This is a genomic window from Rossellomorea sp. y25 (assembly GCF_038049935.1).
Lineage (GTDB): Bacteria > Bacillota > Bacilli > Bacillales > Bacillaceae_B > Rossellomorea.
In genome coordinates this window covers 3,820,344-3,876,625 of the sequence record NZ_CP145886.1, presented here as the reverse complement: position 1 = coordinate 3,876,625, position 56,282 = coordinate 3,820,344, and the positions used below count along the sequence as shown (strand labels likewise).

Sequence of the window (56,282 nt, the reverse complement as noted above, 5' to 3'; positions counted from 1 at the left end):
GCAGACATGATTCCCCCTCATCGGAAGGGAGAAGGGCTGGGTTACTTCGCTATGTCGATGAACTTGGCTGTTGTCGTCGGACCGTTCATTTCGTTAGCCCTTATTCAGTGGATTCCATATACGACCTTGTTCTTGGGGCTTGCATTCGTCATAGTCATTGGATTCATTTGTTCTTTCGGCATTCAGGTCATGGAGGGGGATGTGGTTGAAACAATGGACTCCAGACGCTTAACCTTTAAGGATTTGGTGGAAGTTAAAGCGATCCCGATTGCACTTGTAGGATTTTTAACCTCATTTGCATACTCAGGCATCATGTCGTTTATTTCGGTCTACGCCAAATCCATCGGTTTATTTGAATCAGTCAGCTTATTTTTCGTTGTTTTCGCAGCGGCCATGTTGCTTTCACGCCCATTTACAGGACGTTTATTCGACCGATCAGGACCGGATGCAGTCATCTATCCATCCTTATTTATTTTTGCCATTGGTTTGATTTTGTTGAGTGTCACACATTCCGTCGTTCTATTATTGATTGCTGGAACACTCATCGGACTCGGATATGGGGCACTTCTTCCAAGCTTTCAGACGATGTCCATACAGGCCGCACCAAAAAAAAGGACGGGGCATGCGACCGCAACATTCTTTATTTTTTACGATCTGGGGATTGCCGTGGGATCGTTTGTGTTGGGAGTCTTTTCGTTTCAGCTTGGATTTTCTGCTTTGTATATTATTTGCGCCTTGGTGGTTTTACTGACGGTTCTGGCTTATAAATTTGTTACGAAGAAAGCAAGATGTGCGAGGGAAGAAAGTGCAGAGGTTCTGGAGATATGAAAGAGAAAGTGAAAAGCAGAGGATCACAACCTCTGCTTTTCTTGTTTTAATGATTATTCCCACGCTAATGCTTTTTTTCCATTTAAAAGAGGGAGGGTTATATGACTTCTCTCGGGATCAATGGTAATGATCGTTCCGGGATCAGGACGTAAAGTATAGTGGTAATCACTTGAAAGGATGATGACCCCTAATCTTTCTCCTTCGTTAAACACATAATCGTCGGGCTGCATATCCCATGTAAAGGTATATTCCCGTTCTGGTGTCAAGGCAATTGAACGATCGTCTTTTCGAAGATTTTGAGGGTCCATCCACCCACGGGTTACAATCTCGACCGAGTTATCAGAATCATATTTAACGAGCAGTGCGGTTAAGTTGGCTGTTGGCTCGTTGATGCTTGCCCTAAGGGATATTTCAGGGGTTCCACTCAGACGAACCGCCTTTGTTAAAGGAGAGGTAGTATAGGAAAGCCTGTTGTCAGAATGCATGTCAGGATTTTCAGCTAACGTTTCCGCTTTTATCAGGGCATTATCCACAAAGGATTGACTCTGCTTATTCTTATTCGGGACAGGTTTCAGGCTGAAGTTTCCACCGATTCCATCCTGATCTGGATGTAAATATAGTTTAGCTTCTTCTGTACCTGGAACCGGCCAGTTTTCTTCAGTGCCCCAGGATCGATCTTCACGTTGAATATCGATCATCGGCTCATCCATAACATCATTATTGATATCATACAACCAATAATCAAACCATTTATTTAGTGTAGGTAACCAGGCATCTTGTCTAAAATAATAAGGAGTGGTATGTCCACCTTGGTGCAGCCACATTTTACGTGGAACATCATTCTTCTCCAAAGCTTTCCACCAGTCCGAGAAATGTTTTGTTTTTACGTTCCAATCATTTAAACCATGAACCATGAATACACTGGCTTCCACTTTGTCAGCGTCTTTGGTGTAGTCACGTTGACTCCAGAAGCTGTTATAGTCTCCAGATGTTCGATCCTGCCCGGAGGTTAAGTCCTCAATGATAGGCCGGCATGCTTCGGGAGTATCTCTCGTGAGAACGGCCTCGGCTAAATTGTCTGCATCTTCCCCTTGGTATCCCCCGGGAGCAATGACCGCGCCATTAGAGCGATAATAATCATACCATGAGCTGATCGCTGCTATAGGTACAATGGTTTTAAGTCCTTCCACTCCTGTAGTGGCTACAGCATTGGGAAGAGTCCCGTTGTAGGACACACCGGTCATGCCTACATTTCCAGTGGACCAGTCTGCCGATACTTTCTCACCATCAGCATTGTAAGCATCTGCCCGTCCATTCAACCAATCAATGACGGCACGGGTACCAAGGATTTCATGTTGATCTCCCGTTGTCGGACACCCATCAGACAACCCTGTCCCTACGCTTTCTGCCAACACAACAGCGTAACCCCTCGGTACAAAATAATCATCATAGTAGCCACGAAGATCTGCTTGAGGTTTTCCAGTCTCTCCTTTCCCTTTTCGTGGTACAGTATTTAATTCAACATCTACATCATAAACAGGTACATTCTTGATGCCTGAACGATAGGGGCTCATTTCGTAAATAACTGGTACTTTCAGACCGTTATTTGTTTCCTTCGGTCGGATGATGTCTGCCCGGACGCGATCCGGTTTTCCATCTCGATCACTATCTGTTGAGGTTTCTACAAAGACTCTTTCAATGATTGCATCTTGATGGGAAAAGACAGGCTGAGTCATTCCGTTTTCAACCTTAATTTCTGGAAGTGTGTTGGATGGCTCTGTTGCATTTACAACAGTAGAGGTAGCGAATCCACTTGTCAGAAGCGGAATCGAAAGTGAGGTGGTGAATACCATTTTCAACCATGCATTCTTCATAAAATTCCTCCTAAACCTTATTCGTCATTCTTTTACAGAATAAACCAAATAAACAGAATATTCGAAAGTCGAAAGACCTGTTTTTGGAAAAAATGAGTTATTTAGACATAAAAAAAGCGGGGGGATGGAACCCCGCACCTAAATTTTTGTATAAGTAGGAAGATACTTTGTAAGATAAAAAACACCTCAATAATAGTGGTCAAAGAAAATGATAACAGGAGTTTCATGACAAAATGAGTATGAAGAGGACAAAAAAAGTGAATTCTAAACACTAACAGGGGAGGTGTAAATACCATGGCACAAGACGTACTATGTGAAGTAAGCAACTGCAAATACAACCGTGAAGGCAAAAAGTGCTCTGCCGACCAGATTTTCGTTGTCAGTCACAAAGGGAACAAAGCCCATAATAGCGAAGAAACAGATTGTAAAACATTCGATCCTGGTATGTAATGGAAGGGAAGGCAACCATAGGCGTGGTTGTCTTCTTTTTATATAGTATTGATAATAATTCTCATTCTTATACAAAAAAAGCTCACTTTTGTGAGCTTCTCATTGATTAACAGCCTGTTCCGATAAAGTGGTCGTTCTAAGCTGTCGATATCTTGAGTAAAAAAGTCCTGTCATAAAGAGGGATAAACATCCGAATAATACGGTCATGATCTGCAGTCCCACAAGATCCAATAGCAGTCCTGTCAAGAGGAGCACAACTTGGAAAATCAGTCTGTCGAGCATGTTTCTAAACGAAAAGAAACGGCCGTGAAATTCTTTTGGCACCCGCGTTTGAAAAATCGTGGCAGCCGTCGGGAAAAAGCATCCTACTGCAAAACCAAAAACAGTAAATGCCAGCACAGATAAAAACGGGCTGGTCGCAAAATAAAGGAGCAGTTGCGCAATGCCGATGACGAAACTGAAGAAGAATAAGATTTTGTAGGGTGACACCTTTTCACCCATTTTCTTTACAGCAAAAGCACCTGTCATAAAGGCAATCCCTTCGGCGGTATAGATCCAACCTTTAATAGCTGAGCTATCCTGTAGCTCGCTGATGTTGATAACCATCAGGTTGAATCCACCAATAAACAGCAGGGGGATCAACGTCATCACAAGGGTCATAAATACGATGGGCAGCCCTTTAATGACAGGGAATACTTCATTGAAGCCCGCCCCTTTTGTTTTTTCACCTTGCTGTTTGGAAGTTGACGTTTCTTCAATTGTAAGGAACCAGGTCATGACGAATAGTGCTAAATAGGCCACTAATGATAATAGGTAGAGCATCGATAAGGAGATAACCACCAATAGAATTCCAGCTAACGCCGTACCAAGTATTCTTGAAAGGGTGGCCACATTCATATGGACCCCATTCATTTGAAGCAATTCCTTCTCTTTCACCACCATGGGGATGGCTGCTTGAAGAGCAGGGAAATAGAACGCGGCAGAAATTTGAATGCTCACTAAGAAAACGACCATCCACAGCACCGAGCCAGTATTGATCGCAATCAACATGAAAACAACACTTAATGCCCTGGTGAAGCCTGAGATGAGCATCACCTTCTTTTTATTTGCCTGATCCGTAATTCTGCCGGCTAAAGGTCCAACAGCAAGACCGGCAAGCAGTCCCGAAGCGAGAATCACCGATTTCAGAAAATCGGAAGGCACCTTTTCCTGCATGAACTCCAGATTACCGATGATCCCTAACCACAATCCTAGACCTGCTATAAATTCACCTATCAATAATATCCATACATTTTTATTTTTCCACATAAAGGTCCGTCCCTCGCAGTCAAGTTATTTCGCTTCTCTAAATATACTATGGGTGGAGGGGAATGGGAATGATTTTTTTTGGTGTGGTAAGGGGAGGGTATCTGGAGGAAAAGGGCGTTCGCTGATAAAATTGAGATTTCGCTGATATAATGGGAATTTCGCTGATAAATCGTGAATTTCGCTGATAAATTTAATATTTCGCTGATAAAATTCAAATCCACCATCTCGAAGCAGGATTTTCTGCAGTTTATGGAGAATACATGTAATATAAAACCCGATTGGAGTGATAAAATGATCGAAAAAGAACGAATAATACCTCGAATCATCCTGATGTTACAAGCTTTACTCCGCAGACTTCCCCTTAACCACCCTAAACTCCTTCTGATATCCGAAGAACTTGGTAAAAGAATGGCAGGATTCAAAGGAGAGAAAGCACTAGATTATACTTTAAGCTTTTTAGACCCTAAAAAATACTACATTCTCCACGATCTCAGAATCCCCTGCAAAGATAGCTTTTTTCAAATAGACACCCAACCCATTACAACCAAATTCATCCTCAATATCGAAGTCAAATACCTTGCTGGCACTGCTTACTTCGATCCTATCTTCAATCAACTTATACAAACAAAAGATGGATTTGAATCAGCTTTACCGGACCCTACGATCCAAATCAAACGACAAGAAAGTCAGCTATTGAAATGGTTGAAAGAGAATGGGTTGCCCTCCATCCCCGTTTTCTCTTGCGTAGTCATGGGCAACGATCGGACTATCATTAAAACCTCTCCAGATAACAAAACCCTTCAAAAAATCGTCATCCATCGAAGTTCTCTATTGGGCAAGGTGAGATATATTGAGAACTCTCTTCGAAAAGAGAAGGCCGCGCCTAAAGAAATTAAAAAAATCATTCGCAGCTTAAAAAGACAACACGAAGAGCCTGATTTCTCTGTCTTAGAGAGATTTAACATTACAGAGGGTGAGCTATTAAAGGGGGTCATATGTGAAGAGTGCAATTATCGGCCGTTAGCAAGGAAATATGGCAAATGGTTTTGTATGAATTGTAAAAATGAAAAGATTAATGCTCACATCCATGCCCTCAAAGACTATGAACTTTTGATTGGTCCTAAAATAAATAACGCGGAACTAAGAAATTTTTTGAAAATCAATTCTTCTCATGTTGCAAAAAGACTCCTCCAATCCCTAAATCTCCCCACAACAGGCACCAAAAAAGGAACACAATACATCCTATTATTCGATGAAAGCCCACCCCGAAAACACAAACAAAAAAACCCGCCAATAACCTGACGAGTTTTCATTCCTTCTCAATCCACTCCTGGGACCACTTCTCTATATCTTTCATTAAAGGTTCTAAAGAGTACCCCTTTTTCGTTAAAGAATATTCTATACGCACTGGTGTTTCAGGGTAAACGTCTCGTTTTACGATTCCTTCTTCTTCAAGATCCTTTAATCTCTCTGAGAGAAGTCTGCCACTGATGCCGATTGCGTCTTTGATGGTGCAGTTTCGTTGTGGACCGGAAAGCAATTGATAGATGATGAGTGCTGTCCATCGTTGACTTAAGATGCCGATTGCTTTTTCGAACCTTGGACAAATTTCTGATTGTTTCACTCTGTCAGGCGCCTCCTTCTTTGTAACTAGTATACCACATCACCAACATTTTAGTAATTTAATTACTTGACAGTACATAGTTATTAAAATAATATAAGTTACATAAAGTAACTAACTTTAATAAAATAACAAAAAGGAAGGAAGAATATACAATGTTACAGAATCACTTAATAGGGGCATTTATTTTAAGAATATTTCTAGGAAGCACCTTTTTTATTCACGGTTTGACTAAGTTTCAGGGAGGGATTGAAAATACGGCCGGTTTCTTTCATAGCTTAGGGCTGCCGGGATTTACAGCATATGCAGTCGCAATCATTGAGTTGGTCGGCGGACTGGCGATGATCCTGGGATTTGGTACACGGATTGTTGCAGTACTATTTGCGTTCGTCATGGCAGGAGCAATCGTAAAAGTGAAATTAGCTGCTGGTTTCTTAGGAAATGGGCAGATGGCAGGATATGAATTGGATTTAGCCCTGCTTGCGATCTCAATCTATTTTGTCGTGGCTAAGGAGTCATTGTTCTCAATAGATCAGAAGTTTTCACAGTCAGAATGAATGGGAGGAATAAAGATGAACTTTCATAAAGAACCACATACATTTGTTGGGGAAGTAAATATAAAAGTCGAAAACTTGGAGCGATCTCTTGACTTTTACCAAGAAGTAATTGGATTTAAATTGTTGGAAGGAACAGATAAAAGAGCGACTCTCACGGTAGATGGCATACACCCACTATTATCTCTGGAGCAACCTGAAGATGTGACACCTAAGCAGGCCAGAACAACAGGTTTGTACCACTTTGCCCTGTTGTTGCCGAATAGAACAGATCTTGGAAAAATATTAGAACATTTTATTAAGCTGAATATACAACTGGGGTCATCTGACCACCTTGTTAGTGAAGCACTGTATTTATCAGATCCTGATGGAAATGGAATTGAGATTTATAGGGACCGTCCTTCATCTGACTGGAAATGGAATGGAAATCAAGTAGAGATGACCGTCGATCCGATCGATGCACGGGGAATATTGGCTGAGGCCGATGGACAATCGTGGGATGGGCTTCCTACCGGCACCGTTATGGGGCATATCCATTTGCATGTTTCAGATTTAAAATCAACTGAAGAATTTTACGGCGAGGGACTTGGCTTCGATGTAGTCAGTCGATTTGGAAATCAGGCACTATTCATATCAACAGGTGGATACCATCATCATATCGGACTGAACACCTGGAACGGGGTCGGGGCTCCGAGACCAGCTGAAAACAGTGTCGGTCTTAACTGGTTCACCTTACATTTTCCATCAGAAGAAAAACGAACAACCATCATCCGCCAGTTGGAATCCATAGGAGCAACCATCCAGGAACAAAGAGGAAAACTCCTGACCGAAGACCCATCAGGCAACCGAATCTATCTAAGCTTGTAAGGCAAGAGGGACGGACCTCAAATGAGGTCCGTCCCTCTTGCACATTATCATCGAAAGCCTTATTCCAAAGCGTTAAATCCATCCTGCAACACGAAAATTCGTTTGCACTCTTATGTTCCAAGGTCCGTCCCTCAGGCAAGGTTTTTTATTTGATGGGAAATTCGTGTGATAATGATGGGGACATACTAAGTGATATCTAGATTGCAGGGGAGTGGCATCTAATGAAGTTGAGTGTATTGGATCAGTCTGTGATTTCGAGGGGGGAGGATGCGCGGACGGCGTTTCAAAATACGGTGACTCTTGCGCAGCGAACCGAGGAGCTCGGGTATACACGTTTTTGGGTCGCAGAGCATCATAATACGAATGGGATTGTCGGTTCTGCTCCTCAAGTGTTAATTTCTCATATTGCTTCTATGACGAGTTCGATTCGGGTCGGATCCGGTGGCGTACTTCTTCCGCAATATAGCCCTTACAAAATCGCGGAGGACTTTAATGTATTGGAGACCCTTTTTCCCAATCGAATCGATCTCGGAATCGGCCGGTCGCCTGGTGGTTCGTATGAGACACGTCTGGCTCTGACGGATGGATTGAAGAAGAGTATGAATGAGTTTCCGGGTCAGGTGGAAGCGCTTCAAGCTTATTTACATCACTCGGATGAGCAAGCAGTCAAGGCTTATCCAAAAGTGACGAGGCCCCCGCTTCCCTGGATATTAGGAATCACCCATAGGGGAGCACGCGTGGCTGCTGAGCAGGGTACCGCTTTCACATATGGTCACTTTATCAATCCTGTAAATGGGAAAAGGGCTCTGGACTATTATCATTCTCATTTTCAGCCTTCCCTGTCTTTATCCCAACCTAAGAGCAATGTTTGTATCTTTATCGTCTGTGCTCCAACGCAAGGAGAAGCTGAAGAAATTGCCCTCACTCAAGATTTGTGGCTGTTATCGGTAGAAAAGGGAAGAGACACGGGAATTCCCTCCAAGGAAGAAGTAAAAGCAAGAACGCTGTCAGAGTTGGAAAAAGAAAAAGTGAAGGAAAATCGAAAGCGAGCCATTATAGGGACACCTCAAAAAGTGAGGGAGGAGCTTCATATGCTGAGTGAAATCTATCAGACAGATGAATTTATGATTATTACCAATGTATACAAGTTTGAAGATAAAGTAAGATCATATGAGCTCATTGCTGAGGCTGTCCTTTAGGCTTCAAAAAATCTGCAGTGACTACTCCAATATAGGAATAATCAAGGTTTTAATAAAGAGGAGCCAGTGTACGGTGAATAAGTGCACTGGCTCCTTTTTGGTATGAATTTATTAATAATAATAGGGATAAGGAGGATAACCATAATAAGGTGGTGGATATCCGTATCCATAACCATAACCATAACCGATAGGACTTAAAAGGGCGGCTCCCAGCAGTCCACCAGCAAGTCCTCCTAAAAACGGGTTAAATCCAAATCCGAACGGGCGTCTTCCAAATCCCCCGAAGCCGAATCCAGGTCTTCCAAACCCCACGCGTCCGATGGGGCGGCGTATATCATTGTAATCCACAAATGTTTCATAACCGGTATTGTGAAAATCATTCATAGCATAAACCTCCTCTCTATCTATGGTTATGAATATTCGCCCTCAAACAAAAAGGTATGGGCATTAACCTATATAGAGAGATTTTAGGTAAATAGGCCTATGTGGATTTTTTGAGTAGGAGGAACACAATTCCTCTTTATCTAAATATAGAGCAGCTAACCTAGTTGCTCTACATCTCAAATAACAAATAATGAGTATGTAAAACAACTTTATGAGGATGACTCTTTTGTTTGAACTAATGCGGAAATGATCGCACCGACTGCTTGGATCCAGCTTCCCGCCACATTAATATTACCGCTGTCTCTTTCATTTAATTCGAGGATTCCAGCGATGGCCTGAAGGGAATTACCAATAATCTGGAGAAGATTACCGTATATAGAATATAGCTCTTCTAACGTATGTTCTTCATCAAATGAATCGGCAAGTGCAGCCCCTCCCCCTAATGCCTGGAGAAGATTTCCTTTAATGTTCAGCTCTTGCTTCGTAATATCGTTAAACTTAATGAGTATGCCGGCTATAACGGTTACGTTTCCAATAGCTTGAATTTGATTCCCTGCTTTCGTCAGGGTAAAGTCATCTATTGCATCTGCCTCTAAAGCATTTCCTGTTGCTTGCAGTTCATTTCCTACGAGATTGAACGAGTTTAAAGTATCTTCTGGAATGCTCTTAATAGGGGTACTGCCAACAGCGGCAATGACCGTTCCGATTGCAGCAACCCATGCTCCGAATGTGGCTTTTTGTTCTTTGCTCATAGTATAATCGCCTACTTTACGGTTCTTAGATAGTGTATACAACTAGGCGATCGTTTGTTCATGATGCATTTAAGTTGTTTCCCACCATTTGGATGTAGGGTAAGAATCATTTCCAGCAAGAAAGGTTTCCCCTATCCTTGGAGTAACAACAGGAACCCCGTGTTCTGCACCGCATTTTGTCACACGTTTGATCGGGTCGGTCCATTCATGAAAGGATAACGTGAATGCTCCCCAATGAATGGGTAAAAGCTGCTTCCCTTTCACATCAATATGGGCTTGTACAGTTTCTTCTGGGAGCATATGAATCGGTGCCCACCTGGGATCATATTGACCACATTCCATCAAGGTCAAATCGAATGGCCCGTATACACTGCCAATCTCTTTAAAATGATGTCCATATCCACTATCTCCGCTGAAAAAGATTTTGGAGGAGTTCCCGATGAGACACCATGAACACCACAAGGTAGCATTACGATCATGTAAGCTTCTGCCGGAAAAATGTCTTGCCGGGGTACAAGCCAGAGTAAGACCATTCCACTCAACCTCGTCCCACCAATCAAGCTCTGTAATGTGATCAGAATGGATTCCCCATCTCTCAAGATGACTCCCTACTCCGATGGGAACAAAAAACTGCTTCACTTTGCCTCGAAGCTTTCGAATGGTGCCATAATCGAGATGATCGTAATGATCATGGGAAAAAACTACAGCATCGATGGAAGGCAGTTCATCTTTTTCAAAAGGAAGCTCTTTGCTATACCGTTTTCCTCCTATCCATGGAAACGGGGATGGCGCACGACCAAACATTGGATCAAGAAGTAGTCTTTTTCCATCCATTTCAACGAGAGAAGCTGAATGTCCAAACCAGGTTACATTCGTGACGGAATGAGGATGGTCAAAGGACGGAAATCCAACACTTGGAATATCGCGATCAGGTTTACGGTTACCAGTTCTTTTCATAAGATCCCGAATCATTGTAAGAGACGTGGAAAAGCTGGTATCCATAGAGGTTGGAATGGGATTTTTAAATGAGCCTTTTGAATGCTGAGGTGATGATTGAACGCGTTCAAGGGAAGGCTTCTTGCCAAATGCGGGGTAGAATCGGAGAACCAGGAAGGCAATCACAATCATAGCGATCAGCAAAAATATAAATAGTAGCATGGATTTTGCTCCTTTTCATTCGATATCTTTAACTATCTCAGATTAGCTTGTGACTGTCCAAAATGAAGTCGGCGCCACATTTAAGAAATAATTAAGATTTCCGTTAAAAATCCATAAGGTTTGTTTAGTAAACTATCGTTAATCATAGTGAGGGGATGATTCAATGAAAAGATGGATGATGGGAATAGCTATAGCAGGAGCTTTGGGAGTAGGATGGTGGCTGATCTCCCCATTGTTTATGGATAAGGTCGTGAACGAAGAGCCAGTTTCATCGTCTTCCGGATCCATTATGAAAGACCAGGGAGAGCATACTATGAAAGAAACCGATTCATCTTCGCCAGACGAAATGACAAACGATACAATGAAAATAAATGAATTAGTCGGAACCTTTCAGGGAGCAGATGAAAATCACGAGGCAAAAGGGATAGTGAGTATATCAGATAAAAATATCCGATTGGAAAATTTTGAAGTGACCAATGGACCGGATCTTTACGTTTACTTAGTAGAGGAAGGTCAGAAAACCAAAGAAGGAATTTCCCTGGGTAAATTGAAGGGGAACATAGGCAATCAAAATTACGAGATTCCAGGAGATCATTCTGCATCATCAGGAATGGAGATTGTGATATGGTGTAAACAATTTAATGTGGATTTCGGTCGTGCTGAATTAGGTAAGGCGATGTAAAGGAGAGTAAACCATGGTAAACAAAGTCCTGTTAGTAGATGATGAAGAAAATATTGTGGATGTATGCGCTCGGTATCTCATGAGGGATGGGTATGAAGTGAGTACTGCTTCTAACGGTATTGAAGCTATCCAACGGTACCATACATTCCAACCGGACATCGTGATCCTGGATATTATGATGCCTGAAATGGATGGGTGGCAGGCAGCTGAAAAGATCAGGGAAGACAGTGATACCCCCATCATCATGCTGACAGCTCTGGGACAGGAGAAGGATCGGATTTATGGGTTGACCATAGGTGCGGATGACTATGTCACCAAACCTTTCAGTCCACGGGAATTATTGCTCCGTGTCAAAAACGTATTAAGAAGGACCAATTCCACTCCAAAACGGGAAGCTCAAAGGGAAGTTCTTAAGTGGAAAGACTTACTTATTGATCGAGATAAACGAAAAGTAGTCGCGGCCGGGAAAGAAATTGACATGACTGTGAAAGAATTCGATTTATTAACCCTGTTAGCAGAGCATCCTTCACAGGTGTTCTCCAAGTCCCAACTGCTCGAAACCTTATGGGGGTATGAATATCTGGGTGATGCCAATACGATCAATGTTCATATTCGCAGGTTAAGAGAAAAGATAGAGGAAGATCCTTCTGAGCCGCAATGGATAAAAACCGTGTGGGGAATAGGTTATAAGTTTGAGGGGCAGCAGCACTATGAAAATTAGAACCCTCCTTATTTTAGCCAACACGATTTCTCTCTCCGTAATCTTAGTATTTCTCACAATCTCGTATGTTCAGATGTTTATCTCAACCAATATCATCATCCTGCTTTCCCTTATTACACTTGGGGCGGGGATCCTTTCCTTTGCAGTGAATTTGATGATCACATCGCCTTTGTTAAAATCTGTAAAGCAGATGAGCAAAGAAGCAGAGCGGATGGCTAAAGGTGACTTTGATGTGAAGGTGACAGAAGGCGGACCTCAGGAAATCAAAGAGCTCGCTGCTAACTTTAATCATATGTCCACTAAAATAGAAGCAATGTTCGACGAAATAAGGGAATCAGAGAAGTTCAAGAGTGAACTGATCGCGAATGTTTCCCATGATCTCAGAACACCTTTATCATCGATTCATTCCTTTGTTGCTGCTTTAAACGATGACATTATCGAAGATCAGGAAGCGCGAAAGAGATATTACGAAACCATTTTGTCAGAAACAGAAAAACTGGGTCATTTAATTGAAGAGGTATTGGAATTTTCACAGTTGGAAAACAGGAAGTTGCCATGGAATCCACATCCGACACCAATCGATAAACTCCTGATCGAAACCATTCAGCAGTTTGAACGGGTTTTACAAGAGAAGCATGTTGAAGTGAAAGTGGAATATGATGACCTTTTGCCCCTTGTTTCTTTAATGCCTGTTCAAATAAAAAGGGTGATGACCAACTTAATACAAAACGCATTATCCTTTTCGCCTGACCAAACGACGCTGTATATTAGGGCTGTCAAAGGTGGGGGGATGATGAGGTTTTCGGTTACAGACGAAGGAAAAGGAGTTCCTCTTGAAGAGCAGGGATCGATTTTTCAACGTTTTTACCGGGTGGAGAAGTCTCGAAATAAAGCAAGTGGAGGGTCTGGATTAGGACTTTCCATCTGCAAAGAAATTGTTGAACTTCATGGTGGGGATATCGGAGTCGAAAGTGATGGTAAGTCGGGCAGCACCTTTTGGTTCAGGTTACCTTTAGAAATAAGTAAGGAGGAGAGACGATGAAAAAAGTGATGATGGGAATCGGCCTGGTACTCCTATTGAGTCTGGCGGCTTTTTTCGGTCCTAAACTGTATGCAAGCATGACCCAGAAGTCATTGGGAAGTGAGCCGGTAAAGCTGGATATGGTGGATGAAGAACATGCGGTTGCGACCTTTGCAGGAGGATGCTTCTGGTGTATGGAACCACCTTTTGAAAAACTGGATGGCGTGTATTCCGTCATTTCCGGATACACAGGCGGTGAGGAAAAGAATCCAACCTATGATGAAGTATCTACGAAACAGACAGGACATGTGGAAGCCGTTCAAATTGAATATAATCCTAAAGTCATTACGTATGAGCAGCTATTGAAAGTTTACTGGAGACAAATCGATCCTACCGATAACGGTGGCCAATTCGTCGATCGGGGCCCACAATACGTGAGTGGTATCTTCTATCATAATGAAGAACAGGAGAATATAGCACAGCGATCAAAGCAGGAATTAGCAGACTCTGGGCGCTTTGAAGAAGAAATCGTCACAGAAATCCAACCTGCTAAAACCTTTTACAAAGCGGAAGAATATCACCAGGATTATTATAAGAAAAATGAATTAAGCTATAAGTTTTACCGAAACAACTCAGGAAGGGATGACTTCCTTGATGAAGCTTGGGGAGAAGACCGGAACATCAAGCTGGATACGAAGCCCCTTTATCCTTCCTACACAGACGAAGAATTAAAAGATAGACTTACAGATATCCAATACAAAGTGACCCAGGAAGACGGGACCGAGAAAGCATTTGATAATGAATACTGGGACAACAAAGAAGAAGGGATCTATGTGGATATCGTTTCAGGAGAGCCTCTTTTCAGCTCAAAAGATAAATATAAAAGCGGGACCGGCTGGCCCAGTTTCACTAGGCCCCTAGTTGAGGAGAACATTGTTGAAGTGGAAGATCGCACGCTATTCATGGTGCGGATGGAGGTAAGGAGTAAACACGCCGATTCTCACCTGGGTCATGTGTTCGATGATGGTCCAGAGCCAACAGGTTTAAGATATTGCATGAATTCAGCAGCCCTTCGATTTGTCCCGAAAGATGAGCTGGAAGAACAAGGCTACGGGGAGTTCGTTTCTCATTTTGAACAAATGGAGGGGGAGTCGTCTTGAATAGAGCAACCTCAGTACGATCTGCTTCAGCCATCAGTGATCTTCCTGGAAAGCTCGTAAACTACTCAATAAAAGAAGTAATCTTTCAACCTTTTTCACTTAGTAAAAATCTGTACAGGATTCAAACAGGGAAAGTAAAGCTATATAAAAACAGTGAGGATGGACGTAAAATCATCCTCACCATGCTGGGTGAGGGAGAATTCTTCAGTAACATAGCGTGTTTCAGCTTAGACGACGAGGGAGTTTATGCAGAAGCTAGCGATGACACGATCTTAACAGTCATCTCCCATAAACAACTGGATAGCTTAAGTGTAACGAAACCTGCTTTTCTTGCAGAGCTCTTCTTCACCTTCAATCAACATATGAAACAACGAAACATGTTCCTCGAACGCATCATGCACGCACCCGTCAAAGAAAGGATCCTTTATCTCATGTCATTCCTCATGAAGAACTTTGGAGAAAAACAGGGGAGATTCATGAAAATAACGGTCCCCCTTACCCACCAGGACATCGCAAGCTTCATTGGCTCTACAAGAGAAACGGTCACCAGTCTCACAAAAGAGCTGATAACAGAAGGACACCTCCAAAAAAAAGATAAGCATTATCTTGTGATGGGAGGGACGGACCTTTAACGGTCCGTCCCTTATTTTCACCTGTCTAATCTAACGATGTCTGCGTCCTGGTTTGGACGGTTTAATATGAGGTCACGGAGGATGTGAGCCCCAAGCATACTATAAACCGTGCCGTTCCCACCGTATCCTAATAAGTAATATGTTCGTTCTTTTTCAGGATGCTTACCGATATAAGGGAGGTTGTCCAATGACTCTCCGAAGCTTGCTCCCCACGCAAAGTCCATTTTGATAGTGAGGTCAGGAAATAGTTTTTGAACCTCTTTTTCAATTTGTTTTCCGCGTTTTTCTATTTTCTTCTCACTTTGAGGTGCGTGAGGTGGATCTTCATCCAATCCTCCTGCGATGATTCGGTTATCCACTGTGGTGCGCATATATAAGTAAGGACGTTTTGTCTCCCAAATCAGAGCTCGTTCATGCCATTGGGATAAATCTTCAATGGGTTCAGTGGCAATGGCATAAGATCGATTGATATCAGTGCCAATTTTCTTATCGATCGGAGGGGTTTCATACCCGGTTGCATGGACCAAGTGGGATGCCTGAATAATATCTTCAGAAGTATGAATGTTGACACCGTCAGCATCCTCTTCTACCCAGCCAGCTTCAAGATTTTCAAAGATTGTTGTCTTTTGACCTGCCTTTAAATAGTCGATTATGCCGTTCACAAATCGGTAAGGATTTACCTCGGCATCTCCAAGGGTAATCAAAGCTCCCGGTTTTGAAAAAGGCAATCGCTGTTTGATTTCTTTTTTAGACCAATATTCTACTGGAAAGCCATGTTCCTTTAGTGTTTTATATTCTTTTTTTAGTTTAGATACATGTCGGGTAGTACTCGCATAGTAGATGCTTTTTCTCCTTATAAATTCAGGTGACACTGGTAAATTCATTGCCACTTGTTCAAGGTTTCCGATCGCTTCCATACATAGCTTATAAAAACGGACAGCTTTCTTTTCTCCAATTTGATCAATCAGATCATGTAGCATGATATCGTTGGAAAATTGCAGTAATCCTGTATTAGCGGATGAACTCCCTGAAGCCATACTCCGCTTTTCAATGATTGCAACGTTCAAACCCGCTTCTGTAAGTGAATAGGCACATAATGCCCCGGACATTCCTCCCCCGATAATGGCTACATCATAATGTTTATCAAAGCTTCTTTTTTTATCTTTTAATGTAGTTGGCCAATACAAGCGGCCATTATGCAGATCCATTTTGGTTCCCCCAATAAGTAGCGATATTTAAATTATGTTCATATTCCATTCCCTTTAAGAGTCATGGATAAAACATATATTTTTGTACCGCAGGGTCTTAGTGGGTTCCAGCATCATATAAGTAAAGTGGATTTAATTTGTATGAGGATAAAGAAATATTTCAGTCGGAAGAAATTCAATCGAAATGCATCAGTAAAAACGGCTACTGCATTTATTCAGGGTGAGGATGCAGTAGCCACTGGTTTATTTTTTCGTGTAATTCAAGTCCCAACAGATGCCATAAGGATCTTTTACCTTACCATATTTAGCGCCCCAGAACGTGTCTTGAAGTTCCATTACTACAGTTCCTTTTTCAGTTAACCGACGGTAATAAGTATCGATTTCCTCTTCGCTTTCCAGCTCAAGGACAAGGGATATATTGTTTCCTACCGTTGGCTGATGACCGGGAAAGCTATCTGACATCATAAAGGAAAGCTCTCCTTTTTTAAAGTGAGCATGCATGATTTGATCAGCGATCTCCGGTGGACTTGGGTAATCGGCCTCACCAAAAGTCTGAACGGCCAATACTTCTCCTTCAAACACTTCTTTGTAATAGTCTAATGCTTCTTTCGCTTCGCCACTAAAACTAAAATAAGGTGCAGCCTGATGTTTCATCATTTCTCCACTCCGGTTCACATGAATTTTAATACCTCTTCATTATAGTCCAAACCGTTGGAATAAAACAAGAACAAACGTTCGTTTTTTATAGAAAAAAAAAGGGATAGGCAGTTAATTGCCTATCCGCGATTATTTAAAGTGATTCAGTATTTAATTCAACATCGATATTGCCACTTGTTGCTTTAGAATATGGGCAAACTCCATGTGCCTTTTCGACCAATTGCTTCGCTTCATCTAATTCAACACCACTTACTGCTACTGATAACACAACGCCGAGTTTGAATCCACCGTCTGTATCTTTTCCAATGGAAACTTCAGCTGTTACTTTCGATTCAATCTTTTTCTTTTCTTGACGAGCCACTAAGTTAAGAGCGCTATCGAAACAAGCCGCATATCCAGCTGCGAACAATTGTTCAGGATTCGTTGCCCCTTCTGCTCCAGAACCCCCAAGTGATTTAGGCATTGCCAGTCCGACATCCAATACTCCGTCACTGCTTGTTACTTTTCCGGCGCGTCCACCTGTTGCTGTTGCTTTTGCTGTGTATAATGCTTCCATTTCTTTCACTCCTCATTTTCTTGTTTTGGTTGTGTGTAATTTAATATTACAAAACTAATATTAACGGCTTTGGTTTTAGTTGTCAACAATTAAGTTGTGTACAATTAAATTTGATAATTGATATCTTTTTTTGTATGATAATCTAAAGTTAGTTTGTTCAAGAAAGGAATCGACATGTATGAAAGATCCATTATTATTAGAAAATCAAATATGTTTTAAGATCTATACAGCAGAGCGGGAGATAACAAAGTTATATCGTGGGCTGCTTGAAGAAATCGGTGTGACTTATCCTCAATACCTTGCATTGTTAGTGCTTTGGGAAGATGGGACGGCATCTGTAAAAGAATTGGGGCGTAAATTGTTCTTAGACTCGGGAACGTTAACTCCGATGCTTAAAAGAATGGAGGCGAACGGGCTTGTCGAGCGTCACCGGTCAGTTGAAGATGAGCGGAGCGTCGTGATTTCTCTTACACAAAAAGGAGAAGCCATGAAGGAAAAGGCTGCTTGTGTTCCGACTCGATTGCTCGAACGATTAGAGATGGATGGGGAAGAGTTGGAGAGGTTGGATCAGACGTTAACCACGATATTGGGAAGACTGCAAGGTATGAGAAGAGAGTAGAGTAGGGGTGACTTTGGTCATCTTTTTTTTTGAGAAAATTGTAGAATCATGGTTGTGGATTTGTTATAATTTGGTAAGAGGCTGGATTTTTCGTGATTTCGGCCGGATTACTTTTAAAAACGGCTGGTTTTCTCCACGTTTCGGCCGGATTTTATTCAGAAACGGCCGGATTTTCCGGAAAAACGGCTGGATGATCTCTTGAAAGCTGCGTTCTATCTTAAAAACAGCTGGATGATCTCTTGAAAGCTGCGTTCTACCTCAAAAACGGCTGGATTCTCTCTTGAATTACCCCGTCCCACCTCAGAAACGGCCCGATCAATCCCGTGAAAGACTTTGCCCACCTCATGAACGGCTGAAATTCTTCAAAAACAGCGTCGTCTCCTAAAACCGTTGGATCTTTTTCAACAGCACCTCTGTCACCCACTGAAACTCTTCCCATTCACCTAAAGGAGTGATCTATTTGATCGGAAAAGAACATCAACCCCCTGTTATCATCTCAAAGCTTGAAGCCCTTTTAAGGCGATTGTCAAAATACTTTGTGAGAAGACTTGAAATAGAGTCTCAACTAGGTAAATTCAAGGCTGGATATAGTGGTGAGTTATCATTAGACTTTTATTTGAACAATCTTCCTGATAAAGAGTATGTTATCCTTCATGATCTTCGTCTACAAATCAAATCTTCCTTCATTCAAATTGATACGTTAATCCTTCATAGACATTTTATTCTTATTTTAGAAGTGAAAAACATTGCTGGAGATATCTATATCGATACAAACTTCAATCAAATGATTCGAACGTTAAATGGTAAAACAGAAGTGTTTCCAGATCCAATCCTGCAAGCGTACAGACAGAAGGTGGAGCTTGAAAGATGGTTAATGGAAAATAAATGTCCTACTGTACCAATAGAGCACCTGGTAGTACTTACGAATCCCCATACTCAAATAAAAAACACCACGGAAGAGCAGGTGACTCAAAGGCTGGTAAGAAGTGCGAAGCTTCCCTTCAAAATTGAAAGCTACACACACTTTTATCCAATCCCTTCATTAACTCCTAAAGAATTATCCAAAATGACCAAGCTTCTTCTTAAACACCATACACCTCAAACGTATGATGTTCTTCATCAATTTAACGTTTCACAAACAGATATTATTTGTGGTGTCTATTGTGTTCAGTGTGAATCCGCACCAATGGAGAGAATGGGTGGTACTTGGAGATGCCGCAGCTGTAAATCAGTACAAAAAGATGCTCATGTTTATTCGTTAAGAGATTATGCTTTTCTTATCCGGCCTTCTATTACGAACAGGGAAGCGAGGGAGTTTTTACAATTGGAATCCCCTTCAGCGACTCGTAAGATTTTACAGAAAATGAACCTATCAACAACTGGCTCAACCAAAGATAAAAGATACGACTTAACGCCCCTCATGGAGCATCCTCCTTCTCCCCCCGGAAAGTCAATAGTGAAGTCTTCAATGAAGTATAATTCCCGATCGCAGCGTACCCATAGAAGAACCCCATGAAAATTCCCGTAGCAAGGTGTCCTTTATGACTGATGAAAATAGAGATAAGCAAGCCAAGAATAACGGCAATATTCGGTACTAAAAAGGCATGAGGTTTAAAGAAAACTTTAATGAGCTGGGTGAGGATGATAATCACAGGAATCGCGATGACAGCGTCCCAGACGTTTGTGTGTATTGTCGGAAAATCCATAGAGCGCCTCCATAAAGAATTTTGCTTATAATGTTTCCTTATCAGGTAAAATTAACAAAAAAAATGACCCCTTAAAGGGATCATCCATTATTTAAATAATGCATTCCAACGCTCAGCTTTTTCAAGGGCTGCTATGTCATTCACAATCTCTCCAGGCTTCACTCCGGCACCGATCATATAATCTGCAAATTCCATGTTCACGAATTCAAAGATGTAATTGAACTGCTGTACGAGGGGAAGGCCTTTAATCTTTGCTGAGCTTCCACCGGTAATCACTACATATGCTTTCTTCTTCGTAAGCTCTTCTTTTAAGTTAAAGCGCTCATCGCGCAGGTACTGACTCCAGCGGTCGAAGAAGTTTTTCATGGGACCGCTCATTCCGTACCAATAAAGAGGTGTAGCAAATAGTAATACGTCATGCTCTTCTATTAATTGAACGAGTTTTTCGTAATCATCATCGACTGGAGAGAATCCACCTTCAGAGTGTCTTAAGTCTTCAATCGGTTCAATATGCAGGTCCGTAAGAGATACGACAGTGTGATCGGTTCCTTCTACGATTTTTTTTGCAAGGTATTCTGAGTTGCCGTTTTTTCGTGTGCTTCCTAAAAGGGCTAATACTTTCATTTATCAACACTCCTCTATGAATTCAAATGTATTGTTTGAGTCGTTTTTTTTAGCATTCCACATGAAGACAATGGATGCCACGGTGACTGCGATCCTTCTTATAGATCCTGTTTGCCAATAGTCATCTATAGTTAGAGTTTACAGCAATAAACCGTTTGGATGCCACCTTTTGATAAGAGAAGGTAAATGCGATTCTTGATGAGGCATACACATGCATATACGCATATCCGAGCAACAGAGATGATTCCCAAACGACGATCGACAGGGGGGATAAGAGATGGAGTACTATTTGGTAATAATAGTAAAGTGGCTGGATTTTTCCCGGAATCGGCCGGATTATTAGCAAAACCGGCTGGATTATGAGAGAAAACGGCCGGATTCTTCACAATAACGGCTGCATTCTCACAAAAACTGGCTGGATTTTTCACCATTCACCTGGATTCTCACAAAAACCGGCTTGATTCTTCACCAATCACTTGGATTCTCACGATAAACGGCCGGATTCACCCCCATTTCACCTGTATTCTCACAAAAACCAAGCCGGATTCACCCCCATTTCACCTGTATTCTCACAAGTGGACGCTCCCCCATGACAGATGCAGCGCAATAATCCATCAAAAAAGGACGAATCGATAAAGAATCCGTCCTTTTTCAAGAAAAGCGTGAAGCTGCCTCTTATTACCGTCTGCGAAACCCTTCCTCACGCAAATACAACGCAGCTTCATCATACCCGCCAAAGCTGTCTTCCAGGTTATCACCGGCATAAATATTCCAGCGGTCATCTTCTTCGATCAGCATGAGGGAATGACCTTCAGTATCTTTCCACATCTGTTCGACGGGCGGCACGATTTCTTCTTCCGTAGCCAGATGATCAATGGATGCCCGAATGATGTCACGCAGTTCGTCACCCGAGAAATCACGGATGTTCACGAGTCCTTTTTGATTGGCTTTATAGTCAGGAAGACTCCCCGTATAAACAAAACCGTTTCCGTTCGGATGCAGGTGATATACCACAGTCGTCTTTTCATAGAGACTTTCTTCAAAGTGGAAATTCACCCTATTCAATGAAACGTTTTTACGTGTAAGCTCAGGAAACTCTTCTATAATGGTTAATTTATCTTCAAATGGTAACATCATATTCCTCATTTCATTTTACGATTTTCCCATTATAACACAGTGCCCTATTTTCCAAAGAGAGATAAGGGTATAATGGGAACAAAGAGGTGACCCCATTGAATGATTTTACTTCCTTAGGAATCCAACCTAAGTACGTCAATGCGTTAAAAGAACAATCGATTTCAGAACCAACACCGATCCAGAGCGAAACCATACCTGTTTTATTAAATGGTGAAGATGTGATCGGGCAAGCACAGACAGGAACGGGAAAAACGATGGCTTTTCTCCTGCCTATGCTTTCCAAAATTGATCCAGCGAGAGATGAGATCCAATCTCTTATTGTGACTCCGACGCGGGAGCTCGCAATTCAAGTAACCGCGGAGTTGAATCAGATTCTTTCTTCTACGGAAGATGACATAAATGTGTTAGCTGTGTACGGCGGCCAAGATGTTGAGAAGCAGATCAAGCGACTGAAGAATAAAGCGATTCATATCGTGATTGGGACACCTGGTCGTTTACTTGATCACGTTCGTCGGGAGACTGTGGACTTTTCAAACGTATCGTTCCTTGTACTGGATGAAGCGGATCAAATGCTTCATATCGGATTTTTCGATGAAGTCGAAGCGATTATTCGCGAGACTCCGTTTACCCGTCAAACCGCTCTATTTTCTGCGACGATGTCAAAGGATATCCGAAAAATCGGCAAGCGCTATATGAATAACCCTCATAATGTACAGATTCGCGAAAAAGAAAAGATTGTACAGGAAATACAGCAGGAAATCGTAGAAACGACGGATCGTCAGAAATTAGATGCCCTCAGTCAAACGATTCTTGACGTTCAACCGTTTTTAGGCATCATTTTCTGCCGAACGAAAAGAAGGGTCAGCAAGCTTCTGGGTGATCTGAAAACGAGAGGATTTCTGGTGGATGAACTACACGGTGACTTATCTCAAGCGAAACGAGAAGGTGTGATGAAGAAGTTCAGGGACGCGAAACTTCAGCTTCTTATCGCGACCGACGTGGCGGCTCGTGGTCTTGACGTTGAAGGAGTCACTCATGTGTTCAATTATGATATCCCTCAAGATGTGGAAAGCTATATTCACAGAATCGGACGTACAGGTCGTGCCGGAAAAGATGGACTTGCCATTACCTTTGTTGCACTGAAGGACAAGCAGGATCTTGAGATGATTGAAAAAGGCATTGGCCGTTCATTGCCTCGTCGTGTCGTGGAGGTGGCTCCTTCTAAGGAAACCGCCGATGTCCATAAGGGATCAAATGAAAGTGCGAAGGATAGACGTGAAAAGAATATCCAAGCGAATAAAGAGCGTAAAGCAAGGTCTCCACGTGGTGGCCGGTCTCGTAACAGTGACGGTGGTGATTCGCCACGCAGTCGTCGATCGAGAAGGGAAGAATCATCATCCCGACGTGGAGGAGACTCCGCCAGTCCCTCAAGAGGCAGACAATCCAGATCAAGTGATTCCGGCAAACCAAGAAGAAACGACTCCAGCGGTAAAAGAAACAGCCAGGGTAAATCCTCTTTAAATAGAAGAGGCCGCTAACTCAAAAAGCATGGTGACCAATGTGTCGTCATGCTTTTTTTATAGAACATCTTTCATCAATATACGGCCCTCCCCTATAAATCAGTATCTCATTATATAAAATTTCAGAATATTCCCAATTAATATCCCGGATCTGCTAAAATAATGAATATAAATAGTCATTAACGAACAGAAGGGATGGGTTGTACATATGCATGTACCTTTAGTGTTAACGGATTTTTTAGATCGGGCAGTCGAACAATATGGAGAGAAGATAGCGATTATTGATGATGTGAAGCGTTTGACGTATAAGCAGCTGAATGCCCGCGTGAATCAACTATCCCGGGGGCTACAGGAATTTGGGATTGAAAAAGGGGACAAGGTTGCGTATTTAGCTCCCAATACCGCAGAGATGCTGGAGGGGTTCTATGGGGTCTATAGTGTCGGAGGGATCATGACACCACTTAATACGCGCTTAAAACCTGCGGATTATCTATTTATCCTGACTCATAGTGAGAGCAAAGCATTATTTGTGGATGAGGAACTTTATCCGCTGGTGCAGCCGATTCTGTCTAATGTGCCGGATTTAAAGCATATTGTGATCCATGGTGAGTCAATAGATGGACATCCCGGCTATGACGAGTGGCGCGGTTCATTCAGCGACGAAGCTTTCGATCGCGTAGACTTGGAAGAAACCGATATCGCTTCTTTATTATATACGAGTGGGACGACAGGAGATCCGAAGGGAGTGCTCCTCACCCACAGGTCCAATTATTTGCATGCTCTATCATCCATGCATCATTTACGGGTTTCGGATCGCGACACGTTACTACATGTCCTGCCCATGTTTCATGTGAATGGCTGGGGTTCACCTTTCTATTATACTGCCAACGGTGCGACCCAGGTGATGCTCAGAAAAGTAGACCCTGAGATGATTTTAGATAAAGTCGAGAAGCACGGCGTAACGGTTATGCATATGGCGCCGACTGTTCTGAATATGCTTCTGGAGAACTATCCGAACAGGGAGCGGACGATCGGACAAGATGTAAGGGTTGTCATTGCGGGTTCGGCTCCTCCACCAGCATTTGTCCGAAAGGTAGAAGAGGATCTAAAGTGGGAGTTTATCCAGGTGTACGGAATGACTGAAATATCACCACTTATCACTACATCCATCCTGAGATCTTCCGAACAGGACCGACCAAAGGAAGAAAAATACCGGTTAAAGGCGAAAGCCGGCTACAGTATGATTGGCAGCAAGGTAAAAGTAGTGGATGAGCTCGGTAATGAAGTGCCCCGTAACGGGAATGCGATTGGAGAAATCGTGACAAGAACGAATACCGTGATGGAAGGATATTTTAAAAACCCCGAAGCAACCAATCAAGCCATTCGAGATGGATGGCTGCATACAGGTGATATGGCGACGGTCGACGAGAATGGCTTCATTGAAATTGTCGACCGGATGAAAGACGTCATCATCAGCGGAGGAGAAAACATCTCTTCCATTGAAGTAGAGGGGGCTCTCTATGAACATGACAGTGTCCTCGAAGCAGCGGTCGTAGCCATCCCCCATGAGCGTTGGGGAGAAGTGCCCCATGCAGTCGTTGTTATCAGGGAAGGTCACAGCTTAACGGAAAAGGATCTTATCGAATTCAGCAGAGAAAAGCTTGCCCACTTCAAAGCACCGAAGAGTATTACCTTTGCAAAGGAGTTACCTAAGACCGCTTCAGGAAAAATCCAAAAGGTTGTGCTCCGAAAAGAATACTGGAAGGATCATGACCGGATGGTTCATTAGGAAGTATTATTTTGGCGTGCGACAGCACGCTTTTTTCATTGGATAACAAAGGGTTTATTTCCAAAATCTCACTCATTTGTTTATCATAATCTATTCGTGGTAAACAAGAACTAAGCACTTACAGACACACTTCAAAGGAGAGATTGTTAATGAAAATAAGAAATTTATTACTAACTTTACCGCTGAGTGCAGGCTTGGTTTTAGCTGGTTGTGGAAATGATGAAGGTGCCGAAGATGAAGCTAATAACGTGGAACAGCAGGATACTTCTCAAGATGAAAGCACTATGAATGAAGAGTCGAATAACGAAGATTCCATGAATGAAGACAAAGCAGATGAAGAAGATAATGAGGGTACGCTTAATGAAGATCCTTCCGGTGAAACATTGAATGACGATGAGGTGGATAAGGACGATAAAGCCTCAGAAGAACAATAGAAGGCATTCTGAAAAGGGCTTAGCTGAGTCCTTTTTTAATTGAAGTGCACAGTAGCCCATATAACACCCATTAACTATACCTGTCGTCCCTGTTTAGGCTTCTTCAGCATAAATTATAAAAAGGAAGTTTTATCAGCATAATAACAGGGAAAAGCAGTTTTTAAGAGTATATAAATGGAGGGCGTAAAGATGAGTTTAAATTCCCCGTTGGTTCCAAAATCTAAAACCCATTGTTCCAATGAGTATGGAAAGTTAAAGAAAGTGGTTGTTGTTTCACCTGAAAATATGCAAATAAATGAAATCATAAATGAGACTCAAAAGCATTTCCTAAAGGAAAATATCAATATAGATAATGCGGTACAGCAACATAAAAACTTTGTTGATACGTTAGAGAAAAATGGTTCAGAGGTCATTCACCTTCAACCATCACCAGAGTTTAATGAACAAGTCTTCACAAGGGACATCGGTTTCACGATTCATGATCAATTCTTCGTTGCATCGATGAATACCGATGTCAGGCGGGGCGAAGTGAAAACGCTGAAGAATTGGCTGGAAACGAATGACGTGCCTTATCATGAACTTCTCCATTCCATTGAAGGAGGGGATGTGCTCGTTGATGAGCAGAATATTTGGATCGGAGTGAGTGGACGGACGAACCAATTGGCCATCCAATCGTTACGAAATCAGCTCCCCCAATATACCGTTCATGAGTTACCTTTAAAAGAAGGAATTCTTCATTTGGATTGTGTATTTACGATCATATCAGAGGGGTGGGCCCTTGTGTATCCACCTGCCTTTTCAAAAGAGGATCTTGAGAAGATCAAGTTGCATTACAATATCATCACTGTAACGGATGATGAACAATTTCAAATGGGACCCAATGTATTAGCAATCGGTGATGGGAAAATCATCAGTCTTACTCTAAATCAAGATTTGAATGAACGAATCAGATCAAAAGGTTTTGACGTGATTGAACTGGATTTATCCGAAATCATCAAGTCTGGGGGCTCATTCCGTTGTTGTACGCTTCCCCTGATTAGAGAATAGAAGTCTTATTGACTATGAACTGAATAGATTCATTAATGAAAAACAGGTGGCTTTATACCTGTTTTTCTTCATTTTACAGAAGCTTTACACTCCTGTAGTCCTTTTGCAAATGGTTCTTCATATTTCCCCTTTATTCTACATATGTAGTCGAACTTATAGGAGGTAGGGTAAATGAAGAAATCAATGAAGAAGATTCTTCCGTTAGCGGTTGTGTCAACATTAGCTCTTGGAAGTGTAATAGGAATGAATCAAGACAACACAGAAGCACAAGCGAAGGAATCCAAGAACGGCAAAGCCAAAAACGTCATCTTTATGATCGGTGATGGAATGGGCGTTCCTTATACAACGGCACTTCGCTATATGAATGACAATCCTGAAACAGTTGAGATGGAAAAAACGGCATTCGATCCTTACCTTGTCGGATTACAATCCACTTATCCAGAGGATGAGAAAGAAAACGTGACAGATTCAGCAGCTGCTGCGACAGCAATGAGCGGCGGAGTCAAAACTTACAATAATGCGATTGCAGTCGATAATGATAAAACAGATGTTAAAACGGTATTAGAGCAGGCGAAAGAAAACGGCATGTCTACAGGAATCGTAGCAACATCAGAAATCACCCATGCCACTCCGGCATCTTATGGTGCGCATGAAGAGCAGCGTAAAAGCGAAAATGCGATTGCGGATGACTACTATGATGAAATGATTAATGGAGAACATAAGATAGACGTCATGTTAGGTGGGGGGACGGACTTCTTCGAACGTGATGACCGTAACCTTGCTGAGGAGTTCCAAAAGGATGGCTACAGCTATGTAAAATCCGCCGAAGAACTGAAAAATGACGACAACAAACAAGTTCTTGGTCTTTTCTCTGAAGTGGGAATGGACAAGATGATCGACCGTGATAAAGAACAGCCAAGCTTAGCGGATATGACGACATCTGCACTCGACCGTTTAAAAGGGGACGAGGACGGATTCTTCCTTATGGTGGAAGGCAGCCAAATCGACTGGGCTGGTCACGATAATGATGTGGTCGGGGCTTTGAGTGAAATGAGAGACTTTGAGAAGGCACTTGAAGCAGTAAGGGATTTTGCAAAAGAAAATGGTGAAACATTGGTAGTTGTTACAGCAGACCATTCTACAGGGGGAATCTCGATCGGGGCAGACGGTGAATATAATTGGGATCCGGCACCGATTCAAGCTGCAAAGAAAACACCAGACTTCATGGCTGAACAAATTGTGAACGGTGCTTCAGTGGAAGAAACATTAGCCGAAAACATCGACCTTGAGTTAACGGAAGAGGAAATCGCTTCTGTGAAAAAAGCAGCAGAAAAAGGCGATCAAACCGAAATCGATAATGCCATCGAGAAAATCTTCGACAAACGTTCAGGTACTGGCTGGACAACGGATGGACATACAGGAGATGACGTTCCTGTGTATGCATTTGGTCCTCAAAAAGAGAAGTTCTCGGGCATGATCGATAACACAGATCAAGCAAAAATGATTTTTGACCTTCTTAAAAACAAAGGGAAAATCAAAGACGATAAATAAGCTTAAGACAGATGATGAGACCATGCTTCTCCTTCCTTTTTGGGAGGGCTGCATGGTCTTTTCTACGATTATGCTTCTTCTAAATCTGAAACACTTACTTCGGAACGTTCTTCTAATGGTCCGCGAAGATGAACAACGGCTGTTTGACCGTCTTCATTAACAGAGTCGATCCAGACAGATGCATCTTTATATTTTACTTCAATATCAGCTGAAGAAGATAATATCTGTTTTGCACGATTATAATCCATTCTTCATTTCCTCCTTATAGTCTATTTTCATTGGTTAGTTTGTCCTTTTTTTAGAGAAAAATGAGCGTATATTTCATTTTGAATCCGATACGCTAATAGTGAAAGGGTGATGACATGAAGAAACAGGATGAAAGAACATCGACTACAGAAGCAAATATGGAATTGAATGAAAGATTTTATGGAAGTAATGAAAAAGAAGCTGATCCGGCGCCGCCCACTTATATTCAAAATAATACAGCCGCGGTAAAGATTACCGGTGATGATGAGTAAGAGTACCAGCTGAATCCTTTACCTATAAATAACAAAAACCTGCCCGATTTTCCATCGGACAGGTTTTTGTTATTTCGTTTTGTTACGCTGATCTTTATTATGTTTATTTCCCTTACTGTTGTCTCCACTCGTGATTTCAGTAGCAAACTCTGTTGTGCCACGCTTGGGTGAATTTTGATTTTCACTGCCTTTGTTGACCTTTTTCGTCATATGAATCCCCTCCAATCTATTCAATTCATCTTTAGTTTTTGAAGAATAACTTTAGGTTATGCAGAATTGAAATGTTAAAGAAAGATTAAAAATAATTTAGCATAGTTTTTTGGGACAAGAATAAGGTATAATGTAAAGCGAAATGATTACGATTAATAAATGCAGTCTAAAGAAAGGAAACGTAAACGAATGAATTCTTTGAGGAGCTTTAGTCAAGAGATGACAGGGATACTATTATTTTTGTTATTCATTGTTCTTTTTTTAGCGGGAGATTGGGTGAAAGTCTATGTCCCGGAAGAGTTTCTTACCTCTTCGATGGCGAATGTCATTACCATATTCTTGAGTATCCTCTTAGAAGCGATCCCTTTTATCTTAATCGGTGTCTTCGCATCAGCACTTATTCAAGTATTTGTGTCTGAGAGGTTATTACAAAAAATCATTCCGAAGAGGTTCCCCTACCTGGCTTTGTTTCCTGCAGCTGTAGTAGGGGCATTGCTTCCTGTATGTGAATGTGCGATTGTACCGGTGGCCAGGAGGTTAATTAAAAAAGGGATGCCTGCCCATCTTGCGATTGTCGTCATGGTTACAGCCCCTATTTTAAATCCGATTGTCTTCGCATCTACTTACTATGCGTTCCAAAATAATATGACGGTTGTCTGGGGGAGGATGGGTATTGCTTTAATAGCTGCCTTAATCATTGGGGCTCTATTGTACAGGTTTTATGGAAAGAGAAACCCGCTAATACAGAAAGCGCGTGTCCAAGAGCATCATCACGATCACTCATCCAATAAACTAATGCAGACAATTGTACATGCCAGTGATGAATTTTTTGACATGGGCAAATTCCTTATCATCGGAGCATTTGTTGCAGCGGGATTTCAGACATATCTTGATAGAGAATTGTTAGTGGGGATTGGGACGAATGAGGTTCTTGCACCGGCTGTTATGATGGGGTTTGCCTATATTATTTCACTATGTTCAGAAGCAGATGCATTCGTGGCTTCGTCTTTCGGCAGTATCTTTTCTGCATCATCCCTTTTGGCATTTTTAGTGTATGGGCCGATGATTGATTTCAAGAATACATTATTGATGCTTGCTTACTTTAATAAAAAATTCGTGTTGATCTTTATTGGAATCGTGACAATCGTAGTATATATTTGCACGCTTGTATTCCAAGTATTTGTGTAAAGGAGGCTAGAGGAGTGAAACAATCCATCCAATTCCATACATTCATCAGAGGGATCATCTTAATTGGTTATGCTCTCTTGGTATTGAAACTATTTTTAACGTTTAATTTGCAAAACTTTGTCGCACCCAAAATGCATGGTTATATGTATTTTGCTCTGGGGGTCTTCATTCTCCTGGGGGCGATTCAAATCATCCGGGGTACATCTTCAGCCTCTGCAAAAGAACACCATTGTGGTTGCGAAGGTCATGAACTGCCTAAAGGGTTCATCAGGTCCAGCATGGTATATGCTCTATTTATTTTTCCAATTGTGGTGGGATTCCTCCTGCCAGATAACTTATTGGATAGTTCCGTTGCGGCTAAGAGAGGGGTGAAAGTGGGGAATAGTCTATTCTCAACACCCCCATCCAGTGAACAAAACGGAGTAAATCAAGGTGAGAGTGCAGAAAAAAATTCGTTTGCAACTGAGCCTACCCTCGGACCGTATGATGAGTTTCCTGTGGAAAAGGATTTCGACAAGTTGAAAGAGATAGTAAATAAAAAAGAAAAAATATTCGTAAGAGATGAACAATATATTCAAACATTAAGTATTGTGGATGAAAATCTTGACAACTTCGTCGGTAAAGAAATTCAGCTTACAGGTTTTGTTTATAAAGATGAAGGATTTGCAGAGGAAGAATTGGTCATTTCCCGTTTCACCGTTACATGCTGCGTAGCCGATGCCTCGGTTTATGGTTTATTGGCACGTGATTCAGAACTGAGTAAACTGGAACCAGATACATGGATTAATGTGAGTGGCGTGATTGATAAGGTAGATTTTAATGGTCAGGAAATGCCTGTAATAAAGAATCCGGTGTTTGAAGTAATCGACCCGCCTGCTAATCCTTATGTAGAAGAGTTTTTTATTAAAATTGAATAAACGAAAGAATCCTTACTTTTATGTAAGTAAGGATTCTCTCATAATCAATAAATCGTAATTATTTCGTTTTAATAGGCATAATCAGGTGGTGAGAATATGTATGAATGGATCATAATCGGTGGAGGTATCCATGGATGCACCGTGGCTACGTATCTTGTGAAAAAGAAAAAGGTGCCAATTCATAAGATATGTGTAATTGATCCTTACCCAGGGCCATTATTTAAATGGAAAAGGCTGACTGGTTTAATTGACATGCCGTATTTGCGTTCACCTTTTGTCCACCATTTGGATACACATCCATTTAGTCTGAAATCCTTTAAGAAGGGTGGAGGAGAAAATTTCTACGGACCATATAAGCGGCCGGCTCTTACTCTATTCAATCAGCATAGTAACGCTGTCTTGGAAGGAATAAAAATATCTAAAGCCTGGTTTCAGGGAAAGGTGGACCACGTTGAGAAAGGAGATAACGGTTGGATAGTAAGAACCAGTAGTTTGGACCATTTTCATGGGAATAACATTGTGATTGCAACGGGAATGAATAATAAATTGGCTTATCCCTCTTGGGGAAGTGCTCTTGTTGCGTCACGCCCAAAACAAGTTGGACATTTATTTGCTGAGTCCCTTCTGAGAATAGAGCCACCAATCGTCGTGATAGGTGGAGGGATCTCCGCTGCCCACATGGTGGTTAAGCTAAGCAAACAATTCCCCGGACATGTATATCAAATAGCCCGTCACCCTTATAGAGTAAACGATTTTGATAGTGATCCAGGCTGGCTTGGACCTAAATACATGAATGGATTTGTAAATATTCACAGGTACGAACACAGAAGAGAGGTCATTGATCATGCCCGTCATAAAGGGTCTATGCCAAGTGAATTAGCTAATAAGTTGAGAAATTTGAAACGAAGCAACACGTTCACCTTTATCCAAGATGAAATCCAATCATGGGATGTATTAGGCGATGAGATTATACTGCATTTAACGAAGGCAGAGTCGAGTGTAAAAGCAAAGACGATACTATTTGCCACCGGATTTTCAAGAGAGGTCATGAAAGTGGACTGGCTGCAAAAACTCATTCAAAAAGAAAAGTTAGCGTGTGCGAAATGTGGTTTTCCGATAGTGAAAGAGGACTTGTCATGGTGTAATCATTTATTTGTTACGGGACCACTGGCTGAGTTAGAAATCGGGCCGCCCTCGCGTAATATTTCAGGTGCAAGGAAAGCAGCAGAAAGAATAGTGAACCATACAACTTAAATCGTAATGATTTCGAATTTAAAAGGAGATGAATGTTTATTATGAAAGTACCAGTAACAGTATTAAGCGGTTATTTAGGATCAGGCAAGACGACATTATTAAATCATATTTTACATAATCGGGAAGATAAGCGAATAGCGGTTATTGTGAATGATATGAGTGAAGTGAATATCGATGCGTCCCTCGTGAAGAGTGGCGGATTCACTAGAACAGAAGAAAAACTAGTCGAGCTTCAAAATGGTTGTATTTGCTGCACCTTAAGGGAAGATTTAATGATAGAAGTCCAGCGATTGGTCGATCAGGGGAATATCGATTATATTGTGATCGAGTCTACCGGGATCTCGGAACCGATTCCTGTAGCTCAAACATTCACATATATGGATGAGGAGATGGACATTGATTTAACAAGAAACACAAGACTGGATACAATGGTGACGGTTGTGGATGCCAATCGATTCTGGCATGATTTTGCAAGTGGTGAAACGTTGCTGGATCGCTCTGAGGCAACAGACGAAGGGGATACAAGGGAAGTAGTGGATTTGCTGATTGATCAAATAGAGTTTGCGAATGTGATTGTGTTAAATAAAATAGACTTAGTGGAAGAAGTGGATGTAATAGAATTAAAAGCTGTTCTTCATAAGTTGAACCCGGAAGCGAGAATCATCGAAACCTCACATTCTAAGATTTCATTAGATTACGTACTGAACACCCGACTATTCGATTTTGAAAAAGCAAGCCAGGCAGCCGGGTGGATAAAAGAATTACAAGAAGAACATACACCCGAGACTGAGGAATATGGAATTTCTTCTTTTGTCTATCGCCGTAACAAGCCTTTTCACCCAGAACGTTTCATGGCTTGGATGGAGGATTGGCCGGTAGACATCGTGCGTGCAAAGGGCTTCTTTTGGCTGCCGACCCGTAACGACATGACGGGCTTATTGTCCCAGGCAGGCCCATCGATCATCATCCAGGGAGCAGGGGAATGGGTAGCTGCTTATCCTGAAGATGAGAGAAAAGAAATCCTTGCTGAAGAAGTGGAATTAGCAGAGAAATGGGACCCTGTTTATGGGGATCGAATGAATGAAATCGTGTTTATCGGTCTTGAGATGAACAGGGAAGAAATCGAGCAGTCATTGGATAGCTGCTTGCTAACAGAAAAAGAAATGACAGAGGATTGGACTGGATTTAAAGACCCGATCCCTGCTTTTACAGTGGAAGTTTAATAGATGGAAAAATCCAGGCGCATGAACGCGCCTGGATTTTTTTTAGTTTATCGTATTGATGACAAATTATGAAACTGGACTTCTGGATAAGATGCACTGCGAACATGGAGCTTGTATCTATATGCCTATATTTAACATTCCTGCTGATATTTTGATTCTTCTAAACGATAATGAAGATAGGAATCTAGAGGGAGGTAATAGAATTGCATGAGAAAATGGAAGGGATGAAGAATGCGTCTGGAATACCGGGCAGGTGGTTTGTGGATGAAATGGCAGAAGGGTCGGAGGGCTATCCGATTTTATTTATTCATGGAATTCATGCCTCATCAGACACGTGGATTAGAGAAAACGATCTACAGGAATTCACACGGAAATATGGGCACCAAGCCGTTTTCATTGATTTGCATCCAGACGAAGATATGTGGAAAAATGGGCAGATTTTAGAGGGGAAGCTTCGTGAGATTTACGACTATTTTAAGAGGAAGGTAGTGGTTGTGGGGCATAGTAAGGGAGGGATCGATGTTCAAACCGCATTGGTTCATTATGGTGCCGGACCCTATGTAGAGAGAGTCATCACTCTTTCGTCTCCTCATCATGGATCAGAGCTTGCAGACCTTGCCTATAGTAAATGGGCCGGCTGGTTAACGGATGCTTTAAAGAGTAAAAATAATGCCGTGTTCTCCTTGCAAACGGGATATATGAAATCTTTTCGTTCCCAGACGGACGAACTTGATCTCGCCAAAGCCACCCCATTCTATACATTCGGTGGTACAGGATGGGGAGGGGTGAATTCTGAATTGTTTTGGGGCGGGTTATACTTAAGCCGATTTGGACAAAGTGATGGAGCGGTTCTGGTAACAAGTTCACGCCTTCCGTATGGGGGTGAGGTGCAGGTCCGGGATTGGTCTCATACGACGATAAAAGAGGGCGGGGAGATCTTCCCTTATTTAAAGGATCTCTTAACAGAAGAGGTGCAAGAGATATCCTATGCTGCCGTGAGCGAGCATGCAAAAGAGGGAGAAACATCGGTCCTCCATAGAGGCGGGGCATTTATGGGTATTGGAGTGGAGAAATTTTCTGTCGAGGAAGAGGTAGAGAAAATCTCGGTGGACTGGATCAGTGATCAACAGTTTACGCTCTATGAGCTCATTAGTCCGAACGGGCAAGTGTATAAACAGTTCATGATTACGGAAGATGCGACAGGCTTTTTCCCAGGCGCTTATCATCATTCCATTATCATTTCCAAGCCCCTTTTGGGACAGTGGGAAATGAGGGCACATAATAGTCAAAGTGAAAAATACATGCTGACCATTCTGTTTCAGAAAGGGGTTAGTAAAGGAGGGAATCAATTGACGGGTGATGGAGAATCTTTAATGGGTTCATGGAATATACTCGACAAACCTGTGAAGAAAACATATACCATTCACCATATCCCAATGAAGAGCGGAAACAAAAAGCAAACCACCCTCATTACAACTGAAGATCTATCTTCTTTGCCTTTAGCTGAATTTGAAGAAGGAGTCCATAACATCACCATCGATATAGAAGGAGAAACCCAGGAGGGAAACAAATTTCAGAGAACGATTATTCAAACCGTTTATGTAGATGGAAAGGGGAATATCAATTAATGGTTTGAGGTGACTTAAATGAAAGGTCCGTCCCTCTGCATAAACGGGGACGGACCTCTGGATTATAGTGCGCCAAGGAATTCTGTTACCTGTTCTGGTGTTTTGGCGTTGGCGCTGTGCAGGTGAGCGATTTTTTCGCCGTTTTTGTAAACCAGCAGGCTGGGGATGCCCATGACGTCATATTTTTCGGCGATTTCAGGAAATTCGTCTTTATTAATGTCGTACCATTTATATTGACCGAACTCTTCCATGATCTCATCAATGAACATATCCATACGACGGCAGTCAGGACACCAGTCTGCATGGAATTTCACGATCACCGGCTCTGCCGAAGTGATTAAATCTTCAAAGGTTTCTTTGTTTTTGATTGATTGCATGTTGTTAACCTCCCTTTCTACATTATTTTATACAAACAAACAATCAATTGTAAAACGAATCATTTTTCGTCTGAACTTGTACATGATAATATGGGAATACATTTTGAAAGAAAAAGGTGACATTATGCAACCGATCAAAGTTGGATTAGTAGGATACGGTTTTTCAGGACAAAGTTTTCATCGCCCGTTACTCTCACATTTGGAGGAGTTTCATATTGAAGCGGTGCTTTCATCTGATGAAGAGAAAGTGTTGAAAGACATTGAGGGTACAACAGTGGTGTCGTCCCTTGAAGATTTACTTCAACAAGACATCGAATTAGTGGTGATCACAACGCCGAACCATCTTCACTATGCCATGATTAAGCAGGCTTTACTAGCTGATAAACATGTCGTGGTAGAGAAGCCATTTGTGACGAATAGTGTCGAAGGAAAAGAGCTGATAGCTTTAGCGAAAGAGAGAGGCTTGCATCTTTCTGTCTTCCATAACCGACGATGGGATGCCGACTTTTTAACCATCCAAAAATTACTCCAAGAAGAAGCTCTAGGACAAATCTATACATATGAAGCCCACTTCGACCGTTTCCGCCCGACTATTAAAGACCGTTGGAAAGAAAATAAAATCGAGGGAGCCGGTGTGCTATATGACTTGGGCTCACACCTCCTGGATCAAGCACTGGCCCTGTTTGGTACACCACATTGGGTGCAGGCAGATGTGTTTCCACAAAGAAATCCGGAAAAAGCGGAAGATTATTTCCACATTACACTCGGGTATGACGTATTGAGGGTGCAGTTGTACTCTCGTTCTATCGTCCTTGATCCAGGACCGCGATATCAGGTTCATGGAGTAAAAGGAAGCTTCGTGAAGCACGGAATGGATCGTCAGGAAGATGATTTAAAAGCTGAGAAAAATCCTCTTATTGAAGATTGGGGTATGGAAGATGAAGAAAACTGGGGTACGTTGACAACCATTTCTGATGACGAAGTGACCTCAGAAGTCATTCCTTCTGAAAAGGGAGATTATACTCAATACTACAAAGGGATATATAAGACATTAAGAGAGAGCAAATCTCTTCCTGTAAAACCTGAAGATGCTTTAGGCGTGATAGAATTGATTGAAGCATGTAAAGATAGCGCGGAAAGTAAACGTGTTATTTATCTGAGTTAAAAAAGAAAGGCTCCCGCCCAGGGGAGCCTTTCTCTTGCTATTATTCCACAGTACCGGCCTCTAATATCTTTACATTTGCCTCCACATTGAATTTCACCCTGGGGTAGATGCTTCCTTCCCATTCCTTAATATCGAAGCCACGTACTCCATGTTTTTGATTTTGTCCGATGCCTACAGGGTCGATGCCTAATTCCTGAAACTCCTTCAGCATGGCTAAGCACGTTTCTTCTATATCCTTTTCCATTTTTTTCTCAACTTCTCCCACTTTATCAGGTGTCAATTTTTTTCCGGTATACTCTCTGACAATTCCCCTAACCTTGATTCTCATTGTCACTTCAACAGGATCAGCTTTATGTTTAATCATAATTTTGTGCTTAGTGATTAGACTCGTTACAGAAGCCTCAACCGTTTTTTCGGCAGCGCCAGGCTTTTTCCCCATTTTGATGACATGGCTTCCTTCAGCAAGTTTATCCACTAATAATTTAAAGAAGAACATTTCCTCAGCGGGAATCTTTTTGACCATTTTGTCTTTATCGAAGAGGGCAACACCTGTAATGGCTACACTTTCATTCGTTAGCTTCTTTAATATGGGGAGATACGGTGTCTGTCCTTCTTGAAAATAGTCGAATAGAAATAAATGTAGATTTGTTTCCGGCAATTCCCTTCGGGTGATATTGTGGGTGATCAAGTTAGAAAGATACGTTCCATTTCCTCTTAAGCCATAGTTCCCTTTGATGAGTTCCCCTGCTTCGCCTTCGGTTACCGTTATATATACCCTTGCCCCAACACTGGCGTCTCTTTGCAGGGAGTCTCCAATATCGATAATGCCTTTTTTGGCCAGTTTTTCTCCTATCAACACGACATCCAAGCTTCCTCTTACAAGGGGCTGTTGCGCCCTTCTTTCTAATTTCTCCAACACTTCCCGAGTGGATGATGCTTCTGCAGACAGCGTTCCGTTTTGGATGGATTTATCGGATAAATAAATGGGGAACAGGGCTGTCCCTCTTATTTTATTCTCTCCTCCATAATCATAGGCTTTTCCGGTTTCAACATATAAATCGTCAAGAATTTCCTTTTCTACACATCCAGATAGGAACAGAGAACAAATGAGTAATATGATCAAGGAAAGTTGTTTCATTGTTTTTGTCTCACCTTCTTCATGATAGTCACCAGTACTAAGAGAGCAGGTATGTAAAAAAAGTTGAAATAAAAACCGATTTGTCCTGAAACCGTATTCAAGAAATTAACCTGTTTTCTGTCAGTGATAAAAGTTAAGACGCATAGACAGAGGATACAAATAATGATCAGTGCATGACGATGTCTCAAAGGAGTCATTCGCTTAATGATCCTGCTGGCACACCAGAGAGAGATGCACACGTTGGGCAGAATCACTAAGCACCAATTGGCGATACCGATATATTCAAAACGTTCAACAAAGGGCATTTCAACGATCTTCCACATGGAAAGGGTGGCCCAGACAGTCTTTTCTAATTGCTTTTGACTGAAAAATGCAAAAGAAATAATGGCAATCAGGGTGTATATTATCGTTGTTGTAATTAACCCCCAATGAGCATATTTTTGAGACTTTTTCGCATCTTTAATATAGGGATAGAGCATCAGTATGGATTCGTATCCCAGATAGGTAAGTGACATATTTTTTGTGGAAATCAATATATCTTTGATGGTGTGATCAAATACTGGTAAAATATTTCGGAAATCTGCGTATTTAAACGTAAACGCAAAGGTTAAAATCAGATAACTGGGCAGCACAGTTCCAAAAAATGCTGTACCTGCAATGGTACGGACTCCCCCATTCACAATATAGTAGACAAGAATCAAGAAGAACAACGCAAACATAAACGTACTTAATCGGGGATACATCCATACTTGCAACACCTCGATATACGTCCTCATAATCGTTATGACCAGCAGGCTAAAATAGAGAGCGAATAATAAATTAAATATATTACCAATCCACTTCCCGAAAACCAAAGTATGAGCAGATACAAGGTCCCCTCCAGATTTACCTAAAATAAGGTACATAAGGAACATGAGAACATGAGTAAGGATACCTGCCAGGATAACAGAAATCCATCCATCATACCCCGCATTCATGGAAATGATTCGTTGGAACCCAAGAACCCCTGCCCCGACTTGAATGGAATGAATGAGAAAGAAAACAAGGAAAGGGGATATTTTTCTTCTATCTGGAATGGTTTGCATCTGATCACCTCCGACCTTTATTCATCTATATCTAGCTTTTTCTTTCCTTCCGATGGACGGAACCTGTATGGTTTTTTTGTTCTTAAATATTCTGGACGACCTGCTTGTTTACTAAAAGGGAACCGGATCAGAGCGTCTTTCAGATCCTTCATTCTCGGTGGATAGAGTGGCTCCAGGAACGGTCTGCCCAGGGAGGTTAATTGTAAGAGATGTCCCATAAGCAAGCAGAAGCAGAAAACGATTCCTAATAATCCCCAAAGTTGTGCGAACAACAAGAAGGGGAATCGGAGCAAGCGGATCGTATTGCCCATGCGGTACACGGGAGTCGTAAAGGAAGCAAGCGCAGCAAGGGCAACTAAAATGAGCAGGACGTTACTCGTGATCCCTGCCTCAACGGATGCAGTCCCGATCACGATCCCCCCAACGATACCGATGGTTTGACCAACTTTGGTTGGAAGGCGCGCTCCTGCCTCGCGCAATAATTCAATCGTTAATTCGAGAAATAACGCCTCTAATATAGGAGGCAAAGGAATTTCTTGTCTGGATGTGACAAGAGTGGCCATTAAATCCTTTGGGATAAGTTCATAATGATACGTCAACGCAGCAACATATACGGGTGTAATCAATATCGAGAATGCTACTGCGAAAACACGCACTAGACGGAGGAATGAAGCAATCGAGAAATTCAGGAAGTAATCCTCATAGGCATTAAAGAACTCAACAAGGGTCGTGGGTCCAATCAATGCGTGAGGCGATCCATCCACCATCACGGCCACCTTCCCTTCCACCAGTACAGAAGCGACTCGATCTGGTCGTTCTGAATCCAATAACTGGGGGAAAGGGGAATTGCTATTATCGGCAATGAGCTGTTCAATAAATGAACTATCCATGATTTGATCAAAATCCACGGATCGCAAACGTTGACGCAACGTATTCACATTCGCTTCATCTACTAATCCATCAAGATAGACTAAAGCGACTCTCGTGTGTGTCAGTTTTCCAATGTTGAATTCTTCCACTAACAGCTCTTTAATTGGGAGACGTTTGCGGAGCAGGTTAAGGTTGTCACTGAGAGATTCAACAAAGGCTTCTTTCGGACCAACCACACTGAATTCCACTTCTGGTTGAGAAACTTTTCTACCCATTTCATTTTTCGTTGCAATGAAGGCAAATTTCCGGTTGGAGGCATCCATCGTTAATAATGTGTACCCATTAAAAAGCTTCTGTTCGATATCCGCTTCATCTTTTGAAATTTGAATATCCAATACAGGAACCAAGGTTTTTAGGTCATCAAAGGAGTGAAAATCTTTTGAAAGCAGGGAGGGGAGAACATCCTCCTGCAGAATCTTTCCATCAATCAGAGTGGTAATGAAATGCAAACTGAATTTGGTCCCTGTATAAGGGTTTTGATAAAAGGCTTGTTTATAGTCAGCCGATTTCTCAGCTTCTTGCTTAAAGTTTTCGTAGGTCTGTTTTTTCTTCGTGTTATCGGCGTTTTTCTTGTTCTTAAAGAATGGAAACATACTAATCCCTCATGTTCGATGTATGGTCTATCCTGTAGTGTTTCCGAAAATAGGAGAATTATGAAAAAGGATGGGGGAAGTGGGAAAAAAAGTTAAGGTCTGCTGGATATGAAAGGCGTTTTCGTAGACTTCGTTGCTTTTAAAAGGAAAGTGCTGGTTGATTTCCGCTGCAGGTGCTCGCTTTCCGCGGGGCGTGAGTTGAGCCTCCTCGGGCTTTGCCCTGTGGGGTCTCAACTTTCCCGCTATTCCCGCAGGAGTCGAGCACCTGCAGCGAGAATCAACACTATGCATGAGTTTCTTAATGAAGATAAATATACATACCTACACATTTTAACGGGAGCAGTTCCACTTCTCCTCACCATCCAGCGCATACTGGTTGACAGAGCTTTGGCAGCTTCTGTTTTTATAACAACAATCTCTGCGAAAGAACCATTAAAAAAGGTCAAAAAAAGACTGGAAAAGGAATGTCTCTTTTCCAGTCTCATTTGGTTATTCCTGCTCCAGGAAAAACTTCTCGATATCATCAAGCATGGCATTCGCTGCCATAACGCCACCTGCAGTGTTCCAAATAGCATCGCTTACTTCATACACTTTATCTTGTTTTGCTACTTCAAGGTTTTGGAATAGAGGATCGTTCAGCCACTCTTCAGCAAGCTTGTTCGCTTCCCCATCACCCGTTTCATATGTGAAGTAGAATAACACATCTCCATCCATCGCAGGGATTCGCTCTTTCGTCACACCTTTTTCAGCAAAGTCATCAACATCCTGACCTTCAGGACGGGCAAATCCTAATTGATCCAGGATCACACCTGAGAATGAATCTTTATGGTAGATACGTACGTCACCTGCTAAAAAGCGTACCATAGATACTTCCTGGTTAAGTTTATCTCCAAGTTTTCCTTTAAGATCTTCAATTCGTTGGTCATACTCGGCTAAGACTTCTTGACCTTTTTCTTCTTTGTTTACTGCTTTAGCGTATAATTCAAAGTTTTCTTTCCAGTTACCGCGAAGTGTTTCCGCCATGACCGTTGGAGCGATGTCCTTCAACTGATTGTATTGTTCCTCTTGACGCATTTTGTTCCCGATAATCAGGTCCGGTTGAAGTTTTGCAATGGCTTCCATATTTAATTCGCTTTCAGTTCCGACGACTTCAACATTTTTCATATCGTCGGCAATATGATCGTACCAAGGATCGCCTGTCCAGGATTGTACTGCACCAACAGGTGTCACGCCCATAGAGAGAAGAGCCTCTGTTCCTTCATTTGTAAGGATGACAACTTTCTTAGGAGTTCCTTCGATTTCAGTCGTACCCATTGCGTGTTCTACTGTATAGGTTTCTTCTTTCTTATCATCGTTACTTGCAGATTCTTCTTTTTCCTCTTCCTTATTCCCGCAAGCTGCTAAAAGTAGAAGGGAAGCGATGAGTAATAAAGACATAAAACTTCTTAATTTCATATGTATAAATCCTCCTGAAAAATAATTTGTGGTTGATAATGATTATCATTTATACTTTTTATATTAGTTGAGAAGGTTTTCATTGTCAACATCTAAATGATAATGATTTTCAAAGTCATTGACGGTTGTTTCATTCTTCTTTAAAATAGTAAAAGAAGAAAAGAACGTGAGCATTAATAGATTTTCCTTTCCTTATTGAATTTCAATAAGGGATAGAGAGGTTAACACATAATGAAAATTCAAAAACAATTTATTCTGTTTATAGGAACCATTCTATTTCTCGTATTGTGTATAGGAGTCAGCATTGTCTTCGGGTATACGGATACGTCATGGAGAGTAGCGTTTGAAGCGTTTATCAACCCGGATGGATCGACTGAGCATATTGTGCTCCAGACAATCCGCTTACCGCGGGCACTTATCGCTGCGACAGTAGGGGCATCCCTCGCAATTTCAGGAGTCCTGATGCAGACCTTGACGAAGAATCCGTTAGCATCTCCCGGTATTTTCGGGATCAATGCCGGTGGTGCCTTTATGGTGGTAGTGGCGGTTACGTTATTTGGGGTAACCAATCTTCAATCCTTTACGTGGCTGGCGTTTTTAGGGGCTGGTTTAGCCGCTGTCGGAGTGTATGTCATCAGCTCAGTCGGGAATAAAGGCTTGACTCCCATGAAGCTGACGTTAGCAGGAGCAGCCATCACTGCGATGTTTTCGTCATTCACACAAGGTTTGCTTGTACTGAATGAAGCAGCCTTAGAGCAGGTATTATTCTGGCTTGCAGGCTCTGTTCAAGGGAGAAGCCTTGATATTTTATCCGGAGTATTTCCTTATATTGTGGCAGGCTGGATCCTTGCGCTCATGTTAGCAGGTAAAATGAATATACTTGCCATGGGAGAAGATGTTGCCAAAGGGTTGGGCCTTAAAACAGCCTTGATTAAATTTATCGCATTACTTGTTGTCGTACTGCTGGCTGGAGGTTCTGTTGCCGTTGCCGGTCCAATAGGCTTTATCGGAATTGTCATCCCTCATCTTGCCAGGAAAATCATTGGTGTAGATCATCGCTGGTTAATCCCTTACTCAGGATTACTCGGAGCGATTTTACTATTAGCCGCTGACATTGGAGCCCGTTACATCATCATGCCCCAGGAGGTGCCGGTTGGTGTTATGACAGCCATTATTGGTGCACCATTCTTCGTGTACGTTGCAAGGAAGGGGTTTTAACCGATGAATAGATTTATAGGAAAACGTTGGCTTCAGGACCGGGTTTCTATGCTCGTTGATTTATCAGCCATGAAAAAAATCATGATATTAGGGGTCATCACTTTACTCGTCCTGATAATGAGTACTGGAATAGGCGATTTGAAAATAGCACCTTGGAAGGTCGTTAGCGTCTTCTTTGGAGGCGGAACAAGTTTAGAACAGCTTGTTGTTACGTCTTTTCGACTTCCAAGGATTATCATTGCCCTGCTGGCCGGGATGGCATTGGCCGTGGCAGGGGGGATTTTACAGGGGATGATCCGAAACCCTTTGGCATCTCCCGACATTATCGGGATAACTGGAGGGGCAGGAGCAGCTGTCGTCGCTTTTCTGACCGTTTTCAGCAATGATGATAATACATTGATGGTCAGTATTAAATGGCTTCCTGTTGCTGCTTTTATAGGGGCGGCAGTCATTGCCTTTTTAGTTTATTTCTTGGCATGGAGAAAAGGTGTATCTCCTGTCAGGCTCGTGTTGATCGGAATCGGGATATCAGCTCTGACACAAGCATTGACAACACTTCTTATGATACTTGGCCCTATTTATAGAGCAAGCCAGGCAAACATTTGGATTACAGGTACCGTGAACGGGTCGGATTGGCAGGACGTATGGATTCTGCTTCCGTGGAGCCTGGTCTTTATCCTGTTAAGCTTCTTTATAACCCGTCAATTGAATATCCAGGAACTTGGGGAAGAAATTGCTACAAGTGTTGGAGGGAACGTTCAGCGACAACGCTTTTTGCTTCTATTGATGTCAACGGCTTTAGTAGGGGGGGCGGTTGCCTTTGCAGGAGGAATTGGCTTTGTAGGCTTGATGGCTCCTCATATGGCAAGAAGAATGGTTGGATCTTCTTTCGGTGCGTTACTTCCGACTGCTGCCTTTATCGGTGGAATCCTCGTGATGGTAGCAGATCTGATAGGCAGAACTCTATTCCTGCCGCTGGAAGTTCCAGCCGGAGTATTTACAGCAGCAATCGGAGCACCATATTTTATCTATCTTTTATTTAAAACAAGAAATTCTTAAAGGAGTTGGCCATTAATGAGTGACATTTTACAAACGAAGGATTTGACTCTATCTTACGGGGAACGAACGATTATTGATGAATTGAATATTGACATTCCAAAAGGGGAGATTTCGGTCTTTATCGGTGGAAATGGCTGCGGGAAATCCACTCTTCTTCGTTCCATTGCCAGATTGCTTAAGCCGAAACAAGGATCGGTTCTGTTAGATGGGGAAGCAATCTCTCGTTTATCAACGAAAGAAGTCGCTCGTAAAATGGCCATTCTCCCTCAATCGCCAACGGCTCCTGAGGGGTTGACCGTCCTGCAGCTGGTAAAGCAAGGTCGTTATCCTCACCAAACCTGGCTGAAGCAGTGGTCCCATAAGGATGAAGAAATTGTCCAGGATGCACTGAAGGCAACGAAGATGGAAGAGCTGCAGCACCGGAAAGTGGATGAACTTTCAGGGGGACAGAGACAGCGTGCCTGGATCGCCCTGACATTAGCGCAAGACACAGACATCATTTTGTTGGATGAACCGACTACCTATCTCGATATGACCCATCAAATTGAAATTCTTGATTTACTATTCGAACTCAACGAGAAAGAACAGCGAACAATTGTCATGGTACTGCACGATCTGAATTTAGCCTGTCGCTATGCTCATAATATTGTTGCCATCCGTGATAAGCAAATTTATGCCCAAGGGAAGCCTGAAGATGTGATTAGTTGTGAGCTGGTGAAGAATGTGTTTGATATGGATTGTCAGGTATCCCGAGATCCTTTGTTTGGAACCCCGCTATGCATCCCATTTGGTAAAGGCCGTTGCATTCTGAATGCCGTGGGTGAGACGGGATGAATGCTCTCACCCAAGAACAGTGGGAGACCCTTAAGAAATATCGTTTTCATAAAGAGTGGTCACCTGCTTTTAAAGGGAAAGAAGCAAGCTCATTTTTAGATGAGGAAGGGATGAAGGCTTACCTTTCTGAAAGGGTTGCATTAATTGGAACAGAGGATCTCAAAGTAGCGGCTTCCTTATTCATGAAACGATATGCTTTCGTAGCGGCAATGGGCTTGATGGCGATGACATATTGGAATAAGAAATTAAACCTTAAACCGGAAAATCTTATTCTCATAGATGGAGACAAGAATGGTTTATGGATGCCCCAGTTTTATATAAAAGACGCATCCGTTACTGAATTTACTTCTCATAAGGAAAAAGAGGCATTTATTCAGTCGGTTTTTCGGGAGCATCTTGATAAAGTGATTCAGGTGTTAAAGAAAACGACGAAGCTATCTAATCTCATACTGTGGGAAAACATCGCCGTATATGTTTTCTGGATATACGAGAATGATGCCTTCCTTTTAAGTGAAGGAATGAGAAAGCAGAGGGATGAACAATTCCGTCAGTTGCTTTTGGATGAACACAGCCAATGGTTCGGTCGCTATCACAGAAATCCACTAGCCCGTTACTATAGTAGTAAAGTAAATGTAGAAGGTGTAACGGAAAACGTTCGTGTTCGCAAAACGTGCTGCTTCTCCTATAGACTGGAAAATGGAGAACAGTATCGCTGTAAAACATGTCCGCAAACCTGTCGAGTGAAAAGGACATAGCTCAATATTCACAAGGAGGTTTAAGATAATGAAAGAATTTCCTGAACAATTTGATGCATTGATTGAAAAGTACACTGAGCTATTAGTAGGTGAGACCGATTCGGACAAGAAAGAAATGGTCACCCAGTACGCTCTTTATTCATTCATCGCGAAAAACATGCCTGCTCTCGTGAAGCATTGGAATTCTTTATATCCTGAGGGGAAAGATGAGATGAAACGGATTGTTGGAGAGATAAAAGTGATGAATGAAGCTCATCGCGCTGAAATGAATAGGAAAAAGAATGAAGAGTAAAAATTTTAATGTGGAAGTACCCTTCCTTGTATAAGAGGGTGCTTTTTTATTGTATTTTGATCGGGACAGGGAGGCAGAGGGAGGTTTTAAACGAGTTTGTGGGATCTATTATTGACATTTGCTCGCTTATTATCGACTTTCAAACTTTTATTTTCAAAACTTTACTTTTATTTTCAATTTGCCAAAAATGCCCCGTCTCATCCCGATAAGCTACTAACTCGTAGCTATACCAGCCTCACCCCAAACGCACTTCCCAACAAAAAAGGCAGACCAGCGTCTGCCTTCTGCATTATTGAACCTGACCGCCATACCCATAGGGAAATTGAGAAGAATACTGCTGGTGCTGTTGATACGATTGTTGAATCTTTTGACTGTCGGCAGCCTCGAGCTTGTACCAGCCTTTGCGGAACATTTCATTGTAAAGCTCGCGTTGAGCATTTTGTGTTTCATTAAAAATTGTAAGTAGGTCTTGATATAGTGCTTGATGACTCGCTTCGTTCAGAGCTGTACAATAAGAAGCCGTCATATATTTCTCGTGAGACAGGACATCGGTGATGAAGTCACGATCATTCATCTGTGGTGTAGCCGGTACTTGAGTCTGGGGATTTTGGATTTTTTGCTGATTTTGTTGATTCATATAAGAGAACTCCTTTCTACATCATGTTTTGGTTTTGGTTAGTCGTGTTCAAATGTGCTAGTAGTTGTTGATAGTGACGCTGATGCATCTGCCCGCACTTATCCAGCTCAGCTTTAATCTCAGCATCCTGACAATGAGCTGCGGCGAAATGACACTTTTTCATAGCATTTAAATTCCAAGCAAGCATGTCATTTAAATATAATGAATCCTTTGTGGTAAGCATCTGTGGCGGCTCCGTATAGGCTTGTTGCTGGCTTCCTTGTTGAGGTTGTTGTTGCATATTCTTTTCCTCCTTTTCATTCCTTCAATTGACTTTCTTAATATGATCAATAGGTAATATTACCCTGTATACGACCCCTTAAGAAAGTTTTATAATCATAAGGCAAAGGTTATTTTTCCTAATGCTCAACATGATTATTCACGTGTATACAAATTTCGATAATATTCTACTAAGAACGTATTGAAAGTATATTCAAAACGCTTAAAAGGTGATAAAATGTTGGTAGATATATTATAGTACGAACACTTTCTTTTTTAGCAATAAAGAAAACGGTTTCATAGTATGATGTATATGTTTTTTCAGGGGGTAAGCAACATGGAGCAAGCAATGCGTAATTTCTTTTTATTCCTTTCAAAAAATAAGCCGATGACAAAGCTCGCTAAGAAATATGGCCTGCGTTTTGGAGCCGGCCGATTCGTTGCAGGGTCTTCGATTCTGCAGGCAGTTGAGGTTATTCGCGAACTGAATAGTCAGAATCTTGTTGTAACGATCGACTATTTAGGAGAGTTTGTGGACAATGAGCGTGAAGCAAACGAAATGGCACTAGAATGTGTAGAGGCTGTTCGTGCAATCGGGAGAGAAAACCTGAAATCTCAGCTGTCCCTAAAGATGACATCAATGGGGCTGGATATTTCCGAAGAGGTTGTCATGAAGAATATGCGATTGATTCTTGATGAAGCAACCAAGCATAATGTATTCGTGACCATTGATATGGAGGACTACTCCCGTTGTGGGAAGACCATTGATATCTTCAAGCGGTTAAAGTCTGAGTATGATAACATCGGCACGGTTATACAAGCCTATTTATATAGAACAGAAAAGGATATGGATGATCTGAATGCGTATTCCCCCAATCTGCGTCTAGTAAAAGGGGCCTATAAAGAGTCACCTGAAGTTGCGTTTCCCGAAAAGAAGGATGTAGACGATAATTTCAAAAAAATTATTAAAACTCATCTATTAAACGGCAATTATACAGCCATTGCCACACACGATGATGAGATGATCGAATATACGAAAAGACTCGTGGAAGAGTACAATATCCCACGTGATCAATTCGAGTTTCAAATGCTGTTTGGTATCCGTGTGGAACGGCAGCATGAACTGGTCAAAGAAGGCTACAAAATGCGCGTATACGTTCCGTACGGTACTGACTGGTATGGATACTTTATGAGAAGACTGGCTGAAAGACCAGCCAACGTCGCCTTTGTTTTAAAAGGTGTCATGAAGAAATAATTGCAATTAGTGATAAGACTCTGTGGATGTTCATGGAGTCTTATTTTTGTTTATAGGCGAAGCCAGCCATCCCTAGTTAAGAAGAGAAGGTATCCCTAAACGACTAATGGGAATATTATTGCTGAATAGAAGAGAGAAGAGGCTTTTTAATTGTTACGGTATTCACAATATAATATAATAAAAGTGAATAATCTTCATGAATAAGAGGCGATAAAAAATGGAAATCACCATTGATAATTTGACTTTACTGCTTGGCCTCTTGCTTTTAGTCGGTGTCATAACCGCCAAGTTCTCCACCAGATTAGGCGTCCCCTCACTTATATTATTTATCATCGTAGGTATGGTACTAAATACATATTTCTTCTTCGATAATGCTCCAATGACACAATTCATCGGAACACTTGCTTTAATCATCATTTTGTTTGAAGGTGGACTTCAGACAAAATGGAGCAATGTGAAAAGTGTCTATAAACCTTCATTATCACTGGCAACCATTGGAGTCATTGTGACCACACTTTCGATTGGGGTGGCAGCAAAGTTCATCCTCGATGTAAGCTGGCTGGAAGGGATGTTATTTGGGGCAATCGTTGGTTCGACGGACGCTGCAGCGGTTTTCTCCGTTTTAGGCAACAAAAACATCAAACCGAAAATTTCTTCTACACTGGAAGCTGAATCAGGCAGTAACGATCCGATGGCAATCTTTTTGACGGTAGCTTTTTTGCAATTGATCCAATTTCCCGGATTAAATCCTGCTACCTTGATTTTAAGCTTTTTTTGGCAAATGGGTATGGGCCTGGTACTTGGGCTGGCGCTTGGATGGGCATCTGTGTGGATCATTAATCGGATCAATCTTGATTCATCCGGTTTGTATCCTGTTCTGTCCATTTCACTGGCTATCTTCACTTACGCATTTACCAGCATTCTTGAAGCGAGTGGTCTATTAGCTGTCTATATCATGGCGATCGTAGTAGGGAATCAGGAATTGACCTATCGACATTCCATTGTCCGTTTTAATGAAGGGTTTGCGTGGATGATGCAAATCGTCATGTTTATCCTGCTCGGATTATTGGTTTTCCCTCAGCATTTGCCAAGCATTGCGTGGCAAGGGATCGTCCTATCGATTCTATTGATTGTAGTAGCGAGACCACTGGGAGTGTATCTAAGTCTTGCCCTGGCAAAGAGTTTCTCCATTAAAGAAAAGTTCTTCATCTCATGGGCAGGTTTGAAGGGCGCGGTACCAATCGTATTGGCAACGTATCCAATGGTTGCCAATATCGAAAACAATGAAGTCATCTTCAACGTCGTGTTTTTCGTTGTTCTTCTATCCGCTCTGATACAAGGAACGACCATCTCACCTTTAGCCAACTATCTGAATCTTGCTGGGGAAGAAAAACCGCCAATCGCTCACAGCATAGAACTCGTTTCAATCGGTAAAACAAACAATGAAATGCTCGAAGTTCTCATCAACGACGATGCCTATATTACAAACAAGGCGATCAAGGACATCAATCTGCCTGAGAAAACATTGATTTCAGCGGTTATCCGCAACAATGAACTGATCACTCCAATGGGTGACACTGTCATCAAAGCAAATGATACACTTTATGTGCTTGCAAATAAGAGCCAGAGAAAGCGTATCAATGAGCTCTTGAATTCTAAAGGGGGATTAAGTTCCACGTAAACAGAACAATTGGAGCCGGGCACGAACCACCCCTCATTCAGGATGAGCCAAAATATATCAATAATAAAAAAGCAATCTCCCACTTGGAAGATTGCTTTTTTATTATTGATTAGTCAGCAGAGACGGCTGCTTTACCCAATGATTTTCTTTCAAAGAGCTGTTCGAAAACCGGGAAGCTATATTGAACCACGAATCCTAATAGGAGCGTAACAATGATCGTACCGATTCCGATATCTCCCTTAAACAGGAATGCCAGTGACAGGGCAAATCCTTCACTGATGATTCGCGAATTACGAAGATTTAATCCGAAACGCGTATGGATGGCCACCATAAGTGTATCCATAGGGCTAGCAGGGAATTTAGCCTGTAAGTAAATCGCAATTCCAAGTCCCATTGTCAAAATACCTGAAGCAAGGGTGAACACCTGATTCATCAGCATCTCGGGAGCGTAATCATTAAAGACGACCAGTAACCAAAAATCAATCAAAAGGCCAATCACAAGAATGGACCCCGCAGCCAATACATCAGGCTTCTTCTTCATAATAAGAGCATTAAGGCCGATCAGTACAATCCCATTTATGAAAACAGCGGTTCCAACCGTAATCCCAAACATATTCGATTCCCCAACGGCCAGGGCATCCCAGGCAGAGGCACCTAAACCAGATTTAATAATCAGGGCAACACCCATTGTCAAAATAAAAAGTCCAATCGTAAAAAACAAAAGTCTGCGTTTCATTCACATAGTCTCCTTTACTGTAAACGTTCTCATTACTGTACTTTAAAAAACAGACGAGCTACCTTAGGTTGTGATAGATAAAGTAGGAGGTCTGACAACTTAAAATTTATATTCTTAGTTTACTGTAAAAGTGGGGACAAGGCAAAGTTAATTTTTGTATGGGGAAGGGAAAAGTTTGGGGATTAGTGTGTGGTTAGGAAGGGAGGGGAATAGTGTTTGTGTTTAGCGGAATTTGTCGAACGGTCGATAAATCCGGATAACGGTTGATATATCGAAATAACGGTCGATAAATTTCCCAAAGCCTTTTAAATCCCCAACGAATCGCCAATCACCCACCCCGATCCCATCATCCCACGAAAAAAAGCGCCTGATCAGCAAAATCAGGCGCAATTTCCTAAAACAAACTATGGTTGCTTCTTAAATTGGTTGTTTTGACTGTTTCTTTTTCCGCCGCCGTCCAAATCAACGGTAGGACCAGCGTCCCCCTTCACACTTGCTGCACTCACTCCAGCCTTGGAAGGATTTTTCTTATGCTTAGCCATGTCGAACACCTCCATTACTAAGATTCCCGGATCTTTTAAATTTTATGATGTTCTATATGCAGAAGAGGGACGGACCTGCACGGAGGTCCGTCCCTCTTAATCGACAATAACCTTCCAATTGTGATTACAGGCAGCTTTTATCGTTTTATATTTGAGGAAGTGGTCAGCAATCAGCTCGGTCATGTCGATTTGTATTTCTTTGATAATCGGTTTGTTCTTGAACATGGTGTATTCCCCGCCGCCACCTGCCCGGTAATTGTTCATGACGACTTGGTAATGTTTATTTTCTTGTAGGGGCTCCCCGTTGAAAAGCAGGGAAGTAACCCGCTTTCCTATTGGATGGCTGATATTCAACACGTAGTCAATCCCTTCCCACATATCATAGTTATAATGCTGAGGTTTAGGAGTGGTGAAATTAGGATTCACACTAAGCAACCCTGCTTGGTTCACAGCGAAATAAGATGCCGAACGCTCAAGGGCAAGACGTATGTCTCTCCCTGTAATTTCAAGAACGGTTAACGTATTTGGATAGATATAATTAGACACGATATCCCTCATTGTGACCATATTCGGCAGCCCCCGTTGTGATTCACTGAATAGTGCGGTTGCTGAAATGGAAACACCAGCTGCCTCCTTTTGAACGCGGTGAATGAACTCAATGAATGGATGTTCCCTGATACGAGCCTCGAATGTATCTTCTATCAGCATATTTCCTTCAATCGTACCAATGGGTTGGTCAAGCCAGGATTGTGTTTTGCTTTCAATATCCCAGGCTAAGGAAAGGACATTTTTATCGGCCTCGATTCCCTCCATGGAAATGATCTGAGTCTCCTTGTTTAACACGGTCCATCTTTGCTTGTTTCGTTGTAACTTAATGGTTACTTGTCCGATAGTCCCACCATACATTCCCGGCTGTACGATTGAAATCCCATTGATGGTGCCGGCAAGTTTTCTGTGTTGATGACCAGTGAGCAGTACATCGATTCCTTTTACTTCCTGACAAATTTTATAGCCTTGGTTTTCACCAGTTTGTCGCTCAGTCGGTGAACCCGTTTGAATATCTCTTTCGAATCCTCCATGATACGACACAATCATCACATCAGGTTTTTCTACTTTGTGTATGTAGGAAATCCAATTTTGGGTTGAGGTAAAGGCATCTTTAAATTCCAGATCTGCTATGTGAGAGGGCTTTTCCCAGTTTGGAATATAATGTGTCGTCACGCCAAGCACAGCTGCTTTTACCCCGTTAGGTAGTACTTTGATGAAGTAAGGGAGCCCAAAGTAAGGTTTCTTCGTCCTATTATCAAGGATATTTGCTGATAAAAAAGGAAACTCTGCATCTTGTTGCGCTTTACGTAAGGGTTCCATCCCATAGTTGAATTCATGGTTGCCAATCACGGCTGCATCATAATTCATTTCATGTAAAATTGAAACAAAAGGGTTTGGCAAATGACGAGCTTGTTTCATATAATAATAAGTAAGGGGAGTGCCTTGATAGAGATCTCCATTATCAATGACCAGAACATTCCCGGTTTGTTTTCGTACACTTTTAATAAAGGTTGCCAGTTTACCTAAACCAACAGTTGCCTTCTCCTTCGTTCCATATAAGTAAGGGAATATATGTCCATGAATATCACTGGTTTCAAGTATCGTTATAGATGTTGTATGGTTTTTCATTCGAACCTCCATATCCTGAAAAAGGCATTATAGTGTTATCAAGTCTACATTATGGAGGAAGAAGATGACAAAGTAAAAACATCAAAGTTTTTGTAAAATTTATCATTTTTACTCTTTTAAATATTGCGATATTTTAGAAAATCAGATATATTAGATGTAACAGGAACTCATTCGAGTCTTTTTTTTGAGTAAAAAATGAATGAGTATTCATTCAAAGTGTGTAAAAGGGGGAAATACCATTGGTTCGTAGAATTCAGAAAGCCGCAGTGTTAGGATCAGGAGTCATGGGTTCAGGAATTGCCGCTCACCTTGCAAATATCGGCATCCCGACAATGTTATTAGATATCGTACCAAGAGAATTAACCGACGAACATAAAGCAAAGGGACTGACAGAAGAGAGCAAGGCGTTTCGCAATCAATTTAGTGAAAACGCTTTAAAAAAGCTCTTTAAACAAAAACCGGCGCCATTGACTTCAAAGCAAAACGCTTCACTCATTACAGCAGGCAACTTCGAGGATGACCTTCAAAATATCGGGGATTGTGACTGGGTCATTGAGGTAGTCGTTGAGAATTTAGATATCAAGAAAAAAGTGTTCGAACAAGTGGAACGATACCGTAAACCGGGAAGCATCATAAGTTCAAATACATCCGGGATTTCAATCGAGGCTATGTCAGAAGGGCGAAGCGATGATTTCCAAAAGAATTTCTTAGGCACGCATTTCTTCAATCCGCCTCGTTATTTAAAGCTTCTTGAAGTGATTCCGACGAAGAACACGGATCCGGAAGTAGTCAGCTTCATGAAGACATTTGGAGAAGATGTGCTCGGTAAGGGTGTCGTGATGGCGAAAGATACACCAAACTTCATTGCAAATCGCATCGGAACCTATGGATTGCTCATCACTGTTCAAGAAATGCTGAAAGGCGGCTACTCTGTAGGAGAAGTTGATTCCATCACGGGACCGACGATCGGAAGACCGAAAAGTGCCACTTTCCGTACACTTGATGTGGTCGGACTTGATACATTCGCTCATGTTGCGAAGAATGTGTACGACCAAGTGGAAGGGGAAGAGCAGAAGGTGTTTGAAGTACCGGCCTTCATGCAGAAGATGCTTGAAAATGGCTGGCTTGGGAGCAAGAGCGGACAGGGATTTTTCCTGAAACAAGGAAAAGAGATCCTGGAGCTTAATCCTGAAACGATGGATTATCAGCCGCGTCAAAAGCTGAAAACCGCTTCTCTTGAAATGGCGAAGAATGAAAAAGGATTAAAGAATAAAATAAAATCACTTGTCTATGCGAAAGATCAAGCAGGCATGCTCCTATGGAATATCGTGTCTCCGGTGTTAAATTATTCAGCCCGGCTGCATGGTGAAATCGCTGATGATATCGTAGGCATCGACCAGGCCATGAAATGGGGCTTCGGATGGGAAATGGGCCCATTTGAAACATGGGATGCAATCGGTGTTGAAAAATCTGTGACCCGCATGAAGGAAGAAGGCCTAAAGGTACCTGAGTGGGTAGAAACGATGCTCGCTGAAGGTCACTCCACTTTCTATAAAGAAGAAGATGGAGAGCGTTACTTCTATCACAATGGAGACTACCAACTTGTAGAGCGAAACCCGAAGGCACTCGACTTAAAGGCTCTTAAGAAGCAAGGAAAGCTGATCAAAAAGAATTCCGGAGCAAGCTTAATAGATATCGGAGATGGAATCGCGCTTCTTGAGTTCCATTCTCCAAATAACGCGATCGGAATGGACATAACGCAAATGATCAATTTTGCAGTGGATGAAGTAGAGAAGAATTATAAAGGACTCGTCATCGGAAACCAGGGCAAGAACTTCTGTGTAGGAGCAAATCTTGCCATGATCCTGATGGAAGCACAGGATGACAACGTATTTGAAATCGATATGGTCGTCAGGAACTTCCAGCAAGCGATGATGAAGATCAAATATTCATCCAAGCCAGTGGTAGCCGCACCATTCGGCATGACATTAGGCGGCGGGAGCGAAGTTTGCTTACCGGCTGCTCACATCCAGGCTTCCATGGAAACGTACATGGGCTTAGTCGAAGTCGGTGTTGGATTAATCCCTGGAGGCGGCGGAAACAAAGAACTTTATATGAAGCACTTGGCGAACCTTCCAAATGGAGTGGAATTCGATCTTCAAAAAGTAGCCAATAAAGTATTCGAATCAATTGCAATGGCGAAGGTTTCCACATCTGGTGATGAAGCAAGAGACAACAACTTCTTAAATAATGCGGATGGAGTAAGTGTAAACAATGATCATCTGTTATACGATGCAAAACAGGCTGCACTGAGCCTATACGAAGGTGGATACTCAGCTCCGATCCGCAAGAAGGTACCCGTTGTAGGTGAAACAGGATATGCAACCCTTCTTCTTGGAGCTCAATCCATGCTCCAATCAGGCTTCATTTCAGAACATGATCTGATGATCGCGAAAAAGCTTGCTTACGTGATCGCAGGCGGAAAAGTACCATATGGAACAGAAGTAGACGAACAGTACTTGTTGGATCTTGAAAGAGAAGCATTCCTGAGTCTTGTTGCTCAGCCTAAATCACAGCAAAGAATGCAGCACATGCTTGTAAAGGGAAAACCATTACGCAATTAATCAGCGTTTATATCATATTAGAAAGCGGGGGAATTTCATGCGCGAAGCAGTCATTGTTGCTGGTGCAAGAACACCAGTCGGAAAGTCAAGAAAAGGATCATTAGCACAGGTGCGGCCAGATGATCTTGGGGCACTTGTAGTTAAAGAAACCCTCAAACGTGCAGGAAACTATGAAGGCAACATCGATGATCTGATCATCGGATGCGCGATGCCTGAAGCAGAACAAGGGTTAAACATGGCTAGAAATATCGGTGGTCTTGCGGGCCTGCCTGATTCAGTACCGGCAATCACGATTAACCGATATTGTTCATCCGGGTTGCAATCCATTGCTTATGCTGCAGAAAAAATCATGCTTGGGCACTCTGATACAGCGATTGCAGGTGGAGCTGAATCCATGAGTCTTGTTCCGATGATGGGTCACGTAGTCCGCCCGAATGCCAAGCTTGCTGAAAATGCGCCTCAATACTATATGAGTATGGGGCATACAGCTGAGCAGGTGGCAAGAAAGTTCGGAGTATCCCGTGAAGATCAGGATGCATTTGCGGTAAGAAGTCACCAAAAAGCGGCAAAAGCTATTGCTGAAGGGAAATTCGACGATGAAATCGTACCGGTTGATGTGCTTCATCGTTCAGTAAGCAATGAAAATAAACTGGTGGAGAAATCATTCCAATTTTCAAAAGACGAAGGGGTACGTGCTGAAACAAGCTCGGAAGTTCTGGCTAAGTTACGCCCGGCTTTCAATGTGAAGGGCTCTGTAACGGCAGGGAACTCATCCCAGACGAGTGACGGAGCAGCTGCTGTCATGGTGATGGATAGAGAAAAGGCTGGTTCATTAGGACTGCAACCAATGGCGAAGTTCAGAAGCTTTGCAGTAGCCGGAGTTCCGCCGGAAATCATGGGAATCGGTCCAGTCGAGGCGATTCCACGGGCTTTGAAGATGGCGGGATTGGAGCTGTCGGATATCGGACTATTTG

At 42.1% G+C, this 56,282-nt stretch carries 60 protein-coding genes (2 of these 60 cut by a window edge); 34 read left to right on the top strand and 26 right to left on the bottom strand.

Annotation, left to right across the window (positions count from 1 at the left end; translation table 11 throughout):
• A protein-coding gene (locus AAEM60_RS19630) for an MFS transporter (RefSeq protein ID WP_341356921.1) crosses the window boundary here: on the top strand, positions 1–828 show its 3' portion. The gene continues 378 nt to the left of window position 1, outside the view; the window shows 828 of its 1,206 coding nt (coding positions 379–1,206); its start codon lies beyond the left edge, outside the window; the stop codon is at positions 826–828.
• Positions 829–881: 53 nt separating this feature from the next.
• Here AAEM60_RS19630 and AAEM60_RS19625 read toward each other — a convergent pair whose 3' ends face one another.
• Positions 882–2,702 carry a Xaa-Pro dipeptidyl-peptidase gene (locus AAEM60_RS19625; protein WP_341356920.1) on the bottom strand — a complete coding sequence of 607 codons (1,821 nt, stop codon included), beginning with the start codon at positions 2,700–2,702 and terminating at the stop codon, positions 882–884.
• A 294-nt stretch (positions 2,703–2,996) separates the two neighbouring features.
• Between AAEM60_RS19625 and AAEM60_RS19620 the strand changes: the two genes are divergently transcribed.
• Positions 2,997–3,152 carry a DUF1540 domain-containing protein gene (locus tag AAEM60_RS19620; protein ID WP_082051198.1) on the top strand — a complete coding sequence of 52 codons (156 nt, stop codon included), beginning with the start codon at positions 2,997–2,999 and terminating at the stop codon, positions 3,150–3,152.
• Positions 3,153–3,251: 99 nt separating this feature from the next.
• Here the strand turns inward: AAEM60_RS19620 and AAEM60_RS19615 are convergent, their stop codons facing one another.
• A complete protein-coding gene (locus AAEM60_RS19615) occupies positions 3,252–4,460 on the bottom strand; it encodes an MFS transporter (RefSeq protein WP_341356919.1) in 1,209 nt (402 codons plus the stop codon).
• 291 nt (positions 4,461–4,751) lie between these two features.
• Between AAEM60_RS19615 and AAEM60_RS19610 the strand changes: the two genes are divergently transcribed.
• The gene (locus tag AAEM60_RS19610) at positions 4,752–5,762 is read left to right on the top strand and encodes a nuclease-related domain-containing protein (RefSeq protein WP_341356918.1); all 1,011 of its coding nucleotides are present in this window, start codon (positions 4,752–4,754) and stop codon (positions 5,760–5,762) included.
• A 7-nt stretch (positions 5,763–5,769) separates the two neighbouring features.
• Here the strand turns inward: AAEM60_RS19610 and AAEM60_RS19605 are convergent, their stop codons facing one another.
• Positions 5,770–6,084 (bottom strand): helix-turn-helix domain-containing protein, encoded by a 315-nt coding sequence (locus AAEM60_RS19605; protein WP_299743473.1) that lies wholly within the window; start codon positions 6,082–6,084, stop codon positions 5,770–5,772.
• 152 nt (positions 6,085–6,236) lie between these two features.
• On the opposite strand from AAEM60_RS19605, the gene AAEM60_RS19600 reads away from it, so the two are divergent.
• The 3 genes from AAEM60_RS19600 to AAEM60_RS19590 all read left to right on the top strand — a co-directional run bounded on the left by AAEM60_RS19600 (position 6,237) and on the right by AAEM60_RS19590 (position 8,701).
• Positions 6,237–6,638 (top strand): DoxX family protein, encoded by a 402-nt coding sequence (locus tag AAEM60_RS19600; protein ID WP_299743476.1) that lies wholly within the window; start codon positions 6,237–6,239, stop codon positions 6,636–6,638.
• A gap of 15 nt (positions 6,639–6,653) precedes the next feature.
• A complete protein-coding gene (locus AAEM60_RS19595; protein WP_341356917.1) occupies positions 6,654–7,502 on the top strand; it encodes a VOC family protein in 849 nt (282 codons plus the stop codon).
• A 221-nt stretch (positions 7,503–7,723) separates the two neighbouring features.
• Positions 7,724–8,701: an LLM class flavin-dependent oxidoreductase gene (locus AAEM60_RS19590; protein WP_341356916.1), complete on the top strand. Its 978-nt coding sequence runs from the start codon at positions 7,724–7,726 to the stop codon at positions 8,699–8,701.
• Between the two features lie 111 nt (positions 8,702–8,812).
• Here the strand turns inward: AAEM60_RS19590 and AAEM60_RS19585 are convergent, their stop codons facing one another.
• The 3 genes from AAEM60_RS19585 to AAEM60_RS19575 all read right to left on the bottom strand — a co-directional run bounded on the left by AAEM60_RS19585 (position 8,813) and on the right by AAEM60_RS19575 (position 10,995).
• On the bottom strand, positions 8,813–9,085 hold the full coding sequence (locus AAEM60_RS19585; RefSeq protein WP_299743486.1) for a spore coat protein: 273 nt from the start codon (positions 9,083–9,085) through the stop codon (positions 8,813–8,815).
• 209 nt (positions 9,086–9,294) lie between these two features.
• Positions 9,295–9,837 carry a hypothetical protein gene (locus AAEM60_RS19580; protein WP_299743489.1) on the bottom strand — a complete coding sequence of 181 codons (543 nt, stop codon included), beginning with the start codon at positions 9,835–9,837 and terminating at the stop codon, positions 9,295–9,297.
• Between the two features lie 69 nt (positions 9,838–9,906).
• On the bottom strand, positions 9,907–10,995 hold the full coding sequence (locus tag AAEM60_RS19575) for an MBL fold metallo-hydrolase (protein ID WP_299743492.1): 1,089 nt from the start codon (positions 10,993–10,995) through the stop codon (positions 9,907–9,909).
• A gap of 163 nt (positions 10,996–11,158) precedes the next feature.
• Between AAEM60_RS19575 and AAEM60_RS19570 the strand changes: the two genes are divergently transcribed.
• The 5 genes from AAEM60_RS19570 to AAEM60_RS19550 are packed head-to-tail and all read left to right on the top strand — an operon-like array spanning position 11,159 to position 15,211.
• Positions 11,159–11,677 carry a DM13 domain-containing protein gene (locus AAEM60_RS19570; RefSeq protein ID WP_299743495.1) on the top strand — a complete coding sequence of 173 codons (519 nt, stop codon included), beginning with the start codon at positions 11,159–11,161 and terminating at the stop codon, positions 11,675–11,677.
• 13 nt (positions 11,678–11,690) lie between these two features.
• Entirely contained in the window at positions 11,691–12,398 is a 708-nt protein-coding gene (locus AAEM60_RS19565) for a response regulator transcription factor (RefSeq protein WP_299743497.1), read from the top strand.
• Positions 12,388–13,440, top strand: a complete 1,053-nt coding sequence (locus AAEM60_RS19560) for a HAMP domain-containing sensor histidine kinase (RefSeq protein ID WP_299743500.1) — start codon at positions 12,388–12,390, stop codon at positions 13,438–13,440. Before AAEM60_RS19565 ends, AAEM60_RS19560 begins: the two co-directional genes overlap by 11 nt.
• Positions 13,437–14,579, top strand: a complete 1,143-nt coding sequence (gene msrB, locus AAEM60_RS19555) for a peptide-methionine (R)-S-oxide reductase MsrB (RefSeq protein ID WP_299743503.1) — start codon at positions 13,437–13,439, stop codon at positions 14,577–14,579. Before AAEM60_RS19560 ends, msrB begins: the two co-directional genes overlap by 4 nt.
• Positions 14,576–15,211: a Crp/Fnr family transcriptional regulator gene (locus tag AAEM60_RS19550; protein WP_299743505.1), complete on the top strand. Its 636-nt coding sequence runs from the start codon at positions 14,576–14,578 to the stop codon at positions 15,209–15,211. Before msrB ends, AAEM60_RS19550 begins: the two co-directional genes overlap by 4 nt.
• A gap of 17 nt (positions 15,212–15,228) precedes the next feature.
• On the opposite strand, the gene AAEM60_RS19545 is transcribed toward AAEM60_RS19550, so the two are convergent.
• From AAEM60_RS19545 to AAEM60_RS19535, 3 genes are all read right to left on the bottom strand, one after another.
• Positions 15,229–16,419, bottom strand: a complete 1,191-nt coding sequence (locus tag AAEM60_RS19545) for an FAD-binding oxidoreductase (RefSeq protein WP_341356915.1) — start codon at positions 16,417–16,419, stop codon at positions 15,229–15,231.
• Positions 16,420–16,662: 243 nt separating this feature from the next.
• Positions 16,663–17,073 carry a VOC family protein gene (locus AAEM60_RS19540; RefSeq protein ID WP_341358027.1) on the bottom strand — a complete coding sequence of 137 codons (411 nt, stop codon included), beginning with the start codon at positions 17,071–17,073 and terminating at the stop codon, positions 16,663–16,665.
• Positions 17,074–17,209: 136 nt separating this feature from the next.
• A complete protein-coding gene (locus AAEM60_RS19535) occupies positions 17,210–17,632 on the bottom strand; it encodes an organic hydroperoxide resistance protein (RefSeq protein ID WP_299743511.1) in 423 nt (140 codons plus the stop codon).
• 178 nt (positions 17,633–17,810) lie between these two features.
• Between AAEM60_RS19535 and AAEM60_RS19530 the strand changes: the two genes are divergently transcribed.
• Positions 17,811–18,251 (top strand): MarR family transcriptional regulator, encoded by a 441-nt coding sequence (locus AAEM60_RS19530; RefSeq protein ID WP_299743514.1) that lies wholly within the window; start codon positions 17,811–17,813, stop codon positions 18,249–18,251.
• Positions 18,252–18,504: 253 nt separating this feature from the next.
• Here AAEM60_RS19530 and AAEM60_RS19525 read toward each other — a convergent pair whose 3' ends face one another.
• Entirely contained in the window at positions 18,505–18,675 is a 171-nt protein-coding gene (locus tag AAEM60_RS19525; protein WP_299743517.1) for a hypothetical protein, read from the bottom strand.
• Positions 18,676–18,711: 36 nt separating this feature from the next.
• Between AAEM60_RS19525 and AAEM60_RS19520 the strand changes: the two genes are divergently transcribed.
• Positions 18,712–19,767 carry a nuclease-related domain-containing protein gene (locus tag AAEM60_RS19520; RefSeq protein WP_341356914.1) on the top strand — a complete coding sequence of 352 codons (1,056 nt, stop codon included), beginning with the start codon at positions 18,712–18,714 and terminating at the stop codon, positions 19,765–19,767.
• Here AAEM60_RS19520 and AAEM60_RS19515 read toward each other — a convergent pair.
• The 4 genes from AAEM60_RS19515 to AAEM60_RS19500 all read right to left on the bottom strand — a co-directional run bounded on the left by AAEM60_RS19515 (position 19,670) and on the right by AAEM60_RS19500 (position 21,715).
• A complete protein-coding gene (locus AAEM60_RS19515) occupies positions 19,670–19,957 on the bottom strand; it encodes a hypothetical protein (protein ID WP_341356913.1) in 288 nt (95 codons plus the stop codon). The two genes, AAEM60_RS19520 and AAEM60_RS19515, sit on opposite strands and share 98 nt — an antisense overlap.
• 87 nt (positions 19,958–20,044) lie before the next feature.
• Complete coding sequence (locus AAEM60_RS19510; RefSeq protein ID WP_148970101.1) at positions 20,045–20,581, bottom strand: flavodoxin family protein; 537 nt, start codon at positions 20,579–20,581, stop codon at positions 20,045–20,047.
• Positions 20,582–20,712: 131 nt separating this feature from the next.
• The gene (locus tag AAEM60_RS19505) at positions 20,713–21,012 is read right to left on the bottom strand and encodes a hypothetical protein (protein WP_341356912.1); all 300 of its coding nucleotides are present in this window, start codon (positions 21,010–21,012) and stop codon (positions 20,713–20,715) included.
• Positions 21,013–21,259: 247 nt separating this feature from the next.
• Positions 21,260–21,715, bottom strand: a complete 456-nt coding sequence (locus AAEM60_RS19500) for a hypothetical protein (protein ID WP_299744011.1) — start codon at positions 21,713–21,715, stop codon at positions 21,260–21,262.
• Between the two features lie 89 nt (positions 21,716–21,804).
• On the opposite strand from AAEM60_RS19500, the gene AAEM60_RS19495 reads away from it, so the two are divergent.
• The 5 genes from AAEM60_RS19495 to AAEM60_RS19475 all read left to right on the top strand — a co-directional run bounded on the left by AAEM60_RS19495 (position 21,805) and on the right by AAEM60_RS19475 (position 28,059).
• On the top strand, positions 21,805–23,256 hold the full coding sequence (locus tag AAEM60_RS19495) for a DEAD/DEAH box helicase (protein ID WP_341356911.1): 1,452 nt from the start codon (positions 21,805–21,807) through the stop codon (positions 23,254–23,256).
• Positions 23,257–23,446: 190 nt separating this feature from the next.
• The gene (locus AAEM60_RS19490) at positions 23,447–25,027 is read left to right on the top strand and encodes a long-chain-fatty-acid--CoA ligase (protein ID WP_341356910.1); all 1,581 of its coding nucleotides are present in this window, start codon (positions 23,447–23,449) and stop codon (positions 25,025–25,027) included.
• A 149-nt stretch (positions 25,028–25,176) separates the two neighbouring features.
• A complete protein-coding gene (locus AAEM60_RS19485; RefSeq protein ID WP_299743536.1) occupies positions 25,177–25,461 on the top strand; it encodes a hypothetical protein in 285 nt (94 codons plus the stop codon).
• A gap of 189 nt (positions 25,462–25,650) precedes the next feature.
• Positions 25,651–26,508, top strand: a complete 858-nt coding sequence (locus AAEM60_RS19480) for a dimethylarginine dimethylaminohydrolase family protein (RefSeq protein WP_299743539.1) — start codon at positions 25,651–25,653, stop codon at positions 26,506–26,508.
• 171 nt (positions 26,509–26,679) lie between these two features.
• Positions 26,680–28,059, top strand: coding sequence for an alkaline phosphatase (locus AAEM60_RS19475; RefSeq protein WP_341356909.1), 1,380 nt, complete (start codon positions 26,680–26,682; stop codon positions 28,057–28,059).
• A 68-nt stretch (positions 28,060–28,127) separates the two neighbouring features.
• On the opposite strand, the gene AAEM60_RS19470 is transcribed toward AAEM60_RS19475, so the two are convergent.
• Positions 28,128–28,307, bottom strand: coding sequence for an H-type small acid-soluble spore protein (locus tag AAEM60_RS19470; RefSeq protein WP_299743545.1), 180 nt, complete (start codon positions 28,305–28,307; stop codon positions 28,128–28,130).
• 114 nt (positions 28,308–28,421) lie between these two features.
• Between AAEM60_RS19470 and AAEM60_RS19465 the strand changes: the two genes are divergently transcribed.
• Positions 28,422–28,577 (top strand): hypothetical protein, encoded by a 156-nt coding sequence (locus AAEM60_RS19465; protein WP_341356908.1) that lies wholly within the window; start codon positions 28,422–28,424, stop codon positions 28,575–28,577.
• 69 nt (positions 28,578–28,646) lie between these two features.
• Here the strand turns inward: AAEM60_RS19465 and AAEM60_RS19460 are convergent, their stop codons facing one another.
• A complete protein-coding gene (locus AAEM60_RS19460; RefSeq protein ID WP_341356907.1) occupies positions 28,647–28,787 on the bottom strand; it encodes a hypothetical protein in 141 nt (46 codons plus the stop codon).
• Between the two features lie 189 nt (positions 28,788–28,976).
• Between AAEM60_RS19460 and AAEM60_RS19455 the strand changes: the two genes are divergently transcribed.
• From AAEM60_RS19455 to AAEM60_RS19435, 5 genes are all read left to right on the top strand, one after another.
• Complete coding sequence (locus AAEM60_RS19455) at positions 28,977–29,975, top strand: permease (protein WP_299743553.1); 999 nt, start codon at positions 28,977–28,979, stop codon at positions 29,973–29,975.
• 14 nt (positions 29,976–29,989) lie between these two features.
• Positions 29,990–30,892 (top strand): TIGR03943 family protein, encoded by a 903-nt coding sequence (locus AAEM60_RS19450; RefSeq protein ID WP_299743556.1) that lies wholly within the window; start codon positions 29,990–29,992, stop codon positions 30,890–30,892.
• Between the two features lie 96 nt (positions 30,893–30,988).
• A complete protein-coding gene (locus AAEM60_RS19445; RefSeq protein ID WP_341356906.1) occupies positions 30,989–32,146 on the top strand; it encodes an FAD/NAD(P)-binding protein in 1,158 nt (385 codons plus the stop codon).
• 41 nt (positions 32,147–32,187) lie between these two features.
• Positions 32,188–33,369 (top strand): GTP-binding protein, encoded by a 1,182-nt coding sequence (locus AAEM60_RS19440; RefSeq protein ID WP_299743562.1) that lies wholly within the window; start codon positions 32,188–32,190, stop codon positions 33,367–33,369.
• A 203-nt stretch (positions 33,370–33,572) separates the two neighbouring features.
• A complete protein-coding gene (locus tag AAEM60_RS19435) occupies positions 33,573–34,997 on the top strand; it encodes a hypothetical protein (protein ID WP_341356905.1) in 1,425 nt (474 codons plus the stop codon).
• 62 nt (positions 34,998–35,059) lie between these two features.
• Here the strand turns inward: AAEM60_RS19435 and AAEM60_RS19430 are convergent, their stop codons facing one another.
• On the bottom strand, positions 35,060–35,374 hold the full coding sequence (locus tag AAEM60_RS19430; RefSeq protein ID WP_299743568.1) for a thioredoxin family protein: 315 nt from the start codon (positions 35,372–35,374) through the stop codon (positions 35,060–35,062).
• 124 nt (positions 35,375–35,498) lie between these two features.
• Here AAEM60_RS19430 and AAEM60_RS19425 point away from each other — a divergent pair, with 124 nt between their 5' ends.
• Positions 35,499–36,539, top strand: coding sequence for an oxidoreductase (locus tag AAEM60_RS19425; RefSeq protein ID WP_341358026.1), 1,041 nt, complete (start codon positions 35,499–35,501; stop codon positions 36,537–36,539).
• 40 nt (positions 36,540–36,579) lie between these two features.
• Here AAEM60_RS19425 and AAEM60_RS19420 read toward each other — a convergent pair whose 3' ends face one another.
• The 4 genes from AAEM60_RS19420 to AAEM60_RS19405 all read right to left on the bottom strand — a co-directional run bounded on the left by AAEM60_RS19420 (position 36,580) and on the right by AAEM60_RS19405 (position 41,740).
• On the bottom strand, positions 36,580–37,677 hold the full coding sequence (locus AAEM60_RS19420; RefSeq protein WP_299743573.1) for a Ger(x)C family spore germination protein: 1,098 nt from the start codon (positions 37,675–37,677) through the stop codon (positions 36,580–36,582).
• On the bottom strand, positions 37,674–38,762 hold the full coding sequence (locus AAEM60_RS19415) for a GerAB/ArcD/ProY family transporter (protein WP_341356904.1): 1,089 nt from the start codon (positions 38,760–38,762) through the stop codon (positions 37,674–37,676). The genes AAEM60_RS19420 and AAEM60_RS19415 overlap by 4 nt, the downstream gene beginning before the upstream one ends.
• 17 nt (positions 38,763–38,779) lie before the next feature.
• Positions 38,780–40,285 carry a spore germination protein gene (locus AAEM60_RS19410; protein ID WP_299743579.1) on the bottom strand — a complete coding sequence of 502 codons (1,506 nt, stop codon included), beginning with the start codon at positions 40,283–40,285 and terminating at the stop codon, positions 38,780–38,782.
• A 489-nt stretch (positions 40,286–40,774) separates the two neighbouring features.
• On the bottom strand, positions 40,775–41,740 hold the full coding sequence (locus AAEM60_RS19405; protein WP_341356903.1) for an iron-siderophore ABC transporter substrate-binding protein: 966 nt from the start codon (positions 41,738–41,740) through the stop codon (positions 40,775–40,777).
• Between the two features lie 231 nt (positions 41,741–41,971).
• On the opposite strand from AAEM60_RS19405, the gene AAEM60_RS19400 reads away from it, so the two are divergent.
• Genes AAEM60_RS19400 through AAEM60_RS19380 form a run of 5 tightly spaced genes read left to right on the top strand, consistent with a single transcriptional unit; the run spans position 41,972 to position 45,898 of the window.
• On the top strand, positions 41,972–42,958 hold the full coding sequence (locus tag AAEM60_RS19400) for an iron ABC transporter permease (RefSeq protein WP_299743585.1): 987 nt from the start codon (positions 41,972–41,974) through the stop codon (positions 42,956–42,958).
• A 3-nt stretch (positions 42,959–42,961) separates the two neighbouring features.
• Positions 42,962–44,017, top strand: coding sequence for an iron ABC transporter permease (locus AAEM60_RS19395; RefSeq protein ID WP_299743587.1), 1,056 nt, complete (start codon positions 42,962–42,964; stop codon positions 44,015–44,017).
• 15 nt (positions 44,018–44,032) lie between these two features.
• Positions 44,033–44,851 (top strand): ABC transporter ATP-binding protein, encoded by an 819-nt coding sequence (locus AAEM60_RS19390; RefSeq protein ID WP_044338193.1) that lies wholly within the window; start codon positions 44,033–44,035, stop codon positions 44,849–44,851.
• Positions 44,848–45,606 carry a siderophore-iron reductase FhuF gene (gene fhuF / locus AAEM60_RS19385; protein WP_341356902.1) on the top strand — a complete coding sequence of 253 codons (759 nt, stop codon included), beginning with the start codon at positions 44,848–44,850 and terminating at the stop codon, positions 45,604–45,606. The genes AAEM60_RS19390 and fhuF overlap by 4 nt, the downstream gene beginning before the upstream one ends.
• 25 nt (positions 45,607–45,631) lie before the next feature.
• Positions 45,632–45,898: a DUF2573 family protein gene (locus AAEM60_RS19380; protein ID WP_299744014.1), complete on the top strand. Its 267-nt coding sequence runs from the start codon at positions 45,632–45,634 to the stop codon at positions 45,896–45,898.
• A gap of 289 nt (positions 45,899–46,187) precedes the next feature.
• Here the strand turns inward: AAEM60_RS19380 and AAEM60_RS19375 are convergent, their stop codons facing one another.
• Positions 46,188–46,535: a spore coat protein gene (locus AAEM60_RS19375; protein WP_341356901.1), complete on the bottom strand. Its 348-nt coding sequence runs from the start codon at positions 46,533–46,535 to the stop codon at positions 46,188–46,190.
• Between the two features lie 16 nt (positions 46,536–46,551).
• Positions 46,552–46,815 (bottom strand): hypothetical protein, encoded by a 264-nt coding sequence (locus tag AAEM60_RS19370; protein ID WP_299743599.1) that lies wholly within the window; start codon positions 46,813–46,815, stop codon positions 46,552–46,554.
• A 315-nt stretch (positions 46,816–47,130) separates the two neighbouring features.
• Here AAEM60_RS19370 and AAEM60_RS19365 point away from each other — a divergent pair, with 315 nt between their 5' ends.
• Together AAEM60_RS19365 and AAEM60_RS19360 are read left to right on the top strand one after the other, a co-directional pair.
• Positions 47,131–48,048: a proline dehydrogenase gene (locus AAEM60_RS19365; protein ID WP_299743602.1), complete on the top strand. Its 918-nt coding sequence runs from the start codon at positions 47,131–47,133 to the stop codon at positions 48,046–48,048.
• Between the two features lie 217 nt (positions 48,049–48,265).
• The gene (locus AAEM60_RS19360) at positions 48,266–49,729 is read left to right on the top strand and encodes a potassium/proton antiporter (RefSeq protein WP_341356900.1); all 1,464 of its coding nucleotides are present in this window, start codon (positions 48,266–48,268) and stop codon (positions 49,727–49,729) included.
• A 109-nt stretch (positions 49,730–49,838) separates the two neighbouring features.
• Here the strand turns inward: AAEM60_RS19360 and AAEM60_RS19355 are convergent, their stop codons facing one another.
• The 3 genes from AAEM60_RS19355 to AAEM60_RS19345 all read right to left on the bottom strand — a co-directional run bounded on the left by AAEM60_RS19355 (position 49,839) and on the right by AAEM60_RS19345 (position 52,684).
• Entirely contained in the window at positions 49,839–50,465 is a 627-nt protein-coding gene (locus AAEM60_RS19355; protein ID WP_341356899.1) for a hypothetical protein, read from the bottom strand.
• Between the two features lie 404 nt (positions 50,466–50,869).
• The gene (locus tag AAEM60_RS19350) at positions 50,870–51,007 is read right to left on the bottom strand and encodes a YuzL family protein (protein ID WP_299743611.1); all 138 of its coding nucleotides are present in this window, start codon (positions 51,005–51,007) and stop codon (positions 50,870–50,872) included.
• Between the two features lie 96 nt (positions 51,008–51,103).
• Positions 51,104–52,684, bottom strand: a complete 1,581-nt coding sequence (locus tag AAEM60_RS19345; protein ID WP_341356898.1) for a bifunctional UDP-sugar hydrolase/5'-nucleotidase — start codon at positions 52,682–52,684, stop codon at positions 51,104–51,106.
• A gap of 239 nt (positions 52,685–52,923) precedes the next feature.
• Here AAEM60_RS19345 and AAEM60_RS19340 point away from each other — a divergent pair, with 239 nt between their 5' ends.
• Positions 52,924–55,308, top strand: coding sequence for a 3-hydroxyacyl-CoA dehydrogenase NAD-binding domain-containing protein (locus tag AAEM60_RS19340; RefSeq protein ID WP_341356897.1), 2,385 nt, complete (start codon positions 52,924–52,926; stop codon positions 55,306–55,308).
• Positions 55,309–55,345: 37 nt separating this feature from the next.
• Positions 55,346–56,282 carry the 5' portion of an acetyl-CoA C-acetyltransferase gene (locus AAEM60_RS19335; protein ID WP_148970072.1) on the top strand. 242 nt of this gene lie beyond the right edge of the window, so 937 of the gene's 1,179 nt are visible here — the first part of the coding sequence; the start codon lies at positions 55,346–55,348; its stop codon lies beyond the right edge, outside the window.

What these genes read in the sequence shown, in the direction of transcription:
- AAEM60_RS19625 (WP_341356920.1), bottom strand. Translation starts at nt 2,702, where the DNA reads ATGAAGAATGCATGGTTGAAAATGGTATTCACCACCTCACTTTCGATT.
- AAEM60_RS19620 (WP_082051198.1), top strand. Translation starts at nt 2,997, where the DNA reads ATGGCACAAGACGTACTATGTGAAGTAAGCAACTGCAAATACAACCGT.
- AAEM60_RS19615 (WP_341356919.1), bottom strand. Translation starts at nt 4,460, where the DNA reads ATGTGGAAAAATAAAAATGTATGGATATTATTGATAGGTGAATTTATA.
- AAEM60_RS19610 (WP_341356918.1), top strand. Translation starts at nt 4,752, where the DNA reads ATGATCGAAAAAGAACGAATAATACCTCGAATCATCCTGATGTTACAA.
- AAEM60_RS19600 (WP_299743476.1), top strand. Translation starts at nt 6,237, where the DNA reads ATGTTACAGAATCACTTAATAGGGGCATTTATTTTAAGAATATTTCTA.
- AAEM60_RS19595 (WP_341356917.1), top strand. Translation starts at nt 6,654, where the DNA reads ATGAACTTTCATAAAGAACCACATACATTTGTTGGGGAAGTAAATATA.
- AAEM60_RS19590 (WP_341356916.1), top strand. Translation starts at nt 7,724, where the DNA reads ATGAAGTTGAGTGTATTGGATCAGTCTGTGATTTCGAGGGGGGAGGAT.
- AAEM60_RS19585 (WP_299743486.1), bottom strand. Translation starts at nt 9,085, where the DNA reads ATGAATGATTTTCACAATACCGGTTATGAAACATTTGTGGATTACAAT.
- AAEM60_RS19580 (WP_299743489.1), bottom strand. Translation starts at nt 9,837, where the DNA reads ATGAGCAAAGAACAAAAAGCCACATTCGGAGCATGGGTTGCTGCAATC.
- AAEM60_RS19575 (WP_299743492.1), bottom strand. Translation starts at nt 10,995, where the DNA reads ATGCTACTATTTATATTTTTGCTGATCGCTATGATTGTGATTGCCTTC.
- AAEM60_RS19570 (WP_299743495.1), top strand. Translation starts at nt 11,159, where the DNA reads ATGAAAAGATGGATGATGGGAATAGCTATAGCAGGAGCTTTGGGAGTA.
- AAEM60_RS19565 (WP_299743497.1), top strand. Translation starts at nt 11,691, where the DNA reads ATGGTAAACAAAGTCCTGTTAGTAGATGATGAAGAAAATATTGTGGAT.
- AAEM60_RS19560 (WP_299743500.1), top strand. Translation starts at nt 12,388, where the DNA reads ATGAAAATTAGAACCCTCCTTATTTTAGCCAACACGATTTCTCTCTCC.
- msrB (WP_299743503.1), top strand. Translation starts at nt 13,437, where the DNA reads ATGAAAAAAGTGATGATGGGAATCGGCCTGGTACTCCTATTGAGTCTG.
- AAEM60_RS19545 (WP_341356915.1), bottom strand. Translation starts at nt 16,419, where the DNA reads ATGGATCTGCATAATGGCCGCTTGTATTGGCCAACTACATTAAAAGAT.
- AAEM60_RS19540 (WP_341358027.1), bottom strand. Translation starts at nt 17,073, where the DNA reads ATGAAACATCAGGCTGCACCTTATTTTAGTTTTAGTGGCGAAGCGAAA.
- AAEM60_RS19535 (WP_299743511.1), bottom strand. Translation starts at nt 17,632, where the DNA reads ATGGAAGCATTATACACAGCAAAAGCAACAGCAACAGGTGGACGCGCC.
- AAEM60_RS19530 (WP_299743514.1), top strand. Translation starts at nt 17,811, where the DNA reads ATGAAAGATCCATTATTATTAGAAAATCAAATATGTTTTAAGATCTAT.
- AAEM60_RS19515 (WP_341356913.1), bottom strand. Translation starts at nt 19,957, where the DNA reads ATGGATTTTCCGACAATACACACAAACGTCTGGGACGCTGTCATCGCG.
- AAEM60_RS19510 (WP_148970101.1), bottom strand. Translation starts at nt 20,581, where the DNA reads ATGAAAGTATTAGCCCTTTTAGGAAGCACACGAAAAAACGGCAACTCA.
- AAEM60_RS19505 (WP_341356912.1), bottom strand. Translation starts at nt 21,012, where the DNA reads ATGGTGAAAAATCCAGCCAGTTTTTGTGAGAATGCAGCCGTTATTGTG.
- AAEM60_RS19500 (WP_299744011.1), bottom strand. Translation starts at nt 21,715, where the DNA reads ATGTTACCATTTGAAGATAAATTAACCATTATAGAAGAGTTTCCTGAG.
- AAEM60_RS19490 (WP_341356910.1), top strand. Translation starts at nt 23,447, where the DNA reads ATGCATGTACCTTTAGTGTTAACGGATTTTTTAGATCGGGCAGTCGAA.
- AAEM60_RS19485 (WP_299743536.1), top strand. Translation starts at nt 25,177, where the DNA reads ATGAAAATAAGAAATTTATTACTAACTTTACCGCTGAGTGCAGGCTTG.
- AAEM60_RS19480 (WP_299743539.1), top strand. Translation starts at nt 25,651, where the DNA reads ATGAGTTTAAATTCCCCGTTGGTTCCAAAATCTAAAACCCATTGTTCC.
- AAEM60_RS19475 (WP_341356909.1), top strand. Translation starts at nt 26,680, where the DNA reads ATGAAGAAATCAATGAAGAAGATTCTTCCGTTAGCGGTTGTGTCAACA.
- AAEM60_RS19470 (WP_299743545.1), bottom strand. Translation starts at nt 28,307, where the DNA reads ATGGATTATAATCGTGCAAAACAGATATTATCTTCTTCAGCTGATATT.
- AAEM60_RS19465 (WP_341356908.1), top strand. Translation starts at nt 28,422, where the DNA reads ATGAAGAAACAGGATGAAAGAACATCGACTACAGAAGCAAATATGGAA.
- AAEM60_RS19460 (WP_341356907.1), bottom strand. Translation starts at nt 28,787, where the DNA reads ATGACGAAAAAGGTCAACAAAGGCAGTGAAAATCAAAATTCACCCAAG.
- AAEM60_RS19455 (WP_299743553.1), top strand. Translation starts at nt 28,977, where the DNA reads ATGAATTCTTTGAGGAGCTTTAGTCAAGAGATGACAGGGATACTATTA.
- AAEM60_RS19445 (WP_341356906.1), top strand. Translation starts at nt 30,989, where the DNA reads ATGTATGAATGGATCATAATCGGTGGAGGTATCCATGGATGCACCGTG.
- AAEM60_RS19440 (WP_299743562.1), top strand. Translation starts at nt 32,188, where the DNA reads ATGAAAGTACCAGTAACAGTATTAAGCGGTTATTTAGGATCAGGCAAG.
- AAEM60_RS19430 (WP_299743568.1), bottom strand. Translation starts at nt 35,374, where the DNA reads ATGCAATCAATCAAAAACAAAGAAACCTTTGAAGATTTAATCACTTCG.
- AAEM60_RS19425 (WP_341358026.1), top strand. Translation starts at nt 35,499, where the DNA reads ATGCAACCGATCAAAGTTGGATTAGTAGGATACGGTTTTTCAGGACAA.
- AAEM60_RS19420 (WP_299743573.1), bottom strand. Translation starts at nt 37,677, where the DNA reads ATGAAACAACTTTCCTTGATCATATTACTCATTTGTTCTCTGTTCCTA.
- AAEM60_RS19415 (WP_341356904.1), bottom strand. Translation starts at nt 38,762, where the DNA reads ATGCAAACCATTCCAGATAGAAGAAAAATATCCCCTTTCCTTGTTTTC.
- AAEM60_RS19410 (WP_299743579.1), bottom strand. Translation starts at nt 40,285, where the DNA reads ATGTTTCCATTCTTTAAGAACAAGAAAAACGCCGATAACACGAAGAAA.
- AAEM60_RS19405 (WP_341356903.1), bottom strand. Translation starts at nt 41,740, where the DNA reads ATGAAATTAAGAAGTTTTATGTCTTTATTACTCATCGCTTCCCTTCTA.
- AAEM60_RS19400 (WP_299743585.1), top strand. Translation starts at nt 41,972, where the DNA reads ATGAAAATTCAAAAACAATTTATTCTGTTTATAGGAACCATTCTATTT.
- AAEM60_RS19395 (WP_299743587.1), top strand. Translation starts at nt 42,962, where the DNA reads ATGAATAGATTTATAGGAAAACGTTGGCTTCAGGACCGGGTTTCTATG.
- AAEM60_RS19390 (WP_044338193.1), top strand. Translation starts at nt 44,033, where the DNA reads ATGAGTGACATTTTACAAACGAAGGATTTGACTCTATCTTACGGGGAA.
- fhuF (WP_341356902.1), top strand. Translation starts at nt 44,848, where the DNA reads ATGAATGCTCTCACCCAAGAACAGTGGGAGACCCTTAAGAAATATCGT.
- AAEM60_RS19375 (WP_341356901.1), bottom strand. Translation starts at nt 46,535, where the DNA reads ATGAATCAACAAAATCAGCAAAAAATCCAAAATCCCCAGACTCAAGTA.
- AAEM60_RS19370 (WP_299743599.1), bottom strand. Translation starts at nt 46,815, where the DNA reads ATGCAACAACAACCTCAACAAGGAAGCCAGCAACAAGCCTATACGGAG.
- AAEM60_RS19365 (WP_299743602.1), top strand. Translation starts at nt 47,131, where the DNA reads ATGGAGCAAGCAATGCGTAATTTCTTTTTATTCCTTTCAAAAAATAAG.
- AAEM60_RS19360 (WP_341356900.1), top strand. Translation starts at nt 48,266, where the DNA reads ATGGAAATCACCATTGATAATTTGACTTTACTGCTTGGCCTCTTGCTT.
- AAEM60_RS19355 (WP_341356899.1), bottom strand. Translation starts at nt 50,465, where the DNA reads ATGAAACGCAGACTTTTGTTTTTTACGATTGGACTTTTTATTTTGACA.
- AAEM60_RS19350 (WP_299743611.1), bottom strand. Translation starts at nt 51,007, where the DNA reads ATGGCTAAGCATAAGAAAAATCCTTCCAAGGCTGGAGTGAGTGCAGCA.
- AAEM60_RS19345 (WP_341356898.1), bottom strand. Translation starts at nt 52,684, where the DNA reads ATGAAAAACCATACAACATCTATAACGATACTTGAAACCAGTGATATT.